Source organism: Mesorhizobium sp. M0047 (genome assembly GCF_040323315.1).
GTDB lineage: Bacteria > Pseudomonadota > Alphaproteobacteria > Rhizobiales > Rhizobiaceae > Mesorhizobium.
In genome coordinates, this window is the sequence record NZ_JAMYUW010000010.1 from 110,762 (window position 1) to 164,975 (window position 54,214).

60 protein-coding genes (2 of these 60 cut by a window edge) are annotated in these 54,214 nt (G+C 62.1%); 28 read left to right on the plus strand and 32 right to left on the minus strand.

Annotated elements, in window-relative coordinates; all coding sequences use genetic code 11:
• On the minus strand, positions 1-153 hold the beginning of the coding sequence (locus tag NKJ89_RS12170) for a DUF1993 domain-containing protein (protein ID WP_352602625.1). 354 nt of this gene lie to the left of the window's left edge; the window shows 153 of its 507 coding nt (coding positions 1-153); the start codon lies at positions 151-153; its stop codon lies beyond the left edge, outside the window.
• A gap of 134 nt (positions 154-287) precedes the next feature.
• Between NKJ89_RS12170 and NKJ89_RS12175 the strand changes: the two genes are divergently transcribed.
• Positions 288-1,340, plus strand: a complete 1,053-nt coding sequence (locus tag NKJ89_RS12175) for a DUF1176 domain-containing protein (protein ID WP_352602627.1) — start codon at positions 288-290, stop codon at positions 1,338-1,340.
• Positions 1,341-1,384: 44 nt separating this feature from the next.
• On the opposite strand, the gene NKJ89_RS12180 is transcribed toward NKJ89_RS12175, so the two are convergent.
• The 8 genes from NKJ89_RS12180 to NKJ89_RS12215 all read right to left on the minus strand — a co-directional run bounded on the left by NKJ89_RS12180 (position 1,385) and on the right by NKJ89_RS12215 (position 9,245).
• Positions 1,385-2,557, minus strand: coding sequence for an epoxide hydrolase family protein (locus NKJ89_RS12180; protein ID WP_352602629.1), 1,173 nt, complete (start codon positions 2,555-2,557; stop codon positions 1,385-1,387).
• 100 nt (positions 2,558-2,657) lie between these two features.
• On the minus strand, positions 2,658-3,509 hold the full coding sequence (locus NKJ89_RS12185) for an alpha/beta hydrolase family protein (protein ID WP_352602631.1): 852 nt from the start codon (positions 3,507-3,509) through the stop codon (positions 2,658-2,660).
• Between the two features lie 239 nt (positions 3,510-3,748).
• Positions 3,749-5,356 carry an NTP transferase domain-containing protein gene (locus NKJ89_RS12190; protein ID WP_352602633.1) on the minus strand — a complete coding sequence of 536 codons (1,608 nt, stop codon included), beginning with the start codon at positions 5,354-5,356 and terminating at the stop codon, positions 3,749-3,751.
• A gap of 66 nt (positions 5,357-5,422) precedes the next feature.
• Positions 5,423-6,160, minus strand: a complete 738-nt coding sequence (locus tag NKJ89_RS12195; protein WP_352602635.1) for an XdhC family protein — start codon at positions 6,158-6,160, stop codon at positions 5,423-5,425.
• 6 nt (positions 6,161-6,166) lie between these two features.
• Positions 6,167-6,505 (minus strand): XdhC family protein, encoded by a 339-nt coding sequence (locus NKJ89_RS12200; RefSeq protein WP_352602636.1) that lies wholly within the window; start codon positions 6,503-6,505, stop codon positions 6,167-6,169.
• A gap of 38 nt (positions 6,506-6,543) precedes the next feature.
• Positions 6,544-7,788: a vWA domain-containing protein gene (locus NKJ89_RS12205; RefSeq protein ID WP_352602638.1), complete on the minus strand. Its 1,245-nt coding sequence runs from the start codon at positions 7,786-7,788 to the stop codon at positions 6,544-6,546.
• 3 nt (positions 7,789-7,791) lie between these two features.
• Positions 7,792-8,721 (minus strand): AAA family ATPase, encoded by a 930-nt coding sequence (locus tag NKJ89_RS12210; RefSeq protein WP_352602640.1) that lies wholly within the window; start codon positions 8,719-8,721, stop codon positions 7,792-7,794.
• Positions 8,718-9,245: a flavin reductase gene (locus NKJ89_RS12215; protein ID WP_352602642.1), complete on the minus strand. Its 528-nt coding sequence runs from the start codon at positions 9,243-9,245 to the stop codon at positions 8,718-8,720. The genes NKJ89_RS12210 and NKJ89_RS12215 overlap by 4 nt, the downstream gene beginning before the upstream one ends.
• A gap of 181 nt (positions 9,246-9,426) precedes the next feature.
• On the opposite strand from NKJ89_RS12215, the gene NKJ89_RS12220 reads away from it, so the two are divergent.
• Both NKJ89_RS12220 and NKJ89_RS12225 read left to right on the plus strand, forming a co-directional pair.
• A complete protein-coding gene (locus NKJ89_RS12220) occupies positions 9,427-10,500 on the plus strand; it encodes a branched-chain amino acid ABC transporter substrate-binding protein (protein WP_352602643.1) in 1,074 nt (357 codons plus the stop codon).
• On the plus strand, positions 10,500-11,525 hold the full coding sequence (locus tag NKJ89_RS12225; RefSeq protein ID WP_352602645.1) for a P1 family peptidase: 1,026 nt from the start codon (positions 10,500-10,502) through the stop codon (positions 11,523-11,525). The genes NKJ89_RS12220 and NKJ89_RS12225 overlap by 1 nt, the downstream gene beginning before the upstream one ends.
• Positions 11,526-11,539: 14 nt before the next feature.
• Here NKJ89_RS12225 and NKJ89_RS12230 read toward each other — a convergent pair whose 3' ends face one another.
• Entirely contained in the window at positions 11,540-11,794 is a 255-nt protein-coding gene (locus NKJ89_RS12230) for a DUF2171 domain-containing protein (protein ID WP_352602647.1), read from the minus strand.
• 128 nt (positions 11,795-11,922) lie between these two features.
• On the opposite strand from NKJ89_RS12230, the gene NKJ89_RS12235 reads away from it, so the two are divergent.
• Genes NKJ89_RS12235 through purB form a run of 3 tightly spaced genes read left to right on the plus strand, consistent with a single transcriptional unit; the run spans position 11,923 to position 14,536 of the window.
• The gene (locus NKJ89_RS12235; protein ID WP_352602649.1) at positions 11,923-12,648 is read left to right on the plus strand and encodes a DUF2259 domain-containing protein; all 726 of its coding nucleotides are present in this window, start codon (positions 11,923-11,925) and stop codon (positions 12,646-12,648) included.
• A gap of 56 nt (positions 12,649-12,704) precedes the next feature.
• Complete coding sequence (locus tag NKJ89_RS12240) at positions 12,705-13,169, plus strand: hypothetical protein (protein WP_352602651.1); 465 nt, start codon at positions 12,705-12,707, stop codon at positions 13,167-13,169.
• A gap of 59 nt (positions 13,170-13,228) precedes the next feature.
• Complete coding sequence (gene purB / locus NKJ89_RS12245) at positions 13,229-14,536, plus strand: adenylosuccinate lyase (protein WP_352602653.1); 1,308 nt, start codon at positions 13,229-13,231, stop codon at positions 14,534-14,536.
• A gap of 73 nt (positions 14,537-14,609) precedes the next feature.
• Here the strand turns inward: purB and NKJ89_RS12250 are convergent, their stop codons facing one another.
• Entirely contained in the window at positions 14,610-15,422 is an 813-nt protein-coding gene (locus NKJ89_RS12250; RefSeq protein WP_352602655.1) for a VOC family protein, read from the minus strand.
• 252 nt (positions 15,423-15,674) lie between these two features.
• Here NKJ89_RS12250 and NKJ89_RS12255 point away from each other — a divergent pair, with 252 nt between their 5' ends.
• Together NKJ89_RS12255 and NKJ89_RS12260 are read left to right on the plus strand one after the other, a co-directional pair.
• Positions 15,675-16,223 (plus strand): RBBP9/YdeN family alpha/beta hydrolase, encoded by a 549-nt coding sequence (locus NKJ89_RS12255; protein ID WP_352602657.1) that lies wholly within the window; start codon positions 15,675-15,677, stop codon positions 16,221-16,223.
• A 57-nt stretch (positions 16,224-16,280) separates the two neighbouring features.
• On the plus strand, positions 16,281-17,570 hold the full coding sequence (locus tag NKJ89_RS12260; RefSeq protein ID WP_352602659.1) for an acyltransferase family protein: 1,290 nt from the start codon (positions 16,281-16,283) through the stop codon (positions 17,568-17,570).
• Positions 17,571-17,625: 55 nt separating this feature from the next.
• On the opposite strand, the gene NKJ89_RS12265 is transcribed toward NKJ89_RS12260, so the two are convergent.
• Positions 17,626-18,399, minus strand: coding sequence for an HpcH/HpaI aldolase family protein (locus NKJ89_RS12265; RefSeq protein WP_023759517.1), 774 nt, complete (start codon positions 18,397-18,399; stop codon positions 17,626-17,628).
• A 170-nt stretch (positions 18,400-18,569) separates the two neighbouring features.
• Positions 18,570-18,890, minus strand: a complete 321-nt coding sequence (locus tag NKJ89_RS12270) for a DUF1476 domain-containing protein (RefSeq protein ID WP_023759518.1) — start codon at positions 18,888-18,890, stop codon at positions 18,570-18,572.
• A gap of 276 nt (positions 18,891-19,166) precedes the next feature.
• On the opposite strand from NKJ89_RS12270, the gene purC reads away from it, so the two are divergent.
• The 7 genes from purC (at position 19,167) to NKJ89_RS12305 (ending at position 22,988) form a co-directional block, all read left to right on the plus strand.
• Entirely contained in the window at positions 19,167-19,961 is a 795-nt protein-coding gene (gene purC / locus NKJ89_RS12275; protein ID WP_023759520.1) for a phosphoribosylaminoimidazolesuccinocarboxamide synthase, read from the plus strand.
• A 44-nt stretch (positions 19,962-20,005) separates the two neighbouring features.
• Positions 20,006-20,248: a phosphoribosylformylglycinamidine synthase subunit PurS gene (purS, locus tag NKJ89_RS12280; RefSeq protein ID WP_023759521.1), complete on the plus strand. Its 243-nt coding sequence runs from the start codon at positions 20,006-20,008 to the stop codon at positions 20,246-20,248.
• Between the two features lie 18 nt (positions 20,249-20,266).
• Complete coding sequence (locus NKJ89_RS12285) at positions 20,267-20,521, plus strand: hypothetical protein (protein ID WP_352602661.1); 255 nt, start codon at positions 20,267-20,269, stop codon at positions 20,519-20,521.
• On the plus strand, positions 20,518-21,186 hold the full coding sequence (purQ, locus tag NKJ89_RS12290) for a phosphoribosylformylglycinamidine synthase subunit PurQ (RefSeq protein ID WP_023759523.1): 669 nt from the start codon (positions 20,518-20,520) through the stop codon (positions 21,184-21,186). Before NKJ89_RS12285 ends, purQ begins: the two co-directional genes overlap by 4 nt.
• An 87-nt stretch (positions 21,187-21,273) precedes the next feature.
• A complete protein-coding gene (locus NKJ89_RS12295) occupies positions 21,274-21,939 on the plus strand; it encodes a glutathione S-transferase family protein (RefSeq protein ID WP_352602663.1) in 666 nt (221 codons plus the stop codon).
• Positions 21,936-22,343, plus strand: coding sequence for a hypothetical protein (locus tag NKJ89_RS12300; RefSeq protein ID WP_352602665.1), 408 nt, complete (start codon positions 21,936-21,938; stop codon positions 22,341-22,343). The genes NKJ89_RS12295 and NKJ89_RS12300 overlap by 4 nt, the downstream gene beginning before the upstream one ends.
• 3 nt (positions 22,344-22,346) lie before the next feature.
• Entirely contained in the window at positions 22,347-22,988 is a 642-nt protein-coding gene (locus NKJ89_RS12305; protein ID WP_352602669.1) for a Pr6Pr family membrane protein, read from the plus strand.
• Positions 22,989-23,054: 66 nt separating this feature from the next.
• Here the strand turns inward: NKJ89_RS12305 and NKJ89_RS12310 are convergent, their stop codons facing one another.
• Complete coding sequence (locus tag NKJ89_RS12310) at positions 23,055-23,306, minus strand: DUF1127 domain-containing protein (RefSeq protein WP_352602671.1); 252 nt, start codon at positions 23,304-23,306, stop codon at positions 23,055-23,057.
• Between the two features lie 94 nt (positions 23,307-23,400).
• Between NKJ89_RS12310 and NKJ89_RS12315 the strand changes: the two genes are divergently transcribed.
• The 6 genes from NKJ89_RS12315 (at position 23,401) to NKJ89_RS12340 (ending at position 30,062) form a co-directional block, all read left to right on the plus strand.
• Entirely contained in the window at positions 23,401-24,819 is a 1,419-nt protein-coding gene (locus NKJ89_RS12315; RefSeq protein WP_352602673.1) for an aminotransferase-like domain-containing protein, read from the plus strand.
• A 121-nt stretch (positions 24,820-24,940) separates the two neighbouring features.
• Entirely contained in the window at positions 24,941-27,172 is a 2,232-nt protein-coding gene (gene purL / locus NKJ89_RS12320) for a phosphoribosylformylglycinamidine synthase subunit PurL (protein WP_352602675.1), read from the plus strand.
• A gap of 57 nt (positions 27,173-27,229) precedes the next feature.
• Complete coding sequence (locus tag NKJ89_RS12325; protein WP_352602677.1) at positions 27,230-27,838, plus strand: hypothetical protein; 609 nt, start codon at positions 27,230-27,232, stop codon at positions 27,836-27,838.
• A 57-nt stretch (positions 27,839-27,895) separates the two neighbouring features.
• Complete coding sequence (locus tag NKJ89_RS12330) at positions 27,896-28,129, plus strand: BolA/IbaG family iron-sulfur metabolism protein (protein ID WP_023759532.1); 234 nt, start codon at positions 27,896-27,898, stop codon at positions 28,127-28,129.
• Positions 28,130-28,304: 175 nt separating this feature from the next.
• Positions 28,305-28,640 carry a Grx4 family monothiol glutaredoxin gene (gene grxD / locus NKJ89_RS12335; protein ID WP_013532137.1) on the plus strand — a complete coding sequence of 112 codons (336 nt, stop codon included), beginning with the start codon at positions 28,305-28,307 and terminating at the stop codon, positions 28,638-28,640.
• A 153-nt stretch (positions 28,641-28,793) separates the two neighbouring features.
• Entirely contained in the window at positions 28,794-30,062 is a 1,269-nt protein-coding gene (locus NKJ89_RS12340; RefSeq protein WP_352602679.1) for a multidrug effflux MFS transporter, read from the plus strand.
• On the opposite strand, the gene NKJ89_RS12345 is transcribed toward NKJ89_RS12340, so the two are convergent.
• The 4 genes from NKJ89_RS12345 to rpsD form a co-directional block, all read right to left on the minus strand.
• Entirely contained in the window at positions 30,059-30,466 is a 408-nt protein-coding gene (locus NKJ89_RS12345; RefSeq protein WP_352602681.1) for a UCP034077 family protein, read from the minus strand. The two genes, NKJ89_RS12340 and NKJ89_RS12345, sit on opposite strands and share 4 nt — an antisense overlap.
• An 83-nt stretch (positions 30,467-30,549) precedes the next feature.
• The gene (locus NKJ89_RS12350) at positions 30,550-31,377 is read right to left on the minus strand and encodes an inositol monophosphatase family protein (RefSeq protein WP_352602683.1); all 828 of its coding nucleotides are present in this window, start codon (positions 31,375-31,377) and stop codon (positions 30,550-30,552) included.
• Positions 31,367-32,254, minus strand: a complete 888-nt coding sequence (gene ttcA / locus NKJ89_RS12355) for a tRNA 2-thiocytidine(32) synthetase TtcA (RefSeq protein ID WP_352602685.1) — start codon at positions 32,252-32,254, stop codon at positions 31,367-31,369. The genes NKJ89_RS12350 and ttcA overlap by 11 nt, the downstream gene beginning before the upstream one ends.
• A 169-nt stretch (positions 32,255-32,423) precedes the next feature.
• Positions 32,424-33,041 (minus strand): 30S ribosomal protein S4, encoded by a 618-nt coding sequence (gene rpsD, locus NKJ89_RS12360; RefSeq protein WP_023759539.1) that lies wholly within the window; start codon positions 33,039-33,041, stop codon positions 32,424-32,426.
• Positions 33,042-33,417: 376 nt separating this feature from the next.
• Here rpsD and NKJ89_RS12365 point away from each other — a divergent pair, with 376 nt between their 5' ends.
• A complete protein-coding gene (locus NKJ89_RS12365; protein ID WP_352602687.1) occupies positions 33,418-33,627 on the plus strand; it encodes a hypothetical protein in 210 nt (69 codons plus the stop codon).
• A gap of 132 nt (positions 33,628-33,759) precedes the next feature.
• On the opposite strand, the gene NKJ89_RS12370 is transcribed toward NKJ89_RS12365, so the two are convergent.
• The 3 genes from NKJ89_RS12370 to NKJ89_RS12380 are packed head-to-tail and all read right to left on the minus strand — an operon-like array spanning position 33,760 to position 35,704.
• Positions 33,760-33,948, minus strand: a complete 189-nt coding sequence (locus NKJ89_RS12370; RefSeq protein ID WP_023759541.1) for a DUF3008 family protein — start codon at positions 33,946-33,948, stop codon at positions 33,760-33,762.
• A 60-nt stretch (positions 33,949-34,008) separates the two neighbouring features.
• Positions 34,009-34,797: a glutamate racemase gene (murI, locus tag NKJ89_RS12375; RefSeq protein WP_352602689.1), complete on the minus strand. Its 789-nt coding sequence runs from the start codon at positions 34,795-34,797 to the stop codon at positions 34,009-34,011.
• Positions 34,790-35,704 (minus strand): RNA methyltransferase, encoded by a 915-nt coding sequence (locus NKJ89_RS12380; protein WP_352602691.1) that lies wholly within the window; start codon positions 35,702-35,704, stop codon positions 34,790-34,792. The genes murI and NKJ89_RS12380 overlap by 8 nt, the downstream gene beginning before the upstream one ends.
• 604 nt (positions 35,705-36,308) lie before the next feature.
• Between NKJ89_RS12380 and NKJ89_RS12385 the strand changes: the two genes are divergently transcribed.
• The 3 genes from NKJ89_RS12385 to NKJ89_RS12395 all read left to right on the plus strand — a co-directional run bounded on the left by NKJ89_RS12385 (position 36,309) and on the right by NKJ89_RS12395 (position 39,366).
• Positions 36,309-37,286, plus strand: a complete 978-nt coding sequence (locus NKJ89_RS12385; protein WP_023759545.1) for a right-handed parallel beta-helix repeat-containing protein — start codon at positions 36,309-36,311, stop codon at positions 37,284-37,286.
• 216 nt (positions 37,287-37,502) lie between these two features.
• Positions 37,503-38,714, plus strand: coding sequence for an NADP-dependent isocitrate dehydrogenase (locus NKJ89_RS12390; RefSeq protein ID WP_352602693.1), 1,212 nt, complete (start codon positions 37,503-37,505; stop codon positions 38,712-38,714).
• A 25-nt stretch (positions 38,715-38,739) separates the two neighbouring features.
• The gene (locus NKJ89_RS12395; protein ID WP_352602695.1) at positions 38,740-39,366 is read left to right on the plus strand and encodes a glutathione S-transferase family protein; all 627 of its coding nucleotides are present in this window, start codon (positions 38,740-38,742) and stop codon (positions 39,364-39,366) included.
• 52 nt (positions 39,367-39,418) lie between these two features.
• Here NKJ89_RS12395 and NKJ89_RS12400 read toward each other — a convergent pair whose 3' ends face one another.
• From NKJ89_RS12400 to recA, 4 genes are all read right to left on the minus strand, one after another.
• Positions 39,419-39,898, minus strand: coding sequence for a DUF2269 family protein (locus NKJ89_RS12400; protein ID WP_352602697.1), 480 nt, complete (start codon positions 39,896-39,898; stop codon positions 39,419-39,421).
• Entirely contained in the window at positions 39,895-41,208 is a 1,314-nt protein-coding gene (locus NKJ89_RS12405; protein ID WP_352602699.1) for an SDR family oxidoreductase, read from the minus strand. Before NKJ89_RS12405 ends, NKJ89_RS12400 begins: the two co-directional genes overlap by 4 nt.
• A gap of 9 nt (positions 41,209-41,217) precedes the next feature.
• Positions 41,218-43,884, minus strand: a complete 2,667-nt coding sequence (alaS, locus tag NKJ89_RS12410; protein ID WP_352602701.1) for an alanine--tRNA ligase — start codon at positions 43,882-43,884, stop codon at positions 41,218-41,220.
• 293 nt (positions 43,885-44,177) lie between these two features.
• On the minus strand, positions 44,178-45,275 hold the full coding sequence (recA, locus tag NKJ89_RS12415) for a recombinase RecA (RefSeq protein WP_023759787.1): 1,098 nt from the start codon (positions 45,273-45,275) through the stop codon (positions 44,178-44,180).
• A gap of 284 nt (positions 45,276-45,559) precedes the next feature.
• Between recA and NKJ89_RS12420 the strand changes: the two genes are divergently transcribed.
• On the plus strand, positions 45,560-46,504 hold the full coding sequence (locus NKJ89_RS12420; protein ID WP_352602703.1) for a carbohydrate kinase family protein: 945 nt from the start codon (positions 45,560-45,562) through the stop codon (positions 46,502-46,504).
• Positions 46,505-46,580: 76 nt separating this feature from the next.
• Positions 46,581-47,498, plus strand: coding sequence for a pseudouridine-5'-phosphate glycosidase (locus NKJ89_RS12425; protein WP_352602705.1), 918 nt, complete (start codon positions 46,581-46,583; stop codon positions 47,496-47,498).
• A 210-nt stretch (positions 47,499-47,708) separates the two neighbouring features.
• On the opposite strand, the gene NKJ89_RS12430 is transcribed toward NKJ89_RS12425, so the two are convergent.
• Complete coding sequence (locus NKJ89_RS12430; protein ID WP_352602707.1) at positions 47,709-48,032, minus strand: TfoX/Sxy family protein; 324 nt, start codon at positions 48,030-48,032, stop codon at positions 47,709-47,711.
• Between the two features lie 90 nt (positions 48,033-48,122).
• On the opposite strand from NKJ89_RS12430, the gene NKJ89_RS12435 reads away from it, so the two are divergent.
• Entirely contained in the window at positions 48,123-48,620 is a 498-nt protein-coding gene (locus NKJ89_RS12435; protein ID WP_352602709.1) for a GFA family protein, read from the plus strand.
• Positions 48,621-48,653: 33 nt separating this feature from the next.
• Here the strand turns inward: NKJ89_RS12435 and sufA are convergent, their stop codons facing one another.
• From sufA to sufB, 6 genes are all read right to left on the minus strand, one after another.
• Positions 48,654-49,034, minus strand: a complete 381-nt coding sequence (gene sufA, locus NKJ89_RS12440; protein ID WP_013532156.1) for a Fe-S cluster assembly scaffold SufA — start codon at positions 49,032-49,034, stop codon at positions 48,654-48,656.
• Between the two features lie 100 nt (positions 49,035-49,134).
• Entirely contained in the window at positions 49,135-49,527 is a 393-nt protein-coding gene (locus NKJ89_RS12445) for an SUF system Fe-S cluster assembly protein (RefSeq protein WP_352485723.1), read from the minus strand.
• A 21-nt stretch (positions 49,528-49,548) separates the two neighbouring features.
• Positions 49,549-50,793, minus strand: a complete 1,245-nt coding sequence (locus tag NKJ89_RS12450; RefSeq protein ID WP_352602711.1) for a cysteine desulfurase — start codon at positions 50,791-50,793, stop codon at positions 49,549-49,551.
• Between the two features lie 4 nt (positions 50,794-50,797).
• A complete protein-coding gene (gene sufD / locus NKJ89_RS12455) occupies positions 50,798-52,066 on the minus strand; it encodes a Fe-S cluster assembly protein SufD (RefSeq protein ID WP_352602713.1) in 1,269 nt (422 codons plus the stop codon).
• A 19-nt stretch (positions 52,067-52,085) separates the two neighbouring features.
• Positions 52,086-52,841: a Fe-S cluster assembly ATPase SufC gene (sufC, locus tag NKJ89_RS12460; protein ID WP_352602716.1), complete on the minus strand. Its 756-nt coding sequence runs from the start codon at positions 52,839-52,841 to the stop codon at positions 52,086-52,088.
• Between the two features lie 27 nt (positions 52,842-52,868).
• Positions 52,869-54,214: the 3' portion of a Fe-S cluster assembly protein SufB gene (gene sufB, locus NKJ89_RS12465; RefSeq protein ID WP_352602718.1), read on the minus strand. Its footprint extends 172 nt past the window's final position; 1,346 of the gene's 1,518 nt are visible here — the last part of the coding sequence; its start codon lies beyond the right edge, outside the window; it ends in the stop codon at positions 52,869-52,871.

A 54,214-nucleotide genomic window follows, 5' to 3' on the forward strand; every position in this document is an offset into this window, starting at 1 on the left:
ATACATGTCGGGCGCCAACCGCGACGTCAAAAACACCTGCGGGTCGATCTTGCGGTCAATCGCATTCTGTTCGGCGGCCGCAAGCACATTGGAAAGTGCTTTCAGCCTGGCCGAAAACACAGGCACGGATGCCTCATACATCGATATCGCCACGTCAAATCTCCTATCCGGCCGAACGCCGGCGGATGCGACGTAACGCCTTCGCGTACGATTCTTCAAGACCGCCGAACCAGCGTCACCACGTTGCCGCAATCGCCATGGAATCTCCCATCGAGCGGAGATACCCGATGAGACGCGCCCTTTTCGCAGCGACTGCCTTTCTCGCCCTTGCCCCGATCGGCCTGCCGGTCCTGGCCGCCGAAGATACCCCCGAAACGCCCTATGTCGATGATCGGTCGAGCGCCGATGCGGTTGTCCGCTCGCTCTACAGCGCCATCAACCGGCATGAATTCGCCCGCGCCTGGGGCTATTTCGGAGATACGAAGCCGGCTAAGGATTTCGACAGTTTCGTCAAGGGCTATGACGGCACCGACAAAGTCGAGGTCGAGACCGGGGCCGTTTCGAACGAGGGCGCCGCCGGCAGCATTTTCTACAACGTCCCCGTCGCCATCCGCGCCACCGACAAGAGCGGCGGCGAGAAGGTCTTTGCCGGCTGCTATACGCTGCGCCAGGTGAATGCCCAAATCCAGGCCGCGCCGCCCTTCGATCCGATCCACATCGAAAAAGGCGCGCTTAAGCCTTCCACCGCCGATTTCGAAGAGGCATTGCCGCCAAGTTGCGGCGACGGGCCGCCGTCGCCGAAGAAGGACACAGCACTGGAACAGGCCAAGAAGGCCTTTCTGGCGACGTATGGCGACCAATGCGACAAGCAGTTCCTGGCCGACGAGCCAGAGGTCTTTTCGATCAAGTACAAGGACAAGAATGCGCAGCCCGGCGATCCTGACAAGGAAACACGGCTGTTTCATTTTTCGTGTTCGGCCGCCGCTTACAATGAAAATTCGGTCTACTACATGACCGACGAGCTTTCGGCGGTGCAGCAATTGCAGTTCGCCGAACCGGAGACCGATATCCGCTACGAGAACAACGACAGTGAAGGCAAGCTGTTGAGCGTGACCGTGGTCGGCTTCCACACCACGGGATGGGCCACCAATTCCGACTATGACCCGGACGCCCATACGATCACCACTTTCAACAAATGGCGCGGCATCGGCGATGCCTCCGACTCCGGCACGTATTTGTTCCGCAACGGTGATTTTTCGCTGGTCCAGTACGACGTCGATGCATCCTACGACGGCGAGGAAAATCCGCAGACGGTTGTCGACTACAACACCGCGCCGTAGGGAAGACTCGATCAAGAACGCCGCGTTCGACCCGTCCTCCGCATTCACCTTCTCGTTTCGGGCCGCGAACGCATCGGCCGAAAGAAGGCGCGAATGTCCTGGACCAGAAGATTCGGTTCCTCCAGCGCAGCGAAATGGCCGCCGCGCGGCATCGGCGTCCATCGCTGCACGTCGAAAACCCTCGCCACCCAGGAGCGCGGCGGCATTGGCAACTCGCGGGGGAAAAGCGCTACCCCAAGAGGCGGCGAAACGCGTTCCTGCGCCTTGAACGCAAGAGGGGAGAGCCGATTCTCCTTGTAGAGCCGCAAGGATGAGGTGAGCGCATTGGTGAACCAGTAGAGAGAAACGTCCGTAAGGAGCGCGTCCATGCCAAAGGCGCGTTCCACGTCACCGTCGCAATCGCTCCAGGAACGGAACTTCTCGATCATCCAGGCTGCGAGGCCGATCGGCGAGTCAGTCAGCGCATAAGCGAGCGTCTGAGGCTTCGTGCCCTGCAGATAGGCATAGGCACCCTCTGTTGCCGCCCAAGCCGCAGCCTTGTCCAGAAAGGCCTGTTCCTCAACGGTGACAGGCGGCTGATCTGCACCCAAGGGTGGCCGATAGCTCCCGGGAATGTAATTAACGTGGACGCCAAGCACGTTTTCAGGAAGGAGCCGTGCCATCCAGGCGGAGACGCCCGCGCCGATGTCGCCGCCCTGGCAAGCGAAGCGCTCATAGCCGAGCCCGCACATCAACTGCACCCATAGCTCCGCGATGCGCCCGGAGTGGAAGCCGGGTGCCGTCGGCGCCTGCGAGAAGCCGTATCCGGGCAACGAGGGAACCACGACGTGGAAAGCGTCGGCCGGGTCACCACCATGGGCGGATGGATCCGTCAGCAATGGAATGATGTGTTCCATTTCGATGAAGGAACCGGGCCAGCCATGCGTGATGATCAGCGGCAGCGGCGCCGGTCCGGTGCCTAGCTGGTGGACAAAATGGACATCCAGATTGTTCACCCTAGCCAGATATTGCGGCAGCCGGTTCAGCCGCGCCTCTTGCGCTCTCCAGTCGAAGCGATCTCGCCAGTAATCCGCAAGGCGCTCCATGAACGGCAGGTCGGCCCCGTCGTTCCAGCCTGTCTCGATTAGCGGAGTTGGCCATCGCGTTGCGTGAAGACGGTCCTGGAGATCCTCAAGTTGTTCGTTCGGAATCTGGATATTGAAGGGACGAGTGTCCATCGCCGTGCTTCCGAGTTGTTGGATCATGTCAGTCTACACCGGCAAGTGGATATCGGCCGAGCCATGATCGCCAAACCCACTGCACTTTGGCCGATATGCATCAAGGCGCCTTCGACAGCATCCAGTTGAGCGTGCCGCGCCAGTCGGTCATGCGGATCGGGGTGCCATGGGTGCCGGTCTCGAAACGGACGAAGCGGGTCGGATAGGCTTTCGATCTGGCGACGATCGAGCGGAAGAACGCTTCCTGCTTTTCCACGGGGAAAACCACGTCATTGCTGCCCTGGCCGAAGAAGACCGGGACGTGACGCTTGAAGGCGGGGCTTGCCAGGAAACTCTCGTCCCATAGCGAGCCGAGCAGCAGCAGCCCGTTGATGCGCCGGCCGGTATCGTTGCGGGCGGCAAGCTTCCAGCACAGGGCGCCGCCCATCGAGCCACAGGCGACGAAGATCTTCGCGGCTGGCGATTGTTCCGCATAGTGATTGATCAGGGCCGCCACCTGCGCGGCGCCGGTGTCACCGAAATCGGAAAAATCCGGGCTGAGGTAAAGGCCGCCATTGCCGGCCATCAGGTTCTTCAGCCGGTTGAAATTGCCGCCGAAGGTGAAGTCGTCGACGCCTTGCTTGCGGCTGCCGCCCTGCCCGTGCAGATAAAGCACGATGATGCCGGCGCCCTCGGTCTTGCCGACGGCAATATGCCTGACATCGCCGGCATCGGTCTTCAAGAGCAGATCCTGCTGCACCTTGCGAACGCCGGTGTCGGTGTATTGGGCGTTCACCCGGCGCTCCGGCACCTGGTCACGCTGGTTGATGTCGCGCATCTCGCGATAGTCCAGAACCATGTAGGCCCCGTTGGTGTCGGACGACAGCGTGGCCGGATAGGCGAAGAGGTCGTCTTTGAAGGGTTTTAGAGATAATGTGTCGGCGTGCGCGGAAGCAGAAAACAAGAAAAGCATTGCTGTGAGGAACGCGCGGCACGCCCCCCTCTGGCCTGCCGGCCATCTCCCCCTCAAGGGGGGAGATTGGATGCGCTTTCGGTTTTCGCCAATTTCCAAGGCCGCAGGATGGACGCCTCCATCGAAACTGCCGATCTCCCCCCTTGAGGGGGAGATGGCCGGCAGGCCAGAGGGGGGTAAAAGCGCCAACATGGAAGATGAAGTCATCCCTCTGGCATGCGTAATTCGGCTCGGGTTTGTCAATCCTGCAGCACGCCGCCGGCGCCTTCCAGCGCCTCGCGGGTGTCGACATCGACAGACGCCGCCGCACCGATCTCGACGTCGATGACATCGAGCCCTTCGGTCTCGACCAGATGGCGTGCGCCGGTGTCGCCTTCCAGATGGGCGATCGCCGGAAACAGCGAACGCGGCAAAAGCACCGGGTTGCCGCGCTTGCCATTATGTGTAGCGCGAACCACCGAATTGCCGCCGGCCTTGCGGAAGGCGTCGATCAACCTGTCGAGATCGTCGGCCGCGACTCCCGGCATGTCGCCTAGAACGATCATCACACCGGCGGTGTCCTCGGGCAGATAGGCTATGCCGGCCTTCAGCGAGGTGGACAAGCCGTCAGTAAAATCGGGATTGTCGGCGAAGGTCACGTCGAGGCCCGCCAGCGCCGCCCGCACCCGCTCGCGTTGATGGCCGGTGACGACAATCGTGCCGGAAGCCTTCGAGCCGAGCGCCCGCTCGGCGGTGCGGCGCACCAGCGGCTTGCCGTCGAACAGTGCCAGCAGCTTGTTGGATCCGCCCATGCGGCTCGACCGACCAGCCGCCAGAAGCACGATGCCGACCTTGAGCTGGCTTTTCGGCAGCGGTTCGCGCGGCTGTGGGCGTGTCGGGATCTCCATCAGCAGCCCGCCGACCCCCATGCCGGCAATATCCTTGGCGGTCACGTCAAGGCCGGCGATCAACCGATCCAGAACCCAGTCGAAGCCGTTCTCCTTGGGACTGCGGGCGCAACCGGGCGCGCCGATGACGCGCTTGCCATCGAGTGTGCCGAGCACCAGCAGATTACCGGGATCGACCGGCATGCCTGCGCGGATGACAGTCCCACCTGCCCTCTCGATGGCCGCCGGAACCACGTCGGCGAAATCGCTCATCGCCGAGGCGCCGAAGATCACCACCATGTCATTGTCGCGCGCCAGAGAGGCCGCGGCTTCCGCCACCTGAGCGATCTCATGCGGCGTACGGCGCTCCGCCGTCAGCCTGCCGCCCGTGCGCGCCAGCCGGGCCTCGGTGACGCGCAGCGTCTTGTCGAGCACTCCAGGCTTGATGCCCGGCAGAACCGTCTGGATGACGCCGACACGCACCGCCTGGTAGCCATTGACGGCAAAGATCTCGCCACCGGCACAGATTTTTGTCGCGGCGTCGACCAGCGCCGACCTGACCGCGAACGGAATAATCTTCACCGTCGCGACCATCTGGCCTTTCTCGACCGGCGCATGCTGCGCCAGCGTGGCGATGGTGATGGCCGGATCGATGGCATTGAGTGCGTCAACCATCGCCGCGTCGACCGTGAAGATTCCCAACGCGTTGGCATGGAGATTGACCCGCCCGGTCGCGGCCGACCTGGCCTCTATGCCGCGAAAGGCCATACTCTCAGAGATCGCCTGCGCTGCGGCATCCTCGCCGAGGTCGTCGGCAGCCAGCACAGCCGCAACGACCTCAGAAATACCGGCGGCTCGCAGCAGCGCCACGTCTTCGGCGCTCAGCCTGTGCGCCTTGCGGAAGCGCCGTTCACCAGCGGTGGTGGCATGCGCCAGCACCGCGCCTTCGGCCGCGTGGATCGGAATGGGGCCTAATTTCACGCCGGGCCGCCGGTAAAGCGCCGCGCGTCCTTTTGGACGCGCAAAGGACGCTCTGCTATTTTGAATCTACGCATCGTGCTTTTCCAAAATCGATTTCGATTTTGGAGCCGATGCGGAGGCATCGAGACCGCGCGAACGGAAGGCGTGGATTGCTTGCGCCAGCACCGCAACCGCGATCTCGGCCGGACTGGCAGCACCAATATCGAGCCCGATCGGCGCGTGAATACGGGCAATCTGGTCGGCGGTTGCGCCCAGCGCCAGCAGGCGTTCGACACGCTTGGCGTGCGTCTTCCTGCTGCCGAGCGCTCCGACATAGAAGCAGTTCGCATCCAGCGCGGCCTTCAGCGCGAAATCATCGATCTTCGGGTCATGGGTGACGGCGGCAAGTGCGGTGTAGCTGTCGAGCGGCTGTCGCTTCAGAACATCCTCCGGCCATTCGGCATGGAGCGCCACGTCGGGAAAGCGGTCCGGCGTGGCGAAAGCGGTGCGGGGGTCGACGATCTCTACGGGGTAACCGGCGATTTTCGCCATCGGCGCCAGCGCCTGGCTGATGTGAACCGCGCCGATCACCACGAGACGCGGCTGTGGCAGATGTGCATTGAGAAAGAAGGTTCGTCCTTCGGCCTCGACCGAACCGGAACTGCCGGTGCGGAGCGCTTTTGCGATTGCGGCTCCAAGATCGCCGGCGACTTGATCGCCCTCGCGCACGATGCGGTCGCGGCCATCACCGAGATCGGTGACAAGAATCGCCGCGCGACGGGCGCGTCGTTCGGCGTTAAGCGTCTTCAGCGCATAGGGATCCATTCGAGATCAGCCCAGTCTTTCCACATAGACCTTGATGCGGCCGCCGCAGGACAGGCCGACCTGCCAGGCGGTTTCGTCGGCAACACCGAACTCCAGGATCCTGGCCTTGCCGCTGTCGATGACGTCGATAGCCTCGGTGACAACAGCGCCTTCGACGCATCCGCCCGAAACAGAGCCGTGGAAATTACCGTCCGCGTCGATGACCAGATGGCTGCCCACAGGTCGGGGCGCCGAACCCCAGGTCTCGACCACTGTCGCGATGGCCACGTCCTTGCCGTCGTTCATCCAGCCTTCCGCGATGATCAAGGGGTCACGGGCTTCATCCAGATAAATGCTGTTTTCCATGATCGTTTCTCTGAGAGTCTGTTTTTCCGGATATATGGCTATGCGGCACGTCTCGCGCCAACTTCCATCCATTGGCGCGGGTCGACCGACCGTGCCGACTTCTTGTCCAGCGATGCGCAGAGGTCGGCGAGCGCATCGAGATTGTGCACCGAGCGGAACTCGTCGACATGCGGCAGCATCGCCTTGACGCCGCGGGCGCGCGCCTGGAAGCCGTCGAAACGCAGCAACGGGTTCAGCCAGATCAGCCGCCGGCAGGATTTGTGCAGGCGCTCCATTTCCTCCGACAGGCCGGCGACATCGTCGCGCTCCAGCCCGTCGGTGATCAAAAGCACGACCGCACCCTGCCCCAGCACGCGGCGCGACCATATCAGGTTGAACTCGGCCAGCGTGTCGCCAATGCGGGTGCCGCCCGACCAGTCCCTGACCGCAGTCGAACAATCGGCAAGGGCGGCATCGGGGTCGCGATGGCGCATCTGACGGGTCAGGTTGGTCAGCCGGGTGCCGAAAACGAACGTGCGCACGCGCCGGCGTTTTTCCGTCAGCGCATGCAGGAAATGCAGGAAGATGCGCGTGTACTGGCTCATCGAGCCGGAAATGTCGGCCAGCACAACCAGCGGCGGATGAACTTCGCGAGCTGAGCGGAATTTCGGCAGGATCAGTTCGCCGCCGGTGCGCGCGGCTGAACGCATCATGGCGCGCGGATCGACGCGGCGACCCTGCGCGTCGGCTTTGAAGCGCCGCGTTCGCACCATGTCGAAAGGCAGCCGCAGCTGCGCGATCGCCTTCTTTGCGTCGGCCATCTCGGTCGCGTTCATCTGGGCAAAATCCTTGCCTCGCAGCACCTCGTTGCCGGAAAAAGTGAACCGGGCGTCGACCTCGATCTCAGGGATTTCCTGGGCTGGCTGGTTCTTCTGGTGGCCTTCGAACATCGCCTGGCTGACGCGGTTCTCGGCTGCGCGGGGCTTCTGCTTTTCCCTGTTGTCAGGCGCCACCGGCGAAAACATCGCCAGCATCTTTTCGATCAGTTCACGCGATTTCCAGAACAGCCGGAAGGCTTCGTCGAAAATGGCGTGATCCTCATGCCTGGACACCAGCACGGCGTGTAGCGTCCAGTAGAAATCGTCACGCGAGCCGATGCCGGCGACGAGAACCGCCTCGATGGCATCCTTGACCGAGGCGGGCCCGACCCGCATGCCGGCCTTGCGAAGAGTGCGGGCGAAATAGACGATGTTGTCGGCGATCCGCCCGTCGACCTTCGCTTGTTTCGGCTCCTGGATCGGCATCGCTTACTCCGCCGCCGAAAGCTCGGCCTTCACCTCGTTGAGGATGCGCCGGCCTTCGCCCTGTTCGATGCGGGCAATGTCGTCCTGGTATTTCAACAGCACGCCGATCGTGTCGGATACGGTTTCAGGATCGAGCGCCACCTTGTCGAGCTCGGTCAGCGCGCCGGCCCAGTCGATGGTTTCGGCGACGCCCGGCACCTTGAACAGCTCGATCTGGCGCAGCTTCTGGATGAAGGAGACCACTTCGGCCGAAAGACGTTGATTGGCCTGCGGCACCTTGCGGCGCACGATTTCCAGCTCGCGCTCGGCATTGGGATAGTCGACCCAATGATAGAGGCAGCGCCGCTTCAGCGCATCGTGGATCTCGCGGGTGCGGTTGGTCGTGATGATGACGATCGGCGGCTCGTCCGCCTTGATGGTGCCGAGTTCAGGCACCGTGACCTGGAAGTCCGACAGGATTTCGAGCAGGAAGGCTTCGAACGCCTCGTCGGTGCGATCGAGCTCGTCGATCAGGAAGACCGGAGCAGCCCCCGCCTTGCCGGTCAGCGCATCGAGCACCGGGCGGCGGATAAGATATTTTTCGGAAAAGACGTTGCGCTCCATGGCGGAGCGCTCGACCTTGCCGACCGCCTCCTCCATGCGGATCTCGATCATCTGGGCGGCGTAGTTCCACTCATAGACGGCGGACGAGACGTCGAGGCCTTCATAGCACTGCAGGCGGATCAGCCGACGGCCGAGCGCCTGCGCCAATACCTTGGCGATTTCGGTCTTGCCGACGCCGGCCTCGCCCTCGAGGAACAGCGGCCGCTTCATGCGCAAAGACAGGAACAGCACGGTCGCCAGCGACCGATCCGCCACATAATCCGCGCCGGTCAGGAGATCGAGCGTCTCGTCGATCGTCCGCGGCGCGGCGCGCGGTTTCAGCTCGGTCATTCTTTCTCCGTGAACGCCGGCCCTCCGCTTTCCAGAACGTGGTAGCCGCGGGCGTGGTAGATCAACGGCCGCAAATTATCGCCCATCCGAAGGCCTGTCACCTTGCCAAAAAGCACACGATGAGTTGCCAGGTCCTTGGTGTCGATCAATTCGCAGTCGAACACGGCGAGCGCGCCCTTCAGCGTCGGCGCGCCGGTGGAGATCACGTCCCATTCGCCAAGCGCGAAGCGCTCCTCGACCGGCAGGCCGGTGATGCCGGAAAAGCCGATCGACAGCGGCTCCTGATGCGAGGCCAGGGTGTTCAAGGCAAATTTGCCGTTTTTCACGAACGGCTCATTCTTGGGATTTTCACGATTGAGACAGACCAGAATGGTCGGCGGTGTATCCGACACGGAACAGGCCGCAATCACCGTCGCACCGCGCTTGCCGGCCGGCCCATCGGTGGTGACAACATGGACGTGGCCGGCAAAATGGCTCATGGCGTCGCGGTAGGCCTGCGGCCCAATTTCGTTCTTCTTCAGCACCGTATGTTTTCCATGGTCAGGATCCTACCGACATATATGGCCATACATAGCCTGCCACAAGCGAAGTGCTTGAGCCATATCCCGAAATTCGCGTGTTGCACCAAGGTCGGGCAGGCTTTAGGTCTTGGCGATAAATAGGTGCCAGCAGCATAAGACCGACACAGAGGACCTCATCGCTCGAATGCGACCCAGGACAAGAACGATAGCGGCGCTGTTCTGGCTGTTTCTGGCCAGTGATGCGAATGCCCAGACGCTGGTGGTCGGCGTCTCAGCGCCTCTCTCTGGACCATCGGCCATTCTCGGCAAGCAGATCGAGGCCGGCACCGGTCAGGCGGCCCTAGCAAACGGCATAGAACTCAAGATCGTGGATGACGCCTGCACTGCGGACGGAGGCGCTGCGGCGGCCAGGGAATTCGTCGCAGCCAAGGTCAATGTCGTGGTCGGATTCCTTTGCACCGAGGCGATCGAGGCGGCGATGCCGATCCTCAGGGATGCCAACATTCCAGTCATTACCGTTGGCGTGCGAACCGAAAGCCTGACCGACCGCCGCGCCAAGACCGGCTGGCCGGTCTTTCGCCTCGGGCCACGCGGCGACGATGAGCGCAACGCCGTCGCCTCCACCCTCACCCATCTGTGGCAAGGCGAGTTGTTCGCGGTCATCGACGACGGCACCATCTATGGCCGCGAAATCGCCGAGACGTTGCGGGCGGCCGCGGAGCAGGCAGCGCTGAAACCGGTATTCGTCGACACGTTCCGGCCGCAGCTCGACAATCAGATCGGCATGATCGGCCGGCTGAAGAAGGCCGGCGCCACGCATGTATTTGCCGGCGGCGACGGCGACGACATAGCCATCATGGGCCGGGATGCCGCACAGCTCCAGGCCGGCATCGTCTTTGCCGGCGGGGAGAACCTCCGCACACCGACCGGCGACGTGCCCTATGCCGTGGGAACATTGATGATCGCACCGCCGGAATGGGCCGATGTCGCCGACCCCAAACTATTGTCGGCCTTTGCCACGCAGAAGGTCGTGCCCGACGGTTATACGCTGCCCGCCTACGCGGCGATCGAGATCGCCAAAACGGCGTCAACCTTGTCCGAGGGCTCGGGCAAGCCACTGACCGAGGCCCTGACCGGACAGGATTTCACCACTGCGATCGGGCAGATCCGCTTTGACGCAAAAGGCGACCTCAGCCAGAGCCCCTACCGCGTCTTCCGATTCGACGGCACGCGCTTTGCGCCTTTGGAAAGCAACTGATGTTTCGCACCGGCCCGCGCAACCTGATCACCGACGTTGCCGGACTGCGCGTCGGCAACGCGTCCGATGCCAAGCTGAAATCCGGCGTTACGACCGTGCTCTGCGACGAACCGACGGTGGCCGGCGTTCAGATCCTGGGCGGTGCGCCGGGCACCCGTGAGACCGACCTGCTCGAACCGCACAATTCGGTCGATGTGGTGCACGCCGTAGTGCTTTCGGGCGGTTCGGCTTTCGGCCTCGACGCTGCATCCGGCGTGCAGGCGGCGCTGCGCGAACGCGGCATCGGCCTGGAGGTCGGAGGCTTTCGCGTGCCGATCGTGCCGTCGGCGATCCTGTTCGACCTGCGCAATGGCGGCGACAAGGATTGGGGCCTTTATCCACCCTACCGCGAGCTTGGCTATGAAGCAGCGCAAAACGCCGCTGCCGATTTCGAGCTCGGCACCATTGGCGCCGGCACCGGTGCGCTGACTTCGGGGCTGAAGGGCGGCCTCGGCTCGGCTTCGACGCTGCTGGACAACGGCATCACCATCGGTGCGCTGGCCGGCGTCAATCCGACCGGGTCGGTGACAACAGGCCGAACCCGCCATTTCTGGGCAGCACCGTTCGAAATCGGCGACGAATTCGGCGGACTTGGTTATCCCTCGCCGATGCCGGGCGACGCGAAGCGTATCCTGCTGAAATACCGCGACAAGCACATGGGCAGACAGATGGAGACCGGCGGCAACACCACCATCGCCGTCATCGCCACGGACGCGGTTCTCACCAAGGCTGCCGCAAAGCGCCTGGCAATCTCGGCGCATGACGGCTTCGTGCGCGCCATCTGGCCCACCCACACGCCGGCCGATGGCGACCTGGTATTCGCGCTGGCAACCGGCACGAGCGGCATCGAACTCACCGCCGACGCGGCAATCGACCTCTATGCCGCAGCCGGCGCCACGATGGCGCGCGCCATCAGCCGCGGCGTGTTTGCCGCGACGCCGGCCGAAAACGATCTGTTTCCGGTCTGGTCATCGCGTTTGGGATAAACAGAGGCCCTCGATCATACTCGATCGGACTTTTCTTCCTCGAAGGTCACCGCGACATCGGAATTCGCGGACAGCCACACCTTGTTGCCGTCGACCTCGGCAATCAGGCTCACGGGAACATAATGGTGATGGCCCTTGTGAGTGCCCTGACCGCTATCGGCCTTGGTCAGCTTGATGCGCTGGCCGTCGACCTTGTCGACGGTGCCGACATGCACGCCATCGGCGCCGACGACTTCCATATGTTCACGAATTTTGCTGGTGTCGGTCATGGTGGTTCTCCATTGGGACTGCCGACATTAACAAATGAGGGGCCGATTGGATGCATCGGCTTTCGCACCGCACGACGTTTTGATTTCGTCGTGCTAGGGGATTGAAACGATCACGGGGGTGAAGACCCATGCGAATGCTATTTCTGTTTGCAGTTGCCCTGCTTGCACAGTTTGCGACCTCGATCGCCGCACGTGCCGGCGATGTCGCTGAACTTGAAATCCTCGGCTTCGCCAAGGACGGCAGTGTCTTCGCTTTCGAGGAATACGGCGTGCAGGATGGATCGGGCTTTCCCTATGCCAACCGCTACTACATCGACACCAGCACCGACAGCTTTCTCAAGGGCACGCCGATCCGGGTGCGGCTTGAGGACGAGAATGCCAAGCTCGACGCGGCGCCCCTTCAGGCCCGGCAAAAAGGTGAAGCCATCGTCAGTCAGGCCGAGCTGAGCGCCAACCGCGGCATGACAGCGGGTTTCAACCCGGTGACCGAACTTTCAGCCGATCCGCACCGGATGGCGGTCAACCCGCGCCCGATCTTCTCCCCGGTCGATCAGCCGCTCGAGTTCCGCCTCGATGAGCTGGGCATGAACAACACCGAAGGCTGCCAGAGCCAGGGCGAGATCAACGGTTTTCGCTTGCTGCGTATCGAGGCACAGGATGGTGGCACCACCAAGCTGCTGCACGAGGACAAGGCGGCACCGAAAAGCCGGGGCTGCCCGAACGGCTATCGCATTGGCGCCGTGCAAACCTTTTCAATGGACAGTCTCAGCGCCTATGCGGTGCTGATCGCGGTGCGCCAATACGGCTTCGAGGGGCCGGACTTTCGCTGGATCGCGGTGACCGGCCGCCTGTGACATCCCCTGTTCAAACTGCCAGGCGCAATCGCGCCCTGAATCGCCTTCGCCACGCGATGCCGGAACTTCGCATCGCGTTTTTCGGCGCCTTGTTGTGGGCGGTGACGATGGGTGCCAGCGCGCTCGTCAACTTGTTCTTGGACAACTGGGAGACCCCGGCGAAAATCCGCATTGTCACCCTCCTGTTTGCTGTGGGAGCTGCGCTGGCCTTTCCGATCGGCCTGTTTGCCGCGAAGCTGGTCTCGCAGGGCAGGCGCTGGGAAGTCGCCTTCGCAGCAGCCTTCGTGTGCCTTGCCGCAGCAACGGTCGGCCTGACCTCTGGGTTGTTTGCCCTGCAGTACCGCTCCTACTATGCCGAGTGGCATGCACCTGCGTTCACCCACACCTGGGCCCTCCAGTTCGTCTTCACGACCTTGATTGCGCTCTACCAGTTCGTGGTGCTGGGCATCCGGCTTTATTTTCCGCTTGGTTTCGTGGCCGTGTTTGCCGCGAGCGTCTGGTTTGCGCGCCAGCAGCGTTGAGCATTTTGCTCGCCTCTGTTAGGACGCGGGCAAACCTCTCGATACGTCAGGACTGACCGATGATCCCTCGCTATTCCCGGCCGGAAATGGTCGCCATCTGGTCGCCCGAAACCCGGTTTCGCATCTGGTTCGAAATCGAAGCCTATGCGTGCGATGCGCTGGCCGAACTCGGCGTCATCCCCAGGGAAGCGGCCAAAACCATCTGGGAAAAGGGCAGTGCTGCAAAATTCGATGTCGAGGCGATCGACGAGATCGAGCGCGTCACCAAGCACGACGTCATCGCCTTCCTGACCCATCTTGCCGAATTCGTCGGGCCGGACGCCCGTTTCATCCACCAGGGAATGACCTCGTCGGACGTGCTCGACACCTGCTTTGCCGTGCAGCTTTCCCGCGCCAGCGACATCCTGCTCGCCGACATCGATGGCCTGCTCGCAGCGCTCAAGCGCCGTGCGTTCGAGCACAAGGACACCGTCACCATCGGCCGCAGCCACGGCATCCATGCCGAGCCGACCACCTTTGGCGTCAAGCTGGCGCAGGCCTATGCCGAATTCTCGCGCTGCCGCGAGCGCCTGGTGCATGCGCGCGAAGACATTGCCACCTGCGCGATTTCGGGCGCGGTCGGCACCTTCGCCAACATCGACCCCTATGTCGAGGAACATGTGGCGGCAAAGCTCGGCCTGAAGCCCGAGCCGGTCTCGACGCAAGTGATCCCGCGCGACCGCCACGCCATGTTCTTCGCCACGCTAGGTGTCATCGCCTCATCGATTGAGCGGCTGTCGATCGAGATACGGCATCTGCAGCGCACCGAAGTGCTGGAAGCGGAAGAGTATTTTTCGCCGGGCCAGAAAGGCTCCTCGGCAATGCCGCACAAGCGCAACCCGGTGCTGACGGAAAACCTCACCGGCCTTGCCCGCATGGTGCGCTCCATGGCGCTGCCAGCAATGGAGAATGTGGCGCTCTGGCACGAGCGCGATATTTCGCACTCGTCGGTCGAGCGCATGATCGGGCCGGACGCCACGGTGACGCTCGATTTCGCGCTGTCACGGCTGACCAGCGTCGTCGACAAGCTGCTTGTCTATCCCGACAACATGCTGAAGAATATGAACAAGTTCCGCGGTCTCGTGCATTCGCAACGCGTCATGCTGGCACTGACGCAGGCCGGCCTGTCGCGAGAAGACTCCTACCGGCTGGTGCAGCGCAACGCCATGAAAGTGTGGGAGCAAGGCGCTGATTTTCTTGAAGAACTGCTTGCCGACAAGGAAGTGACCGCAGCGCTGCCGGAAGCTGAAATCCGCGAGAAATTCGACCTAGGCTATCACACCAAGCACGTCGACACTATTTTCAAACGGGTGTTCGGCGAAGCCTGAGACGCGTCCGAAATAAAAGAGGTCCGCTGGCCAGCCGGCGGACCTCTTTTTTGTTTGATGTTTCCGAGGCCGGTCAGGCCTTGCCGGGAACAGTCCTGATCACCGTACCCCACGGATCTTCGCGGGTAATCGGGCTGGTCACATTGTCTGAACGCATTTCGACCCAAGCCAGACCGGACCTGCTTGGATCGCGGCGACCGGCGCCCGAACTCCGCCAGGCGTTGGCGCCGATGTGGTGGTGGTAGCCGCCGGACGACAGGAACACCGCCTGGCCGCCATATTTGGCCACCGTGTCGAAGCCGAACTCCTGGTTCCACCAGGCCTCGGCGTCTTCCGGTCGGCCGACCCGCAGGTGGACATGGCCGATAATGCTGTTTTCCGGCGCTCCCTGCCAGCCGGCGTCACCCGTCGGCACTTCGGCAACGACCGACGGAATGTTCAATCGCTCTGTCGCCATGGCAATCTTGTCGCCATTCCACTTCCAGTCCTGCGGACGGCGGTCGGCATAGATCTCGATGCCGTTGCCTTCGGGGTCGGTCAGATACAGCGCTTCGCTGACCAGATGGTCGGAGGCACCCTCGATAGCGATCTTGTCGGCGATGGCATGGTTGATCCAGCGGCCGAGATCGGCGCGGCTGGGCAGCAGGAAGGCCGTGTGGAACAGGCCGGCGCTGCGCGGATCATCCGGCTTGGCAGAAGCATCGGCCTCGATGACCAGCAACGGACGGTTGGCTGCGCCCAGAGTGATCGCGCCTTCAGCACGGCTCAATTCCTGCAGGCCGACGACGCTGCGATAGTAGGCCGCGAGACTTTCAGCGTCGCGCGCTTTCAAGCCAACTCGGGCAACGCTGACCGGCGTGGTGGCGGCAAAGGGCAGTTCACTCATCAAATGCTCCGATCGACCGGCCTGCGGTGAAGCTCCCAAGGCAAGAAGCCCCGCACCGCCAATCATCATACGTCGTGTCAGTTCCAAAAGTGAGGGCTTCCGCACACGGCTGTTTCTTTTCCTGGCCACCTTTCGTCCATCGGTATCGTTCACACAAGACGCGAAGAAGCGAACATCCTGTTCACTATTGTGATCAAGAGCCCTGTTCATGACCCGTTGCACGAAGCGACTTGGCTCGCTATTTCAGGCGCCATGAAGGTCAAGGAAGCAGATATTCTCATCGTGCCGGGCTACACCAATTCCGGGCCCGACCATTGGCAGAGCCGCTGGCAATCGAAGCTGTCGACGGCGCGCAGGGTCGAGCAGGCCGAGTGGTCGAAGCCGGTGCGCGACGACTGGACAGCCAGCGTAGCCAAGGCGGTCAACGAAGCCGAGAAGCCGGTCGTGCTGGTCGCGCACTCGCTCGGCGTGGCCACGGCCGTGCAAGCCATCCCGCAGTTCCGCAAGCCGGTTGCCGGGGCCTTCTTCGTGGCGCCGCCCGATGTCGCCAATCCCGAGATCAGGCCGAGGCACCTGATGACCTTCGGCCCCTACCCGCGCGAGCCGCTGCCCTTTCCGTCCATCGTGATCGCCAGCCGCAACGATCCGTTCTGCGCCTTCGATGTCGCCGAGGACATTGCCGGAGCGTGGGGTTCGCTGTTCGTCGATGCCGGCCCGACCGGTCACCTCAACGCGGATTCGGGCTTTGGTCCCTGGCCCGAAGGCTCGATGACCTTCGCCAAATTCCTGACGGACCTGTAATACGTCGCTGTCAAAGCTTCCGCACGGACTCGCCCGGATAGGCCCAGGTGTGCTTGTGTGAACAATAATTTAATGCACACGGGTAAGATCTTCGGTGACGGCACGCTCTGTTCACCTGGAAGATTATTCTCGTGCGCTAAACGGGCAATTTTCCAAGAAAAAAGGCCATACTTGCGCAAGGATGCTTCACTCGAATTGTTGAGAGGTGTCGCGGCACTCATTGTTCTGAATGGGCACTGTTTGCGTGCTTTTGCGCCGTTGGCGATAGGAGAGGGAGACAAGGCGGCGCAATCGCTCAAGACAAGTCCGGCTTTCATCGCCTTCAATGGCGGCTCCGCCGTCTACTTGTTTTTCGTGCTCTCTTCCTATGTGCTTGTGAAGCGTTATTTTCAGACCCGCGAGGCGCAAGACCTGTGGCTGGGTGCCATAAAACGTTTGCCTCGTCTGGCTGGACCCGTGCTTGTCGTGGTTCTCTTGTCCTGTGTCCTCTTCAAGCTCGACCTGTATTTCTTCGAGGATGCGGCGGCGGTCACCCAATCTGAGTGGCTCGGCAGATTCGGCAATGCTCCAAAGGTGCTGTCGCGGGAGACAGCGAGTTTCTCCGACGCGTTCCTGCAAGGGGCCTGGCGGACGTTCATTTACGGCGACAAATATTATGACAGCAGCCTGTGGACCATGACGGTCGAGTTCTGGGGCAGCATGCTGACCTTCGCACTCGCCCCGATCGTCTTTTTCTTCCATGGCCGCGGGACGCTGGTATCCTGGTTTTGCATAGCGACAGGCGCATTCCTGGCGGTACAAGTCAGCTACTTCCTTTGTGCCTTTCCGGCCAGCCTCCTGCTCTATCCGCTTCTCGCCATGGGATTTCGTCCGAATCCCTGGGTGAGAGGCGCCATGGCGATGATTTCCCTGGCGCTGCTGGGTTATGCGGGGGATGCGGTAGGCATATATCGGCCCTTTGCACTGCTTGAGGCTATGGTGTCCGATGATGTAGGCCTGCGGCAATCCTGCGTGGTCATTCCAGCCAGCATCATGTTGGTCTATGCCGTGCTGAGTACGGATGAGCCGCCGTCATGGTCTTCGGGCAAGGCGGCACGTTTCCTGGGCGATCTGTCCTTTCCACTCTATCTCGTGCATGTACCCCTCATCTGCTCGCTCGGGTCATGGGTCCTGCTGGCCAGCGGCTCCGCCGCGCTCGGCGCCGCCGCCGCTATACTGGGTTCGATCCTCGCGGCATTGCCGCTGATGGCCTTCAACAATTGGTGGGTCCGTGCACTCGGCGACCTGTTCAACAAATTCAGACGCAACACACCGGCCGCGGCGATGACCGCGGCAGCGCGGGCCTGACGACACGATGCTGCAGCGACAATTGGGCTTGTAGCGACAATTGGTCCGTTCGGGTTCAGGACCCGATCGAATCCCTGACGCTGTTGATCAGGGCTTTTGCACCGAGTCCGATCAGCGCGTGTTCCGATCCCATGGCCAGCAGCCGGTAGCCCATCGATACGACACGACCGGCAATTGTCGGGTCGACAACATAGATCGCCGCATATTTGCCGGCCTTGCGGGTGCGCTCGGCGACCGACGCCACTGTCTCCATCATGCTTTCCAGTGTGGAATCGACCGTGGCGCCATTGCTCCAGGCGATCGAGAAATCCGATGGGCCGAGGAAGATGCCGTCGATGCCAGGCGTGTCGAGAATGCCATCGAGCGCATCGAGGGCGGCGCGCGTTTCGACCATGGCGAAGGCCAGCACGCGCTGGTTGGTGTCGCGCAGCCATTCGGCCTGGTCGCCCTTGCCGTGGCGTGGAAAGGCGTAGGTCGGGCCCCAGGAACGCTCGCCGACCGGCGGGTATTTCATGGCGGCGGCGAACAGTTTGGCGTCAGCCACCGAATTCACCATCGGCGCAATGACCGCCTCGGCGCCAAAATCGAGCGCACGGCTCGCCATGTCGAAACGTCCGACCGGAATGCGCACCAGCGCCGGCTTTCCGGCAGCGAGCACCGGCACCAGCCCACGCAGCACGCTATCCTCGTGATGGCCGCCATGCTGCATGTCGAGCGTGACGGCATCAAAGCCCTGCTTGGCGACGATTTCGACGGTCAGGGCATCCGGCACGCCGGACCATGCGGTGAACAGCGTTTCATCGGCTGCAAGACGGGACTTCAGGGACATCTAATCGCTTCCTTGTTAACGACAGCAGTTTCAGCCGGAAACCGCGGCAAAGGCAAAGAAAAACCGCCCGGGTGGGCCGGGCGGTCGATTGGTCCAGTCATTCTTTGGTCTGTCGCAGGTTCTCTGTCGCAAAGCCGTTGGCCACTTTTGCGGAACCTGCTTCGGCCGGATCAGGTGTTCTTGATCTCTTCGATCGCCTGCGCCATCAACTCGTCCATGGTGCGGCGGATCTGATGGTCCGACTGGTCTACGCCGGCCGCATCGAAATCCTTGCGGATCTTGCGGAACACGTCGTGATCGCCGGCTTCCTCGATATCGGAAACAACCACTTCCCTGGCATAAGCGTCGGCGTCGGTGCCGGACTTTCCAAGCTTTTCGGCGGCCCACAGGCCGAGCGCCTTGTTGCGGCGCGCCGAGGCCTTGAACCGAAGCTCCTCGTCGAAAGCAAATTTGCGCTCGAAGCCCTCTTCGCGGTCTTTCATGCTGCTCATGGCGTCCCTCCGGGTCAAATTCGATTCGTTGGCGGTGGATATGTGTGTTGCCAAAGCACAAACCAAAAGGTCGCGGGCCGGTCAATACGCTTCGTCGCATGCTGCGCTGCGGCATTTCGGTCCCGAAAGCGGTTGATTGGAAGGATTTGCCGATTGAGCAAACGATGTGATTGGGATAGACCCGGCATTGAACCCTACCGTAAGCCGCACTATTTCAGGCAGACGGACAGGAAATGGCCAATTGCCGCCTGTCCGGAACCCCAGAGAAAAAATCAGATGAAAAATCGCCGCCGCATTTATGAAGGCAAGGCCAAGATCCTCTATGAGGGACCCGAGCCGGGTACGCTCATCCAGTTCTTCAAGGACGACGCCACCGCGTTCAACAAGAAGAAACATGAAGTCGTCGACGGCAAGGGCGTGCTCAACAACCGTATTTCGGAGCACATCTTCAACCACCTCAACCGCATGGGCATCCCGACCCACTTCATCCGCCGGCTCAACATGCGCGAGCAGCTGATCAAGGAGGTCGAGATCATCCCGCTCGAGGTGGTCGTGCGCAACGTCGCCGCCGGTTCGCTGTCCAAGCGCCTCGGTATCGATGAAGGCACCGTTCTGCCGCGCTCGATCATCGAATTCTATTACAAGGCCGACGCGCTCGACGATCCGATGGTGTCGGAAGAGCACATCACCGCGTTCGGCTGGGCGAGCCCGCAGGAGATCGACGACGTCATGGCGCTGGCCATCCGCGTCAACGACTTCCTCTCCGGCCTGTTCATGGGCGTCGGCATCCAGCTCGTCGATTTCAAGATCGAATGCGGCCGTCTGTTCGAGGGCGACATGATGCGCATTGTCGTCGCCGACGAGATTTCGCCGGATTCCTGCCGCCTGTGGGACGTGGCGACGCATGACAAGCTCGACAAGGATCGTTTCCGCCGCGACATGGGCGGCCTCGTCGAAGCCTACCAGGAAGTTGCCCGCCGCCTCGGCATCATGAACGAGAACGAGCCGCCGCGCCCCACCGGCCCGGTGCTTGTCGCCTCGACCGACGGCCTCAAAGGCAAGCCGCACTGAATAGCGGCTTGCAACCCGATAGTCAGAACAGGAGCATGTCCAGCGTGATCAAGGCCCGCATTACCGTCACACTCAAGAACGGCGTGCTTGACCCGCAAGGCAAGGCGATCGAACACGCCCTGTCGGGCCTGGGTTTTGGCGGCGTCGGCGCGGTGCGGCAGGGCAAGGTGTTCGACGTCGAGCTGGCGGAAAGCGACAAGGCCAAAGCCGAGGCGGACCTCAAGGCGATGTGCGATAAGCTGCTGGCGAACACGGTGATTGAGAATTATAGTGTAGCGATTACCTGAGGTTGCGCCGGAGGCACTATGCCGGAAGTCACGAATGAGCTGATGTACGAGCTTCTTAAGCGCGTGCATCATGAAATTGGTGAACTTCGTCAGGATGGTTCCGAGACGAAGCGGGAATTGAATGTGATGCGGGGTCACATGGTGGCGACGCAAAGCGATATCCATAACATTTATGGCATTCTCGCCCGTCAGGACGAGCGCCTCGAACGCATAGAACGACGCCTCGACTTACGCGAACTCGCCGAAAACCAAAGGCCTTTCGAACCGAAATGAAATCAGCTGTCGTCCTTCTGCCTGGCCTCAACCGCGACCGTGACATGATCGCGGCGCTGACCAAGATTTCGGGAAAGCCGCCGATCACTGTCTGGCAGACCGACACCGAAATCCCCGATGTCGACCTGATCGCCATTCCGGGCGGCTTCTCCTTCGGCGATTATCTGCGCTGCGGCGCGATCGCGGCGCGCATGCCGGTCATGCGGGCGGTGGCCGAAAAGGCAGCCGCGGGCGTGACAGTCATCGGCGTTTGCAACGGTTTCCAGATCCTGGTCGAGGCCGGCCTGCTGCCGGGCGCCTTGATGCGCAACACATCGCTGAAATTCGTCTGCCGGCAAGTGAAGCTTGAGATCACCAATGCCAACACGATGTTCACCCGCCGCTACCAGCCAGGCCAGATCATCCGCACGCCGGTTGCGCATCATGACGGCAATTATTTCGCCGACGCCGACACACTCGCCCGTCTCGAAGGCGAAGGCCAGGTGGTGTTCCGCTATGCGGACGGCACCAATCCCAACGGCTCGATCAACGACATTGCCGGCATCATCAACGACCGCGGCAATGTGCTCGGCCTGATGCCGCACCCGGAAAACCTGATCGAAGCAGCCCATGGCGGTACCGACGGCCGGGGACTGTTCGAAAGTGCGCTTGGCATCGCCGCCTGACCTCTTCGAGGCAAGCGTCTTGAAAACATCCGGACATTCCTGTCTCTTTGTCGAGGCAAGTCCAGTTCATGGGGGAGAAAAACGGTCATGAAACTCTATTCGCGGCCGTTGTCGCCCTACTCGTCGATCGTGCGGGCGCTGGCCTACATCAAGGACGTGCCGCTCAAGATCATCGCGCCACCGCCCGGCTTTCCCATCCCGGAAGGATTTCGCGCCATCTCGCCGATGAACCGGATTCCGGTGCTGATCACCGGCTCAGGCGAAACGATCGTCGAATCGGTGGTCATCGCCGAGTATCTCGAAGAGCGATTTCCGGAACCGGCACTGCTGCCGCCCGATTCCAAGGACCGCGCGCTGGTGCGCATGTTCGCCCGCATCACCGATCTCGATGTGCTGACCCCGATGATGAAGCTTTTCGAGCTTCATTCCATGCCGAAGCGAAACAGTGCCGAGATCGACGCCCAGTTCATCCGGCTGCACCACGGGCTGGCAGCGATCGAGGAGCGCATGGCGCACGGGCCCTTCGCGCTCGGTGACGATATCAGTTTCGCCGATGCCTGGCTGACGCCGACGCGGTTCATCTTCAACAATTTCCGCGCCATGACAGGCCGCCGCGACCTGCTCGACGCCTACCCGAAATTCGACGCCTATGAGCAGATCGCCTCGCAGCACCCGGCATTGTCGCGGGTGTGGGGCGAGATGACCGACGGCCAGAAGATATTTCTGTCCGAGCTTGAGATGGGTGCCGCTTGACCAGGAGCAAGGCGATCGCGCTGGTTGCCGCGGCGGCTTTCGCTCTCACATCCTGCCAATCGACCCCGAAGAGCACGCCTGTGCCCTCGGGCAAGAGTGCAGCGCTGCTGGCCATGGAACAGGTGGCGATATCGGCCCATAAATGCTGGATCGCCAGCAAGGACCCAGCCTTCAAACAATATCAGATGGCCAATGAACTGAATTCGTTCAGCGGCACGCCGCGTTTCCTGCTGGTGCCGGCCAAACACTATGGCGGCAAACCGTTGCTGGTGGTCCAGGCGCAAGGCAATTCAAGCCGCGTCGATGTGTTCGGGCCGCTGATGAACAATCCGCTCGGTGCCCGTATCGGATCGGACATCGCCCGCTGGCAAGCCGGCAATCCGGCCTGCGCCGCGACCGCCTAGCCCATGGGCCGCTTTCTGCAGATGACGGGGCTGGCCATCGGCCTGGCCGGGCTCGTCCTGCAGTTCTGCATCAGCATTCCGGCGTCGATGGAGGCAGGCCGCAGCCTGCTCGGCTCCATCGTTTTCGTTTTCAGCTTCTTCACCATCCTGACCAACATCGGCGCGGTGCTGGTGTATGCGTCGCTGCTGTCGCCCGCCGGCTATGCGTGGTTGCCGGCCTTTGCCGGAACACGCATACGGGCCGGCGTTGCCGTTTCAATCGCGTTGGTCTTCATCATCTACGCCGCGGTGCTGGCACAGCTCTGGCAGCCGCAGGGACTGTTCCTGCTCTGCGACGTCCTTCTGCACTATGTGACGCCGGTGCTGTTCGTGTTGTGGTGGCTGACATCAGGCGCCGACGGTCGGACGCGTTGGAGCGACATCTCCTGGTGGGTGCTCTATCCCGTCGCCTATCTGATCTATGCGCTGATGCGGGCGCCGTTTGCAGGCGAGGTGCCCTACCCGTTCCTGGACGTCGCCAGGAACGGCCCGGCCAGCGTTGCCATCTCGGCGGCCGCCATCACCGGACTTTTTCTCGTGCTGTGCGTGGTTGCCGTCCTTGCGGACCATAACATTGCGCGCACCCGGCTATTGAGCGTCCGCTAGAGCGGCCGTGCATGTGGGACCTTTGCGACGCAAGCGATTCCGCTTGGCTGCAAAATGCCTTGGCTTTCAGTCCCAGAAGGGCCTGATACCCTCGCGGTGGGCATCGCAGCGCGAGACCCCGATATCCTTGAGTTGGTCATCAGTCATTTCCAGAAGCGCCAGCCTGCTGCGCCGACGCTCCAGCAGATGGCCGATCCATCTCGCCAGCGACCTGGCCAAGCGCACCAGACGGGTGACAAAGCCACTTTGGCTCGATGGGCGTGCCGATTGACCTGATAGTTCGACTCTCGAAGAGCGGATTGTAGCGATTGTGCTCATTTTCTATCTACCCGAATTCCAAATTGCATCCCTTTTTTGCGCAATTCCGATATGTATTGACTCACAATTCGGCGCAATATAGAAAATTGTCACCATGACAAATTGGCTTCCAGATCTCACTGCCGGCTCCGGCCCGCTGTATCAGCGCCTGGCGGATTCAATCGAAACGGATATCGATCGGGGTGTGATCGAAGCCGGAGCAAAGCTGCCGCCGCAACGCGACCTCGCCTACGACATCGGCACCACGGTCGGCACGGTCGGCCGGGCCTATCAATTGCTGCGCGAGCGCGGGCTGGTGAGCGGCGAAGTCGGGCGTGGAACCTATGTACTCGGTCAGCGCGCCGACGGCGCAAAACCGAACCTGCCGGCGCCGGTCAGCAGTGGCGAAGGCACTCGCCATATCGATGCACCGCGCGGCAAATTGCGTTTCGACAGCACGGCAGCGCCAGACATCGGCCAGGGTGCTGATATCGCCGACATCCTGTCGCGCACGACGCAGGACCACCCGCATGAGATTTCAAGCTATACTAGGGATTTCCCCGACCGCTGGTACGAAGCCGGCGCACGCTGGCTATCGCGCAATTCGTTCAGACCTAATGCCGAGACTATCGTCCCCACGCTCGGCACCCACGCCGCGGTAATGGCGGCGATCGCGGCGCTCACCACCCCTGGCGACTATGTCGCCTTCGAGCACCTCACCTACTCGCAGATTTCCCGCAGCGCCGGCCTGATCGGCCGACGCACCGCACTGGTGGCATCGGACGACGAAGGTATCGACCCCCAGGATTTCGAGCGCGTCTGCGCGCAAAAGCATCCCAGGATGATCTTCCTGATGCCGACGGCGCAGAATCCGACGCTGGCGACCTTGTCGGCGGCGCGCCGCGAGGCAATTGCGCGTGTCGCGCGCGAATACAATGTCATCCTCGTCGAGGACGATCTCTACGGCAATTTGACCGACGACCCGACACCGTTGCTGGCCGAATATGCCCCTGAGCGCACCATCGTGGCGGGTGGCCTGTCCAAGTCGGTCGCGGCCGGCGTGCGCGGCGGCTGGCTTTCCTGCCCGCCTGCCTATCGCCATCGTATCCGCGTCGCCCACAAGATGATGACCGGCGGCATGCCTTTCCTGCTGGCCGAGGTGAATACAAGGCTCGTGCTGTCTGGCCAGGCGGATGAGATACGCAAGCGCAGCATCGGCGAAATCCGCGCCCGCATCGCGATCGTGCGAGAGACTTTGGCCGGCTTCGCGTTCAAGGCACACGACAGGGTGCCTTTTGTCTGGATGACCCTACCCGATCCCTGGCTTTCCGGCACCTTCAAGAACGCCTGCCTCGAACATGGCGTGCTGATCGACGACGAGGACGAGTTCAAGGCCGGCCGTTCCGAGCAGGTTTTCCACGGCGTCCGCTTCGGCATTTCGCAGCCACGGCAGCGCAAGGACATCGCCGAGGGAGTCGCGGTGATCCGGCGACTTCTCGATGAAGGCCGTGCCGGCTACGACAGCTTCTCCTGACACCCTGTGGTTTTGTCCGGTTTTCCGTCGTTTTTCGTCGAACCATGGGTGTATCGGCCTTAAAGCTTGCGATAAGACGGGACTCAAAATCCCAACGCGCCCCGGATAAAAATCGCTGCCCATGACCATTTCCAATTCCGTGCCGATCACCCCTGATCTTATCGCCGCGCACGGGCTGAAGCCCGACGAGTATCAGCGCATTCTCGATCTTGTCGGGCGCGAACCGAGCTTCACCGAACTCGGCATCTTCTCGGCGATGTGGAATGAGCATTGTTCGTACAAATCGTCGAAGAAGTGGCTGCGCACGCTGCCGACCACGGGCCCGCAGGTCATCCAGGGCCCAGGCGAGAATGCCGGCGTGGTCGACATCGGCGACGGCGACTGCGTCGTCTTCAAGATGGAGAGCCACAACCACCCGTCCTACATCGAGCCCTATCAGGGTGCGGCGACCGGCGTCGGCGGGATATTGCGCGACGTCTTCACCATGGGCGCGAGGCCGATCGCTGCGATGAATGCACTGCGCTTCGGCGCGCCTGACCACCCCAAGACCAGGCATCTCGTTTCGGGCGTGGTTTCCGGGGTCGGCGGCTATGGCAACGCCTTCGGCGTGCCGACGGTCGGCGGCGAGGTCAATTTCGATGCCCGCTACAACGGCAACATCCTGGTCAACGCTTTTGCGGCAGGCATTGCCAAGACGGATGCGATCTTCCTGTCGGAAGCAAAGGGCGTCGGCCTGCCTGTCGTCTATCTCGGCGCCAAGACCGGCCGCGACGGCGTCGGCGGCGCCACCATGGCTTCGGCTGAATTCGACGACAAGATCGACGAGAAGCGCCCGACCGTGCAGGTCGGCGATCCCTTCACCGAAAAGTGCCTGCTGGAGGCTTGCCTCGAACTGATGGCCTCGGGCGCCGTGATCGCCATCCAGGACATGGGTGCCGCCGGTCTGACCTGCTCGGCGGTCGAGATGGGCGCCAAAGGCGACCTCGGCATCGAGCTCGATCTCGACAAGGTGCCGGTGCGTGAAGAGCGCATGAGCGCCTATGAAATGATGCTTTCGGAAAGCCAGGAGCGCATGCTGATGGTGCTGCGCCCCGAAAAGGAACAGGAAGCCGAGGCGATCTTCCACAAATGGGGGCTCGACTTCGCCATCGTCGGCAGGACCACCGACGATCTGCGTTTTCGCGTGCTGCACCAAGGGGATCAGGTCGCCGACCTGCCGATCAAGGATCTCGGCGACAAAGCACCGGAATATGACCGGCCGTGGATCGAGCCGAAGAAGCCGGCGCCGCTGGCCGCCGATGACGTGCCGCAAGCCGATGTGGCCGATGCGCTGTTGAAGCTGCTTGGCGGACCGGATCTTTCCTCGCGCCGTTGGGTCTGGGAGCAATACGACACGCTGATCCAGGGCAATTCGCTGCAGCTTCCCGGCGGCGATGCCGGTGTGGTGCGCGTCGATGGCCATCCCACCAAGGCGCTCGCTTTTTCGTCGGACGTGACGCCGCGCTATTGCGAGGCCGACCCTTATGAGGGCGGCAAGCAGGCGGTGGCCGAATGCTGGCGCAATTTGACCGCCACCGGCGCCCTGCCGCTGGCTGCCACCGACAATCTCAATTTCGGCAACCCGGAGCGGCCCGAGATCATGGGCCAGCTGGTCGGCGCGGTGAAAGGCATCGGCGAGGCCTGCCGCGCACTCGGCTTCCCGATCGTCTCCGGCAATGTCTCGCTCTACAACGAAACCAACGGCCAGGGCATTTTGCCGACGCCGACAATCGGCGGCGTCGGTCTGATCGCCGACTGGTCGAAGATGGTGCGGACCGGCTTTGCCGCGCAAGGCCAGATGATCCTGCTGGTCGGCGCGCCGGACTCCTGGGGAACACATCTCGGCCAGTCGGTCTATTTCAGGGACATCCACGGCCGCACCGATGGCCCGCCCCCGCCGGTCGATCTAGACCATGAAAAACGCGTCGGTGACCATGTGCGCGCTCTGATCGCATCCGGCATCGTCACGGCGGCCCATGACGTGTCCGATGGCGGTATCGCGGTGGCTTTGGCCGAAATGGCGATGGCCTCCGGCATGGGCGCGACCGTTCCCGGGCTTGTCGGCACCGATCCCATTCCGGTGTGGTTCGGCGAGGATCAGGGCCGTTATCTGCTGACGCTGTCGATCGACCCGCACGGCGATGAATGGGACGCCATCCGCAAGCAGCAGGGCGAACTCGGCATCTTCGCGCCGTGGATCGGCTCTACCGGCGGCAGCGCGCTGAAGCTTGGTGAGGCGCGGGCAATCCCGGTCAGCGAACTGACCGGGGCGCACGAGGGCTGGTTCCCGCGCTTCATGGGTCAGGCCAGTTGACCGGAGCATGATCCCGAAAAGTGGAAACCGTTTTCGCGGACAAACGGAAAACCGAATTTGTCCAGAGATCATGCTCAACCACAGAAACTGGCTGCCCGGGCGCTGCTTGCAGTCGTCTTCTGGCCGTCGCTGTTCTTCTTCTGGTTCCTCGGGCCGTTCGTCTTCTTCCTGCTGTCGACGACCTCAAGCGAGGTTTGCGCCCGGCTGGAAACGCGCGCGCAGTTTCTTGCCGCGGCCAACGGCGCCATCCCGATGCTCATCGCGCAGAACCTCATCTACGCGATTCCGATCGTCTGCCTGGTGCTTTGGGGCCGCCTTTTCCCGGATCCGAAACGGGCAAGACATATCGTCACCTGCATCAAGCTTTTCGCTTGCGCCGTGGTCATAGGGGCGCTGTGGGAGTACGGCTCTTCGCTCGTCTGCGACGGTTATGGTCAACCGTTCTTCTCGCCAGCCTGGCAGATGACGAGTTATCTCCCCATAATCAGCCTGATTATCAACATTCCCCTCTATGTGCGGCTTTCAGCCTTGGCCGTGCTTTTTCGACACGTGAGGACGTCGCCGAGGATGAAGCAAGCCCACGGGCCTAACTCTTCCCTGATGTTCCCGGATCGTCTTGCCCTTGATGGGACAGAACGGCTTCAATCCGGACCGGAAAGGCTTTAGTCTCGCCCGACTCTCATCTAATGGCCGGCTACCGGCCGCTCGAAACAGGATTCTGCCATGGCAATGGATGCCCGCGACATCGAAAAACTGATCAAGGACGGCATTCCGGACGCCAAGGTGACGATTCGCGATCTCGCCGGCGACGGCGACCATTATGCGGCCGAGGTGGTGGCCGAGAGTTTTCGGGGAAAAACCCGCGTGCAGCAGCACCAGATGGTCTACGACGCGCTGAAGGGCAATATGGGCGGCGTGCTGCACGCGCTGGCGCTGCAGACCAGCGTTCCCGACTGACCGCAGACGAAAACAATCGCAACCACAGTATCGAGGAAACTGCTTGGCCCAACACAGCCCATCCTTTGCGCCATTTCAGCCACGGCACGGCTAAAGTCTTGTTTCGAGCAATCGTTGGGTTTATTTGAATGGAAATGTTTCGAGCCTGACTCCCACAGGCGGGAAAGGATATTCAATGAGCGGCATCAACGACTACATCGACAACGAAGTGAAGGGCAACGACGTCGTCCTTTTCATGAAGGGCACGCCAGGTTTCCCTCAATGCGGGTTTTCCGGCCAGGTCGTCCAGATTCTTGACTATATCGGCGCGGACTACAAAGGCGTGAATGTTCTGGACTCCGCCGAACTGCGCCAAGGCATCAAGGAATATTCCAACTGGCCGACGATCCCGCAGCTTTACGTCAAGGGCGAATTCGTGGGCGGCTGCGATATCGTGCGTGAGATGTTCCAGGCGGGCGAACTTCAGACATTCCTTGTCGAAAAGGGTGTCAGCGTCAAAGGCGCCGCCTGACTCTTGTTTTCGTGCATGTCGGCCGCCTAACCGCCGCACACATGCATGAAACGCCAGGGCACCCTCGGCAATTTTCATGTCCTGAACTCAGGACCAAGACGAGCCAATGCGCCGGCCCGCCGGCGCATTTTCGTTTGAACGATCGGACTTGCCGTGGATCAGCAAAAGTCAGCGCCGCAACCGGCAAGCAAACTGCCCATTCCTCGCTGGGAATTCATCGCGCTGTGCGCCGCGCTGATGGCGCTGAACTCGCTGGCCATCGACATCATGCTGCCCGCACTGCAGCAGATCGGCGCCTCGCTTGGCGTCGAGAACGAAAACCACCGGCAATATGTGATCACCGCCTATATTCTGGGCTTCGGTGGCGGCCAGCTGTTCTTCGGGCCGATCTCGGATCGCTTCGGCCGTCGCGCGCCGCTGGTCGCTGGGCTGGTGGTCTATGTTGCCGCGGCTGCGGCGGCCGCCGTTGCACCGAGTTTTGAAACATTGCTCTTGTGCCGGGCCGTGCAAGGCATTGGTGCTGCCGCGACGCGCGTCATCGCCGTCTCGATCGTGCGCGATACGTTCGATGGCCGACGCATGGCCGAAGTGATGTCGCTCATCTTCATGGTGTTCATGGCGATACCGGTCATTGCCCCCGGCATCGGCCAGTTCATCATGCTGTTAGCGACATGGCACTGGATCTTCGTCACCATGGCCGTCGGTGCGCTCATTGTCTCGGCCTGGTCGCTGCTGCGCCTGCCCGAAACATTGCATCCCGAACATCGCCGGCTGATGACCGTCAACTCCATTGTCGGCGGGTTTCGCATCGTGCTCACCAACCGCGTTGCAATCTGCTATGCCTTCGCCAGCACCTTCATTTTCGGCGCCATGTTCGGCTTCATCGCTTCGGCGCAGCAGATCTATGTCGACATATTCAATGTCGGCGAGATGTTCCCGGTCATCTTCGCCGGGGTTGCGGGCGTGCTTGCTTTCTCCAACTTCCTGAACTCGCGCCTTGTCGGCCGTATCGGCATGCGCCGCCTGTCGCAGAGCGCGCTGCTGTTGTTCCTGGTCATCAGCCTTGCTTGGCTGGTCATTTCGCTGGAAATGAAGATGCCGCTCTGGCTGTTCATCACCTTCTTTGCCTGCGCCATGCTACCGTTCGGCGCCCTCGGCGCGAATTTCAACGCGCTGGCCATGGAGCCGCTCGGCCAACTGGCGGGCACGGCGTCATCCATCCTGGGTTTCATGCAGACTTTTTTGGGCGGCATTCTCGGCACGCTGATCGGCCAGGCGTTCAACGGCACGGTGACCCCGCTGGCCGCCGGCTTCTGCAGCGTCTCGGTGGCAGCGCTGCTGATGATTTTCATCGCCGAGCGCGGCAAGATGTTCCAGCCGCAGAACCCGCCCGTCTCTGGGCACATCACCGACTTGCATTAGGACGCCCCCTCAAGGGCTGCCGTGAAGCGAGGGGCAAGCATACGCCCCGCGATGGCTTCGCCCATGCTGTCCGAAAAGGGCAATGGCAGGGCGTCGTCGAGTGCCCTGAGGATTGAAGCCACGAAGGCCCGGCTGAGCTGGGCATCGGTCCCCAGATCGGAATAGGTGGCGCGAGGCTTGCCAATCAGTGTGCCGTTGCGACGAAGCGAGAACCGCAGCGTCAGGGACATGCCGGCGGTTCCGGGCGGCGGCTTCCAACAGGCATAGATTGCGTCGGACATCTCTTTTATCGTGTCGACGGGATCGGGACTGCGACAGGTGCGCTCTTGCGATCTTGCTTCGTTGGAGCTGGCAAACAAGGCGGCGGCAAGTGCCGCCGCGACAATTGCGAACCGAGGTTTCATTCGAGAGCCTCCGGATTTGCGTGAGATTGCACCGCTCCTTCAGCCGGACACCGCCGGTTCGGACACTGGCCGCAGGATTGATCCTATTGCGCCCAGAGTTCGCGGCGCAATTCCTGCCAGCTTTCCAGATCGGGCGCGACAAGCAGGCCGCCGCCGAGATGCGAGGGCAGATAGGCGCTGCCGTCGAAGCGCGCGGCATGACCACCGGCTTCGGCATGGATCAGCACACCGGCCAGATGGTCCCACGGCATCAGCTTGTTATAGACGACGAAGTGGGCATGGCCGCTGGCCAGCAGGCGGTATTCGTGCGCCGCGCAGCGATAGGCGAATTGCGACAGGATCTTCGTCTGGTTGCGCGCCAGCCGCGACCGCTCGGGCTCGGACATATACTGCCAGGAGACCGAGCCTGTCATTTCCGAGATCGGCGCGGGTGCCGCGACATGGACCTTGTCGATGCTGCCATGCGCATGCCGGATATGGCTGCCGGCGCCTTTGGCACCGATCAGCCAGTCCTTGCCGACGGGATCGTGGATGATGCCGGCAACGGTCTCGCCCTTGACCACGACAGCCAGCATGACGCCGAACAAGGGCACGCCGGAGGCGAAGTTGAAAGTGCCATCCACCGGGTCGATGACGAACGCCAGATCGGCATCAACCAGGCCATCAAGCAGTGCCGGATTGTCGGAACAGGCCTCCTCGCCGACGACCATCGCCTGGGGATAACGCTCGCGCAGCCGCGCGGTGATGAGCCGCTCGGCATCGACGTCGGCTTCCGTCACCAGGTCGGCGGCAGAGGTCTTCTGGCGGATGTCGCCCTCGCCCAGCCGGCGAAAGCGAGGCATGATTTCGGCTTTCGCGGCGTCGGATAGAAGGCCAGCGAGCCAGTCGATCGCAGTATCGTCAAATGTCATCGGCTTGCCTTGTGCCGACGGTCTCATTGAGCGCCGCGAAATCGAACAGCTTTCTGTCGAGCAAATGCGATGGCCTGCTGTTCGACAGCGCGCGCAGCATCGTGTCCTTGCGGCCGGGCATGCGCTTTTCCAGGTCCTCGAGCATGGCCTTCATGGCGTTGCGCTGGAGACCTTCCTGGCTGCCGCAGAGATCGCAGGGAATGATCGGGAATCGCATCGCGGCAGCGAATTTTTCGAGGTCGCCCTCGGCGCAATAGCTCAGCGGCCGCAGCACCATGACGTCGCCGTCGTCGTTGAGCAGCTTTGGCGGCATGGCGGCGAGACGGCCGCCATGGAACAGGTTCATGAAGAATGTCTCGAGAATGTCCTCGCGATGGTGGCCGAGCACCAGCGCCGAGCACTCCTCTTCGCGCGCAATGCGGTAGAGATGGCCGCGCCTGAGACGCGAACACAGCGAGCAATAGGTGCTGCCCTGAGGCAGCTTGTCGGTGACGACGGAATAGGTGTCCTGATATTCGATCCGGTGCGCAATGCCGTATCTGTCGAGATAATCCGGCAGGATGTGTTTGGGGAAATTCGGCTGGCCCTGATCGAGATTGCAGGCCAGCAATTCGACCGGCAGCAGTCCACGCCATTTGAGGTCGAGCAGCACGGCGAGCAGACCGTAGGAATCCTTGCCGCCCGACAGCGCGACCAGCCAGCGCTGGCCGGGCTTCACCATCGAGAAATCCTCGATCGCCTGTCGGGTCAGCCGCAGCAGCCGTTTGCGCAATTTGTTGAACTCGACCGACGACGGCACATCGGCAAACAGCGGATGAAAGCCGCCTTCGATTTCGCTGGCTGGTTCGAGCGATTCGGCGTCCGGCAGCATGTTCATGGCGTCAGTTCCAAAATCCGGGAGCAACGACGGTTCGGCACTTCGTTGCGCCCGGGATTAGCGGAGATGGCCGACAAAGAAAAGGCAGACAAAGAAAAGGCCGCCTCGACGGGCGGCCTTTGCTTGGTATCGCAAAACGCGTTCGCTCAGCGCGAATGGAATTCGTCGCTTAGCGCGAATAGAATTCGACGACCAGGTTCGGTTCCATCTGCACGGCGAATGGAACGTCCGCCAGGCCGGGGATGCGCGAGAAGGTCGCGACCATCTTGTTGTGATCGGCTTCGATGTAGTCCGGCACGTCGCGCTCGGCGAGACCGACCGCTTCCAAAACGATAACCAACTGCTTCGACTTTTCGCGGACTTCGACGACGTCGCCCGGCTTGCAGCGGTACGAGCCGATGTTGACGCGCTTGCCGTTGACGTTGACGTGGCCATGGTTGACGAACTGACGGGCGGCGAAAATGGTCGGCACGAACTTGGCGCGGTAGACGACCGCGTCGAGACGCGACTCGAGCAGGCCGATCAGGTTCTCCGAGGTGTCGCCCTTGCGGCGGTCCGCCTCTTCATAGACCTTGCGGAACTGCTTTTCCGAAACGTCGCCATAGTGACCCTTCAGCTTCTGCTTGGCGCGCAGTTGCAGGCCGAAATCGGAAAGCTTGCCCTTGCGGCGCTGGCCATGCTGGCCGGGGCCGTATTCACGCTTGTTGACCGGGGACTTCGGGCGGCCCCAGATGTTTTCGCCAAGACGGCGGTCGATCTTGTACTTCGCGGATTCGCGCTTGCTCATCGCATTCCCTTTTCAAAACAACACACCCGGAACCTCATGGTCCGGGTGAAGGAAACGCGCCCTCCTCTGGCCTCCGTTTTCGAGACCTGACAGGGTTTTCCCACGCAACGCGGCGGAAAACCCACGGGACACGTCAGTTCAAACAAGATAGCAGAATTGAGTTTCCACGCATCTTGCGCACATAAAGAAAACCACCGGGCGTTGCGGCCCGGTGTTGGCGCGCTGATTAAACGGAGATTTAACCGGTGTCAAGCTTGCTGCTGGCCTTGGGTTTGGCGGCGATATAGCGTCTCTGGGTTGAGTGCGGTGCCGGACGTGGCGGGAGGTTGCGCCAACGGCATTAGGAAGGGACTTGAGCAAAGGAGCCACAATTCGCATGAAGAAGTTCTTCCTTACCCTGACGGGAGCCGCGGTGTTGGCGGGATCCATGGCGGTCATGACGCCGGAGCCGGCAATGGCGCGGCACTGGAGTGGCCACCGGCAGCACGAGGTCTGCCGCATCGTGGTCAAGAAGAAGATTGTCTGGCGGCACGGCCACAAGAGGGTCATCCGTTACAAAGTCAAGCGCTGCTGGGCGCGCTGGTAGGCTCCCGGTTCGGTCTCAGGCGGCCGACATATCGTTTCAAAGCCCGCGGTCTTGGCCGCGGGCTTTTTCATTCCAGCTCATGTTCTTATGGACGAGCTTGTTATCGATGGCGAAACGCGGATGCCCTGATCCCTAATGTTTCGATTTCTTCTCCGGCAGGCTTTTGCGCTTCGTCTCGGCGAATTCCTCAAGTTGCTTCTCGCTCATCGATTCGTACATTCCCTTGGAAGCGCCCTTGAGTTCGCCCTTCTTCATCTCGCCGCGCTTGGCCGACAAGGCGGCGCCAGCGGCTTTCTGCTGGGCTTTCGAGGTGGCTGGCATGGCTGATTCTCCCTTCATTGCCTGAGAGAAAACGCGACAAGCCAGCCAATGTTCCGGATATCAGGCGACCGTCAGGCCAAAGCCCTGCATGAGCCGGCTGGTAGCGAAGTCCACCTTGCCGGAGGTGAAGACTGCAATGTCGGGCTCACCCACCGGCAGCGGTCCGTCGACCGGTGCAAGCAGCGACATGGCGCGGCGGGCGATCGCTTCGGCCGGGTCGATCCAGTCGACCGGCCAGGGTGCGGTCTTGCGCATGCGGTTGGCCAGGAACGGATAGTGCGTGCAGCCGAGCACGACGATGTCGGTGCGGGCGCCGTCCTTCTCGACAAAGCATGGTGCGATCTCCTGACGCACGATCTCCTCGTCGACGAACCCCTCGCGCATGTAAATCTCGGCCAGCGGGGCGAGCCGGTCCGAGCCGACGAGCCGCACATGGCATTTCTGCGCCCATTTGCCGATCAGGTCGCGCGTGTATTGACGCTTGACCGTGCCGGGCGTCGCCAGCACCGAGACCAGCCCGGAGCGCGTGCGCTCCGCCGCCGGCTTGATCGCCGGCACCGTGCCGACAAAGGGATGGCCCGGGAATTTCGCGCGCAGCGCATCGATCACCAGCGTCGACGCGGTGTTGCAGGGGATGACCGAAATCTCGGGCCGAAATTTTTCCAGCAGCGCGCCGAACAGGCCAAGGATATGGGCGTTGAGGGCCGGTTCCTCCCAGGCGCCATAGGGGAACGCGGCGTCATCGGCGATATACACAAAGCGGCGATCGGGCATCAGCACGCGCGCCTCGCGCAGCACGGTGAGCCCGCCGATGCCCGAATCGAACATCAGGATCGGCCGTTCAGTCATTGTCGGTGCCCTTTCCGCCGAATGGCGGTACGTCGTCGTCCTTGCCGGTGTCGGCAAGGCGATTGCCTTCCGCTTTGCGGGCGCGCGCGGCGGCCGCGGGCAACCGCCTTGGATCGTCGCCCGGGGAACCATCGCCGCGCGGCATCGCCGGCGAAAATCGGTCGAGCGACGAGATGATGCCGCGCAGCACCTTGAGCTCCGGTTCGGCAAATCCGGGGCGTGTCAGTACGGCGCGCAGATTGTCGACCATCTTCGGCTTCTTCGGGGCCGGCCGGAAATAGCCGCGCGCTTCCAAGGCACCTTCGAGATAGGCGAACAGGCCGTGCAGTTCTTCCTTGCTTGCCGGCTTCATATCCGGGCCGGAAAAATTGGTCTTGGTCTCGTCCTCAAGGCCGGACTTCATCCATTCGTAGGACATCAGCAGCGCCGCCTGGGCGATGTTGAGCGAGGAGAAATCGGGATCGACCGGAAAAGTGACGATCTCGTCGGCTAGGCCAACCTCGTCATTGTAGAGGCCGAAGCGCTCGCGTCCGAACAGGATGCCGGTTCGCTGCCCCATTGCGTGACGGGCCCGAAGCATCCTGCCCGCTTCCACTGGACCCCGCACGGCTTTGAAGCCGTCGCGCTGCCTGGCCGTGGTGGCAAAAACGAAGTTCAAATCGGCGAGCGCCGAGGTCAGATCGCCGAAGACGGTGACTGCGTCTATGACATGATCGGCGCGGCTGGCCGCCGCGCGTGCCTTCTCGCTCGGCCAGCCGTCACGCGGGTTGACCAGGCGCAGCTCGACCAAGCCGAAATTGGCCATGGCGCGCGCGACCATGCCGATGTTCTCGCCAAGCTGCGGTTCGACGAGGATGATCGCCGGGCCGGTGGTCACGAGGCCGCGCTGAAAGTCCGTTCCTGCCATGTGTTCCAGATGATTGCGCTACGAAGTCTCCGCGTCCTGCCATATCGATACGGCTTTTTGAAGAGCGGTCGGTCGCCCGACTGAGAAATTGCTGTAGCGCGTACCTGCCGCTTCCCTTGGTTGCGTTAAGAAATCCGATGGTCGCACTCTTGATGCACGCGACCGTCGGGCTCGCGAAAGTCGCCACACGTGTCTGGGCAAGCCAGTCGTCGCACGGCGTATGAAAAAATGACGAGACTAGCTCCTCGGTGTTTATAACGGAATAAATCCGATCTCATTTACTGCCTTGTCCCACCAACCCGCATCCCAAATCGCCGACAGATGTACCGTCTCATGCTCGCTGCCGGCATCGACGATGTTTTGCATTCTTAGAAATCATCTACGATCAGGGTGCATATTTGTTTACGATGACGCAGCGCGTCACTGGAAAATTAGATTAGAACACTATAATATCCGACCCGCTTGGGGTTCAATGTGTATCGACGAATGGTATTTGGAAGGCGGAGTGCGCCTTGCATACTCCCGTCATTTTATCTGCGCCCCAGCATTTCGACACGGGTTTCAGCGGCCGACGAGGGCGTTGGCCATAATCTAGGAGGGGCAAATGAAATTGGTACGGTTTTTCCTTTCACTCGCTGTGTTGTTTGTGGCGTCAGTTTTCCTGATCGCGCCAGCTTCCGCGCAGGCGACACGGACGTGGGTTTCCGGTGTTGGTGACGACGCCAATCCTTGCAGCAGAACGGCGCCTTGCAAGACCTTTGCCGGCGCTATCTCGAAGACGGCGACGAGCGGCGAGATCAATTGTCTCGACCCGGGCGGCTTCGGCACGGTCACCATCACCAAATCCATCACCATCGACTGCAAGACGACTGAAGGTGGTGTGCTCTCCTCCCTTGTAAACGGCGTCGTCGTCAACACGCCTGCCGGCTCCGTGGTGCATCTTCGCGGCCTTGATATAGACGGCGCAGGCAACGGCTTGGACGGAGTGCGTATGATTGGCCAAGGCCAACTGCATATTGAGGATTCCAACATAGAGAGGGTAACCAGCAACGGCGTCGAATTTCTCGCCAACGGGAACAGCGAACTCTACATAAGCAACACTCGGATAGCCGAGGCAGGCGCTGAAGGTGTTCTCATCAAAACGTCTGGGGCCATTGGAATTAATGCCATCCTTTCGAAGGTGGAAATTACCAACAGCGGCAGCGGCATTCTTGTCGACGGCACCGGCAACACCCTTGCCATGAACATGACGCTGACCAACAGCCTGGTCAGCGGCAACACCGGCAACGGGGTGACGGTCAAATCCGTCGCCGCGGCATCGTCGGTGCGTGCGACGATTGTCGGCACCACAATCAGCGCCAATGCCGGCGTCGGCGTCAACGCGAACGGTGCCGCGGCCAGCGGCAGCGGAAGCGCCATCGCCTTTCTCGGCGGATCGGCGGTGTTCGGCAATGTCACCGGGGTCAGCAACACCGGTAGCGGCGCTGTCCAGTCGTTCAAGAACAACATGATCTCCGGCAACATAACCGACGGCACGCCGATCACGGCATTCCCGGGCCCGGGCGGGACACCGTTGCAATAAGCCCTGTCGTCTCCGCAGCAGCACGAAACAAAGGCGATGCCGGCTGCCTCTCAAGAGGTGGTGCCGGCATCGCTTTTTTGTTCCCGCTTGCTACAGCAGCAGCCTGTGTCTTCGGCTGCCCCGTTTGCACCGCTCGGATCGCTTTGCTATAGGCGAGGTCCCTGTCCCTGCGGGGCCGACCGCAATCAATCAACATTCGAACGAGGCATTTTTTCCATGGCGAAGATCAAGGTGGCGAACCCGGTCGTCGAGCTCGACGGCGACGAGATGACCCGCATCATCTGGCAGTTCATCAAGGACAAGCTGATCCACCCATATCTCGACCTGAAGCTCGAATATTACGACCTCGGCATCGAGCATCGCGACGCGACCAACGACCAGGTGACTATCGATTCGGCCAACGCCATCAAGAAATACGGCGTCGGCGTGAAATGCGCGACCATCACCCCCGACGAGCAGCGCGTCGAGGAATTCAAGCTAAAGAAGATGTGGAAGTCGCCGAACGGCACCATCCGCAACATCCTCGGCGGCACGATCTTCCGCGAGCCGATCATCATGAAGAACGTGCCGCGGCTGGTGCCCGGCTGGACCAAGCCGATCATCGTCGGCCGTCATGCCTTCGGCGACCAGTACCGCGCCACCGATTTCCGCTTTCCCGGCAAGGGCAAGCTGACGATCAAGTTCGTCGGCGAGGATGGCAAGGTGATCGAGCACGATGTCTACGACGCGCCCGGCGCCGGCGTCGCCATGGCCATGTACAATCTCGACGAGTCGATCCGCGAATTCGCCCGCGCCTCGCTCAACTACGGCCTGCTGCGCAACTATCCGGTCTATCTGTCGACCAAGAACACCATCCTCAAGGCCTATGATGGCCGCTTCAAGGACATTTTTCAGGAAGTCTACGAGGCTGAATTCGAGGCCGAGTTCAAGTCGAAGAAGCTATGGTACGAGCACCGGCTGATCGACGACATGGTGGCTTCCAGCCTGAAATGGTCGGGCGGCTATGTCTGGGCCTGCAAGAACTATGACGGCGACGTCCAGTCCGACACGGTGGCGCAGGGTTTCGGCTCGCTCGGCCTGATGACCTCGGTGCTGATGACGCCGGACGGCAACACGGTGGAAGCCGAAGCCGCGCACGGCACCGTCACACGCCATTATCGCCAGTACCAGAAGGGCGAAGAAACCTCGACCAATTCGATCGCCTCGATCTTCGCCTGGACGCGCGGCCTCGCCCATCGCGCCAAGCTCGACGACAATGCAGAGCTGAAACGCTTTGCCGAGACGCTGGAACGGGTCTGCATCCAGACCGTCGAATCCGGCTTCATGACCAAGGACCTGTCGCTGCTGATCGGCCCCGACCAGCCCTGGCTTTCGACCACCGGCTTCCTCGACAAGATCGACGAGAACCTGCAGAAGGCGATGGCCTGACCTCTCGAGGTTCGGGAGGGCCAGCATGGGCAAGCCCATCGTCTACGGGGCGAATTACAGCGTCTATGTGCGCATTGTCCGCCTCGTGCTTACGGAAAAAGGCATCGACTACGAGCTTGTGCCGGTCGATGTCTTTGCCGTCGAGGGTATTCCCGCCTGGTATTTCGAGCACCACCCGTTCGCCCGCATCCCGGCTTTCGAGCATGATGGATTTCGGCTGTTCGAGACGAGCGCGATTGCCAGATATATCGACGAGGCGTTTGACGGGCCGAGCCTTCAGCCCGCGAGACTCCGCGTCCGCGCAACGATGAACCAAATCCTCGGCATGCTCGACGCTTATGCATACAGATCCATGGTCTGGGATGTCGCCGTCGAGCGGCTGGAGAAGGAAGCCCCTGACGAAGCACTGATCGCCAACGGGCTTTCGCAGGCAAGCAAGGCGCTTCAGACGCTTTCCTCGCTGATATTGCCAGGGCCGTGGCTGCTGGGCGACCAGCTGACCCTGGCCGATCTCCACGCGGCGCCGATCGTGGGTTATTTCGTCAAGGTCGCCGAAGGACAAAGCCTGCTAGCTGAATTTCCGACGATCCAGGCTTGGTGGGAGCGGATTTCAGCTCGTCCAAGCTTTGTCGCGAGTGCCCCGACGAGCTGATCGGCCTGAGCACGCCGGCGAACTCGCATCGCGGCAATCGCACCGGAGATGGCTAAAGACTGATTGCCGGCCGTGTGACCATCAGCCATAGAATGGCAAGCACGGCAGCGAAAGCAGGAAAGCCGCAGGCAAACCAGATCCGAAAAAGGCGCTTTTCTTCGGCGGGCAGCGGTCCATTCTCGATGGCCGCCTGTCGCGCCAGATTCCGGATCCGGATTTGTATCCAGACCACCGGCAGCCAGAACAGGCCTGTCACGACATAGAGCAGCAAGGACAGCACAATCCAGCCTTCGGACAGTGGCCAGCCCATGGTCCGCGCCAGCAGCGCACCCGTGATCGGCTGCGCGACAACGGCGGTCGCCGTGAAGATGGTGTCGGCGATGACCACCGTTCCGGCGACATGGGCGACGATATCGGCGCGGCCGGTGCGCTGCGCCATCAGCATGAAGAAGGCGATGCCGGCGCCGGTGCCGAACAGAACCGTGGCGCCGATGATATGCGCCCAGCGCAGTATGTCGGCCCAGAGGCTCATCGCTCGTCCAAAATCGCCAGCGCCACCAGGGCAAGGCAAAGTGCAGGTACAGACTTGACCATTGCTCCCAGAGGATCGAGCCACAGGTCGGGCGCAAGTGCGGCTGCCACGCTGAGGTAAGCCAAGGTGATGGCAATCATCCCCATCAGCGCGAGGCGCGCAAAGGACCGAACGATAACAGCGGCGCCGACAACGAGGTCGGCGGCACTTCCGGCAAGAACCATCCCGAACGCCAGCGCGGGCGACAGGCCATGCGAAACCAGAATGTCGGCAGCCGCGTCGTACCGGGCGAAGCCGACAATGCCGGAGACCAGCCAGAATAGAGAGAGGACGCCCAATACGAGCGGTTTCAGAAGCCAAAGACGCGCGAACCAGCGCTCCTGAACATGCGCCGGAATGGTAGCCAGCGTTCCCTCCAGCGGCATTAGCGGGTGGCCGGAAACCTCGCTCCAAGGCACCGGGTTTCCGGTGACGCCGCGCCCAAGCGCGGCAAGGGCTGCGCTGCGCAATGGCGATCGCCAGCCAAGCAGCCCAAGGCCATCAGCAACAACAGCCGCGATACGGCCGAAAAAGGCCGGCATCGGCACAACTCGGGCGGGTGGCAACCCAAGCCATGCTCGAAAGGCGGCCAGCACTTCGGCGAGCGAGCGCGCCTCGGCTTCGACGAGATCGACGGAGAGGCGCGGCGGCAAGGATCCGGCGACCGCGCGCGACACCGCCTCGGCAACGTCGGAGACGGCCACTGTCTGGATCGGCTGGCGCGCCATGACGACAGGAACAAAACCGGGAAAGGCCGCAAGCGCGCGTAACAGTGCCGTCCCGCCATAGGCGGCGGGCGCGATCACCAGTCCTGGGCGCAGGATCGTCCATGCCAACGAGGAGGCCGCGACTGCCTCGTCGCCCCGTGCCTTGGTGCGGAAGAAAGCATCTGCCGAGGCCGGATCGGCACCGATGGCGGAGATCTGGACGAAGCGGCTGATACCGGCCTGTTCGCAGGCAGCGACCACCGCCGTCACCGCGGCACGATGGATGGCGTCGAGGCGATCGCGCGGGCCGTCCTGCAGCGCGCCCGCCGCATTGACCACTGCATCCATGCCGCCGACAACCGGCAGCCAGTCTTCAGCGGAAAGCAGTTGCGCAATGTCGGCCGCAATCCAGCGCACCGCTGGCCAGCGCCGCTCGGCATCGCTGACATCGCGGCCGAGGCCGGTTACCTGATGCCCGTCGCGCTGCAAGCGGCTGACGATGGCTTCGCCGACCAAACCGTATCCGCCAAGGACGAGCACTTTCTTGCCGGCGCTTTCGGGCATGGGCGGCTTTCAGGCGGCTTCGAGTGCAGCCTTTACCGCGGCGATCGCATCATTGGCCCTGGACGCATCTGGACCACCGGCCTGGGCCATGTCTGGCCGCCCGCCGCCGCCCTGCCCGCCCAATGCGGCGGAGGCCACGCGCACCAGATCGACGGCGCTGAAACGGCCGACGAGATCGTCGGTGACAGCGACCACAACGCTCGCCTTGTTGTCCTCACCGGCGCCGACGAAGACGACGACGCCCGAACCCAGCGAGGTCTTGCCGGCGTCAGCCAGCGGCTTCAAATCCTTTGGCGAGACGCCGGAGACCGCCTTGCCGAGGAAGCCGACACCCGCCACCGTCTCGTTCTCGGCCGGCGCACCAGCCGCCGCGCCGCCGCCCAGCGCCAGCTTCTTGCGCGCTTCGGTCAGCTCCTTTTCGAGCTTCTTGCGCTCGTCGAGCAGCGCCTCGACACGCGCCGGCACGTCGGCCGGCGAGATCTTCAGCGTCGCGGCGACCGATTTCAGGCGCCGGTCCTGCTCATCGAGATGTTTTCGCGCCGCCTCGCCGGTCAACGCCTCGATGCGGCGCACGCCGGCGGCGACCGCGCTGTCCGACACGACACGCACCAGGCCGATGTCGCCGGTCGCCCTGACATGCGTGCCGCCGCAGAGCTCGACCGAATAGGGCCGGTTGGCCTTGGCGCCATGCACGCCGGTGCCCATCGAAACAACGCGCACTTCGTCACCATACTTCTCGCCAAACAGCGCCATGGCGCCTTCGGCGATGGCATCGTCGACCGACATCAGGCGCGTGTTCACTGGGCCGTTCTGCACGACGATCTCGTTGGCCATGCGCTCGACCTCTTCGAGATCCTCCGGTGAAATCGGCTTGTTGTGCGAGATGTCGAAGCGCAGACGCTCCGGCGCCACCAGCGAGCCCTTCTGCGCGACATGGCTGCCCAGCACCTCACGCAGCGCCTCATGGATCAGATGCGTCGCGGAGTGGTTGGCGCGCAGCCGGGAGCGCCTGCTATGGTCGACCTTCAACTCGACTGCGGCGCCCGTCTTGACCGTGCCGCTGGCCACCTTGCCGATGTGCACGAACAAGCCATCAGCCTTTTTCTGCGTGTCGGAGACCTCGATCGAGAACCCCTCGCCTGAAATGATACCGGTGTCGCCCATCTGGCCGCCGGACTCTGCATAGAACGGCGTCTGGTTGACGACGATCGCCACCGCATCGCCCTTGCCGGCGCTGTCGATGGTCTTGCCGTCCCGGACAAGCGCCTGGATGATGCCTTCGGCCTGTTCGGTCTCGTACCCCAGGAACTCGGTGGCGCCCGCCTTCTCGCGCACCGAAAACCAGACGGTTTCGGTGGCCGCATCGCCGGAGCCAGCCCAATGCTTGCGCGCCTCGGCCTTCTGCTGCTCCATGGCATTGGTGAAGCCGGCAAGATCGACCGAGATGCTGCGCTGGCGCAGCGCGTCCTGCGTCAGATCGAGCGGGAAGCCGTAGGTGTCGTAGAGCTTGAAGGCCGTCTCGCCGTCCAGCATGTCGCCGGCATGCAGTGTTTCCGTCGCTTCCGAGAGCAGGCCGAGGCCACGCACCAGCGTCTTGCGAAACCTGGTCTCCTCGAGCTTCAGGGTCTCGGTGATCAACTGCTCGCCGCGCACCAGTTCCGGATAGGCCTGGCCCATCTCGCGCACCAGCGCCGGCACCAGGCGCCACATCAGGGGATCGCGGGCACCGAGCAGCTGCGCATGACGCATGGCGCGGCGCATGATGCGGCGCAGGACATAGCCGCGGCCTTCGTTCGACGGCAGCACGCCGTCTGCCACCAGGAAGGATGACGAGCGCAGGTGATCGGCAATGACGCGAAAGGACGCGACCGTCTCCTTGTCGGGACCCTGTCCAAGCGCTGACGACGCCGCCTCGATCAGATGACGGAAGAGGTCGGTCTCGAAGACGCTTTCCACCCCTTGCAGGACGGAGGCCATGCGCTCCAGGCCCATGCCGGTGTCGATCGACGGGCGCGGCAGATCGATGCGCTCCTCCTTCGTCACCTGTTCATACTGCATGAACACCAGGTTCCAGAATTCGAGGAAACGGTCGCCGTCCTCTTCCGGGCTGCCGGGAGGTCCGCCCCAGATGTGTTCACCGCGGTCGATGAATATCTCCGAGCACGGCCCGCAAGGTCCGGTGTCGCCCATCGCCCAGAAATTGTCCGAGGTCGCGATGCGGATGATGCGGTCATCGGAAAACCCGGCGATCTTCTTCCAGAAGCCGGCCGCCTCGTCATCCGTGTGATAGACGGTGACCAGCAGCTTGTCCTTGTCCAGGCCGAATTCCTTGGTGATCAGGTTCCAGGCTAGTTCGATGGCGCGCTCCTTGAAGTAGTCGCCAAAGGAGAAATTGCCGAGCATCTCGAAGAAGGTCAGATGGCGCGCGGTATAGCCGACATTGTCGAGGTCGTTGTGCTTGCCGCCGGCGCGAACGCTCTTCTGGGCGGTCGAGGCGCGCGAATAGGGCCGCTTCTCCAACCCGGTGAAGACGTTCTTGAACTGCACCATGCCGGCGTTGGTGAACATCAGCGTCGGATCGTTGCGCGGCACCAGTGGGCTCGACGCGACGATCTCGTGACCTTCCTTGCGAAAGTAGTCGAGAAATGTCGACCGGATTTCGTTCACGCCACTCATGAATGCTGCCTTTTCGAGAGAGCCGCCGGCAAACCGGCGGAAATGGGCTCTGCGTTTCCAGAGATAGAGTTGGCCTTTTAGCCGCCGCGCTTCACCCTGTCCAGAAACACGGAATTGGTCCATTCCACGACCTTTGCCGGCTGTCCGAGCCAGGCCCCGTTTCCCTGCCAAGACGCAAAAAACCGCCGGCGCTAGGCCGGCGGTTCGAAACGCAATTAACACGGAACTCGATTACATAAGCCTGAGATAATAGAGCGAGATTATGGCCGAACTCCGGCCATCGCGCGAGGCTCTCACATCGCGCCGGATTCCTCCTCGAAACCGTCGTCGCTACCTTCGGAGCCGCCATTCTCAAGGAATTTCTCGGCGATCAGCCCGGCATTTTGCCTGAGCGCGAGTTCGATCTCGCGCGCGGTGTCGGGGTTGTCGCGCAGGAACAGCTTGGCGTTTTCGCGGCCCTGGCCGAGACGCTGCGAATTGTAGGAGAACCAGGCGCCCGACTTCTCGACCACGCCGGCTTTGACGCCGAGATCGACCAGTTCGCCGGTCTTGGACACGCCTTCACCATACATGATGTCGAACTCGACCACCTTGAAGGGCGGCGCCAGCTTGTTCTTGACCACCTTGACGCGGGTCTGGTTGCCGACGACCTCGTCGCGGTCCTTGACCGAGCCGATGCGGCGGATGTCGAGGCGCACCGAGGCGTAGAATTTCAGCGCGTTGCCGCCTGTGGTGGTTTCGGGCGAACCGAACATGACGCCAATCTTCATGCGGATCTGGTTGATGAAGATGACCATGGTGTTGGAACGCGAGATCGAGGCGGTCAGCTTGCGCAGCGCCTGGCTCATCAGGCGAGCTTGCAGGCCGGGCAGCGAATCGCCCATCTCGCCTTCGATTTCGGCGCGTGGCGTCAGCGCAGCGACCGAATCGACCACCAGCACGTCGATGGCGCCGGAGCGCACCAGCGTGTCGCAGATTTCCAGCGCCTGCTCACCGGTATCGGGCTGCGAGATCAGGAGGTTTTCCAGATCGACGCCAAGCTTGCGGGCATAGACCGGATCAAGCGCGTGTTCGGCATCGACGAAGGCGCAGATGCCGCCCTTCTTCTGGGCTTCGGCCACCGTGTGCAGGGCCAGCGTCGTCTTGCCCGAGCTTTCCGGCCCGTAGATCTCGACGATGCGGCCGCGCGGCAGGCCACCGACGCCAAGCGCGATGTCGAGGCCAAGCGAGCCGGTCGGCACCGTTTCGATCTCGACGACCTGCTCGTTCGCGCCGAGCCGCATGATCGAGCCCTTGCCGAAAGCCCGCTCGATTTGCGACAGCGCCGCATCCAGAGCCTTTGATTTGTCCACCGCTTTGTCCTCTACCAGCCGCAAAGAATTCTGAGCCATGATACATCACCCCTTGGTCGTCAATGAAGGCCGGACAATCCGTAATCCCTGCCCCAATTTGTACCTTTTTTGTTCTCGTTTGGCAAGAGGGGTCAAATATCTGAAAAACAATAAATATCCAGATCTGTTCTTTTTTTGTCTCACGATTTGGCTTCACGATGTCTAACGCATTGGGCCAGGCGGCTCGATTGTTTCGATCCGCCGAATCGCTACCTTCGCGCGCGAAGCTCCGTCACGCAGCCTAGCGCTTGTGCGACTGGAATAACAAAGGTCATATCGCCTGCATGCTGAAATCCGCGAGAATACTGGCCGTAGGTGGCGCCCATATCGACCGGCGCGGCCAAGTGTCGGGCCCGTATGTGCCCGCCGCCTCCAACCCGGGCACTATGCACGAGGATGTCGGCGGCGGCGTTTTCAACGCGCTGCGCAGCGCGGTTCGCCGTGGCGTCTCCGCGTCGTTGCTGTCCGTGCGCGGCGGCGATGCCGCTGCCGATACCGTTTCACGGGCCATCGCCGCGGCAGGCATTGCCGACCTGTCCGCGGTGTTCCTCGACCGCACCACGCCGAGCTATACGGCGCTGATCGACAGCGAGGGCGAATTGATCGTCGGCTTTGCCGACATGGCGCTCTATGACCTGGCCTTTCCCAAGCAGATCAGGCGCTCCAGGGTCCGCGAGGTGGTCGCGGCGGCCGATGCCATCTTCTGCGATGCCAACCTGCCGACGGCGGCACTGGAGCGGCTGGTTTCGCTTGCCGCCGGCAAACCCGTCTTCGCCATTGCCATTTCGCCGGCCAAGATCGTGCGTTTGAAGCCGGTGCTTGGCAATCTGACCGTCGTCTTCATGAACCGGCGCGAAGCGATCGCACTGGCGGACCTGGACGCGGCGGCTTCCCCGCAAGACATCGTCGCCGGGCTGAGACGCGCAGGGCTCAAGAGCGGCGTGGTGACGGCGGGCGGCAGTGCCATGCTGGGCTTCGATGAAGCCGGCGTCTTCTCGATCCTGCCGCCGCCGCCAAGAAGGGTGGCCGACGTCACCGGCGCCGGCGATGCGCTGGCCGGCGCAACGGTCGCTGCCTTGCTGCACGGCCTGCCGCTGCGGGTGGCCCTGCGCGAGGGCATTGCCGCGGCAACGCTGGCCATCGAAAGCGCCGACGCTGTTCCCAATTTCACCGTGGCGACCTTCGCGGAGGCCCTGGCTCTTGTGCCGGACGCGCAGGAAGTGGCATGAGACCGGCAAATTCACAGTGCCGGAATCTTTTCGCACGCCCCATGTGGATGCGCTTCATTCCGGGTTGGAGATCCAGATGACCCCAGAGACCGCCCGCCCCTTCATCGATATCCACGCGCCGGTGGCGCAAGCCCTGGCCGCCGGCCGGCCGGTGGTGGCGCTGGAAAGCACCATCATCACCCATGGCATGCCCTACCCCGACAATGGCGCCATGGCGGCGGATGTCGAAAAGATCATCATCGATGGCGGCGCGGTGCCGGCGACGATCGCCGTGGTCGGCGGCCGCATCAAGATCGGGCTGTCGGACGGCGAGCGTGAGTCCCTTGCCATGACAGGCGACGCCATGAAGCTGTCGCGCGCCGACCTCGGTTTTGCCGTGGCGCAAGGGCGCACAGGCGGCACCACGGTCGCCGCCACTATGATCGCGGCACATATGGTCGGCATAAAGGTGTTCGCCACCGGCGGCATCGGCGGCGTGCACAAGGGTGCCGAAAAGAGCTTTGATATTTCCGCCGATCTCGACGAGCTGGCGCGCACGCCGGTCATCGTCGTGTCGGCCGGCGCCAAGGCCATCCTCGACATCGAAAAGACGCTGGAAGTGCTGGAGACACGTGGCGTGCCGGTGATCGGCCATGGCTGCGAGACAATGCCGGCCTTCTGGTCGCGGCATTCGCCGTTCCGCGCGCCGCTGACATTGCAAAAACCGGAAGAGATCGCGCATTTCTACCAGACTCGGGCTTCGCTGGGGCTCGCCGGCGGCATGCTGATCGCCAATCCGGTGCCTGAAAACCATGAAATCCCGGCTGAAGAGATGGCAGGCTACATCGAAGCCGCGCAGAAGGCGGCGGAAGCGCTCAACGTCACCGGCAAGGCGGTGACGCCGTTCCTGCTGTCGAAAATCCTCGAACTGACGGGCGGCAGGAGCCTCAAGACCAACATCGCGCTGGTGGAGAACAATGCGCGGCTTGCGGCAAGGATTGCGAAGGCGCTGTAGCCGCCAATGTCGGCGGGACAGCACCCCCCTCTGGCCTGCCGGCCATCTCCCCCGCAAGGGGGGAGATCGGATGTCATCAAACCCTCCGCCAATCTTCAACGTTGAAAAAAGCAGGCAGACGCTGAAACTGCCAATCTCCCTCCTTGCGGGGGAGATGTCCGGCAGGACAGAGGGGGGTGCTGGCCCGCCGACGTTCCCAAATATTGCGCGTCACTTCCCCGCCCGCCGTCCCGCCTCATACGCCCGCCTTGCCCAGACCGTCATCTCGTCGGGATCATCGAAAGCGCTGTCGGGAACGCTCCAGTAGGGCATGGAGACCTGCTTGCCATGGCGGGAGCCCGTATAGGTCCATTGCGTGCAACCGGCGGCTTGGAAGTCGGGCGCGCTCTGGTCGTCTGCCTTCAGCTTCAATTCGCCGCGCAGGACGATGGCGACGATGACGCCGTCGAAATAGATGCCCTTGCCGCCGGACAGTTTTCGGATGCTGACCGGGCCTAGGCCCTCGAACAGTTCGGCGATGCGTTCATTGTCCATGCCGCGATCATGTCACCGGCATTTGACCTTGTCATCGCCGCAACCAAAATCATGCTGACAGGTTGAGAGCCATCCGTTGGAGTTTTTGCCATGCCGCTTTTGCTCAAAGGATCCTGCCGCTGCAATGCCGTGCGTTTCGAGGTGGAGAGCCACACGCCGGCGCCATTCATGCTGTGCTACTGTTCGATCTGCCGCAAGCAGCAGGGCGGCGGCGGTTTTGCCATCAATCTCGGCGCCGACTACGAAACGTTGAATGTCAGGGGCAAAAGAAGCCTCGGCGTCTACCAGGCCGAGATCGAAGACGACGAGCACCCGCGGTGCGAGATATCGACCGGCGAACGCAATTTCTGCAAGAAGTGCGGATCGGCGCTGTGGCTCTACGATCCGACATGGCCGGAACTGGTGCATCCCTTTGCGTCAGCTATCGACAGCGACCTGCCCATTCCACCGAGCCGGGTGCATTTGATGCTGAAATACAAGGCGAACTGGGTCGAGCCCGATATCGGCAAGGGCGACAAGGCGTTCGACGTCTATCCCGAGGAATCGATCGCCGACTGGCACAAACGGACGGGAATGTGGGTGGAGTAGTCTTCTTCGCCCCGTCTACGGGGCGAAGAAAGATCAGGCCGAGGCGCGTGCTTCCGCCAGCGCCTTGAGGTCCGCCGGCTTCAACTCGACGGATTCGCCGCAGCCGCAGGCCGAGCTCTGGTTCGGGTTGTGGAAGGTGAAGCCGGTGCGCAGCGTCGTCTGCTCGAAATCCATCTCGGTGCCGAACAGGAATAGCGCTGCCTCAGGCGCCACATAGACATGGGCGCCGTCGCGCTCGATATGGTCGTCCTTGGTGTTGGGCTCGGTCACCAGATCGACCGTGTATTCCATGCCGGCGCAGCCGCCCTTCTTGATGCCGAGGCGAATGCCATGCGCATTGTCGCGGGTGGCAACGATCTCGCGCACCCGGTCGGCGGCCTTTTCGGTCATCGTGATGACGGCGAAGCGTCCCATTCTTTTTCCTTCCATTCCATGCAGGTTCAAGGCCTGCCGAATGATTCTTCACCTAAAATGGTGAAGTTTTATGACTGGCGCAAGTGTGCCAGCCTCGACGCTAATACCAACCCACCGCGACCTGCGCCTCTTCCGACATGCGATCGGGCGACCAAGGCGGATCGAAGGTCATGTTGACTTCGACGCCGGACACGCCTTCGACGGCGCCGACGGCGTTTTCCACCCAGCCGGGCATTTCGCCGGCGACCGGGCAGCCCGGTGCGGTCAGCGTCATGTCGATCTTGACCGCGCGATTGTCCTCGATGTCGATCTTGTAGACGAGGCCGAGTTCGTAGATATCGGCAGGGATTTCCGGGTCGTAGACGGTCTTCAGCGCCGAGACGATGTCGTCGGTCAGCCGCGCCAATTCGTCGGCGGGAATCGCCGAGGCGGAAACCAGCGGGTTGATGGCCGCTTCCGGTGCGGTCTCGGTGGTGTGGCTCACATCATCCATGGTCGTCACCCAAAAAAATTCTCACCCGAAGAATTTGCGCGCTTTCTCAAGCGCCTCGGCCAAAGCGTCGACTTCGGCCCTGGTATTATACATGCCGAATGACGCCCTGCATGTGGAGGTTACGCCGAAGCGTTTCAACAGCGGCTGGGCGCAATGGGTGCCCGCGCGGACGGCAATGCCTTGCCGATCAATCACCATCGACACGTCATGCGCGTGAATACCTTGCAATTCGAACGAGATGATGGCGCCCTTATCCGGCGCGTCGCCGAAGATGCGCAGCGAGTTGATGGCGCGCAGCCGCTCATGCGCATAATTCTTGAGGTCGGCCTCATGGGCCGCGATGCGCTCGCGGCCGATCTTTTCCATATAGTCGAGCGCGGCGCCCAGCCCGATCGCCTGGACGATCGGCGGCGTGCCGGCCTCGAAGCGGTGCGGCGGCTCGTTGTAGGTGACTATGTCTTCCGTCACCTCCTCGATCATCTCGCCACCGCCCATGAAGGGGCGCATGCCCTCAAGAATGTCCTTCTTGCCGTAGAGCACACCGATGCCCGAGGGGCCGTAGACCTTGTGGCCGGTGAAGACGAAGAAATCGCAGTCGAGATCCTGCACGTCGATCGGCATATGCACCGCGCTCTGGCTGCCGTCGACGAGTACCGGAATGCCGCGCGAATGGGCGATGCGCACGATCTCCTTGATCGGCGTCACCGTGCCCAACGCATTCGACATATGCGTGATGGCAACAAGCTTTGTCTTGCTGGTCAGCCGCTTCTCGAATTCCTCGATGTGGAAAACGCCGAGATCGTCGACCGGTGCCCATACCAGCCTGGCGCCCTGCCGTTCGCGGATGAAGTGCCACGGTACGATGTTGGAGTGGTGTTCCATGATCGACAGCACGATCTCGTCGCCCTCGCCGATGTTGGGCATGCCATAGCCATAGGCGACCGTGTTGATGGCCGAGGTCGTGTTCGACGTGAAGACGATGTTGTCGGTGCTCGGCGCGTTCAAGAACCGGCGCACCGTTTCCCGCGCCTTTTCGTAGGCGTCGGTCGCGGCGTTGGAGAGGAAATGCAGGCCGCGATGGACGTTGGCGTATTCCTGGGAATAGGCGTGCTGTATCGTGTCCAGCACCACCTGCGGCTTCTGTGCCGAGGCGCCGTTGTCGAGATAGACCAGAGGCTTGCCATAGACTTCCCGCGACAGGATCGGGAAATCGCGGCGGATCGCTTCGACGTCGTAGAAATCTCCGATCTTGCCCGGCGCGTTCATCACTTCACCCGTGTGCCACAAACCAGCCGTCGAGCCGCGCTTCGAGCGCCTCGACAATCGCCTCGTCGTCCAGTTCCTCGATCACCTCTGCGACGAAGGCTTTCACGAGCAACCCCCGCGCGGTCTTCTCGTCGACGCCACGTGCCATCAGGTAGAACAAATGGTCGTGGTCGATCTCGGTGACGGTCGCGCCATGGCCGCAGATGACGTCGTCGGCGAAAATTTCAAGCTCGGGTTTGGTCGAGAACTCGCCGTCGTCCGACAACAGCAGCGTGTTGCAAGCCATCTTGGCATTGGTCTTCTGCGCGTATTGATGGACGTTGATGCGGCCCTGGAAGGCGCCCCGCGCCTTGCCCGTCACCACATTGCGGATCACTTCCGTGGAGGTCGTGTGCGGCACGGCATGGTCGAGAACCATGGTCACGTCGGTGTGGGTGTCGCCGGCCAGAAGATTGATGCCGCGCAGTTTGAAATCGGCGCCTTCGCCAGTTGTCCTGACCATGACCTCCTGGCGCACAAGCTTGCCGCCGGCGTTCATGACGAACAGCGTCAGCTTCGCATTCTTGCCGATATGGGCCTTGAACTGCGCCAGATGCGTCGCGGTTTCCGGCTGTTCCTGCACGATCAGCCACGTCACCTCGGCGCCCTCGCCCAGCACGAGCTGGCTGACCGAGCTGACCAGCGCAGCGCCGTCACCCGCCTGACGCTCGACGATGACCGCCTTGGCGCCAGCGCCGACACGCACCGGCAAACGCACATGGGTCTGGCCGCCGGCCTGCAAATTCTGCAGTTCGATCGGCTTTTCAAGCTCCGTGCCTTCGGCGATATCGACGAAATAACCGTCGGCGACAAAGGCCGTGTTCAGCGCGCCGATGGCATCGTCGCTGCCATAGGGATCGAGCCCCGGCGCGATGCTGCCATCGATCAGCTTTTCCGACAGAGGCTGGAAGGCGACGCCTTCAAGGGCCGGCATTTCGGCGTCGGACTTGCCATTCAGGATCGACACCACAGCAGAACCATCGACGATCGGTGCAACGGCCTTGGCCAAGGCGGCCGGATCGAAGTCCGGCACCGCACTCAACAGCCGGCGCAGGTCGGTGTAATGCCAGGATTCGACACGCCGCGTCGGCAGGCCGTGCTTGATCGCCTCGATGGCGTCGTCGCGCTTCAGCATCACCGCGCCATCGCCCGGCAGCAGCGACAGCCGGTCGCCGAACGCGTCGATCAACGCTGTTTCGGCCTGCGTCCGCTGCGGTTGTGTGTGCATATTCATCAATCTGCCCTCTGGCATCTCACGCGGCTTCGCCGATCACGCCGGCATAGCCGTTGGCCTCAAGATCAAGCGCCAGCGACTTGTCGCCCGACTTGATGACCTGGCCCCTATAGAGCACGTGCACGCTGTCCGGCACGATGTGTTCGAGCAGGCGCTGGTAATGGGTGATGACCAGAAACGCGCGGTCCGGTGCGCGCAAAGCATTAACGCCGTCGGACACGATCTTCAGCGCGTCGATGTCGAGGCCGGAATCGGTCTCGTCTAGCACGCACAGCTTCGGCTCAAGCAGTTTCATCTGCAGGATCTCGGCGCGCTTCTTCTCGCCGCCGGAGAAGCCGACATTGAGCGGCCGCTTCAGCATCGCCATGTCCATGCTGAGCGAGGCAGCTGCCTCCTTCACCCGCTTCAGGAATTCCGGAATCTTCAACGGCTCCTCGCCACGCGCCTTGCGCTGCTCGTTCATCGCCACCTTCAGGAATTCCATCGTCGCCACGCCCGGTATTTCCATCGGGTACTGAAAGGCGAGGAAAATGCCTGACGTGGCACGCTCGGCCGGATCCATTTCGAGGATCGACTGGCCGTTGTAGAGGATGTCGCCTTCGGTGACCTCATAGTCCTCGCGGCCGGCGAGGATGTAGGACAGCGTCGACTTGCCCGAGCCGTTCGGCCCCATGATCGCAGCGACCTCGCCAGCTTTCACCGTCAGGCTCAGGCCGCGGATGATCTCGGTGCCGTCATCGACGATGCGGGCATGCAGGTTTCTGATTTCAAGCATTCTTTTGTTTCCTGAATATCTGTCCGGTCAACCGACCGAGCCCTCGAGCGAGATTCCGATCAGCTTTTGCGCTTCGACCGCGAACTCCATCGGAAGTTGCTGGATCACATCCTTGACGAAGCCGTTGACGATCAGGGCGATCGCCTCTTCCTCGGGGATACCGCGCTGCATGACGTAGAATTTCTGGTCCTCGGAAATCTTCGAGGTCGTGGCTTCATGCTCGAACTGCGCCGTCGAGTTCTTGGCTTCCATGTAGGGCACGGTGTGCGCGCCGCACTGGTCGCCGATCAGCAGCGAGTCGCAGTTGGTGAAGTTGCGGGCGTTGGTCGCCTTGCGGTGCGCCGAGACCTGGCCGCGATAGGTGTTCTGCGAGAAGCCGGCGGCGATGCCCTTGGAGATGATGCGGCTCGACGTGTTCTTGCCGAGATGGATCATCTTGGTGCCGCTATCGACCTGCTGATAGCCGTTCGACACGGCGATCGAATAGAATTCGCCGCTGGAATCGTCGCCGCGCAGGATGCAACTCGGGTATTTCCAGGTGATCGCCGAACCGGTCTCGACCTGCGTCCACGAGATCTTCGAGCGATGGCCACGGCAGTCGCCGCGCTTGGTGACGAAATTGTAGATGCCGCCCTTGCCCTCGGCGTCGCCGGGATACCAGTTCTGCACCGTCGAATATTTGATCTCGGCATCGTCGAGCGCCACCAGTTCGACGACGGCAGCGTGAAGCTGGTTCTCGTCGCGCTGCGGCGCCGTGCAACCTTCGAGATAGGAGACGTAAGCCCCCTCCTCGGCGATGATCAGCGTGCGCTCGAACTGTCCGGTGTTCTTCTCGTTCATACGAAAATAGGTCGACAGTTCCATCGGGCAGCGTACGCCCTTGGGCACGAAGACGAACGAGCCGTCGGTGAACACGGCGGAATTCAGCGTGGCGTAGAAGTTGTCGGAGGTCGGCACGACCGAGCCGAGATATTTCTTCACCAGCTCCGGATGCTCGCGGATCGCTTCCGAGATCGAACAGAAGATGACGCCGGCCTGCGCCAGCTCTTTCTTGAAGGTGGTGACGACGGAAACGGAATCGAACACGGCGTCGACGGCGACACGGCCCGATTTATAGACATTGTCGCTGGCTTCCTCGAGCTCTGAGGCGTCAGCCTTTTGCACGCCGGCGAGGATCTCCTGTTCCCGCAGCGGAATGCCGAGCTTCTCGTAGACCTTCAGCAGTTCGGGATCGACATCGCTGAGCGACGTCGGGCCGGGCGTGCTCTTCGGCGCAGCGTAGTAGTAGATGTCCTGGAAATCGATCTTCGGATAATGGACGCGCGCCCAGGTCGGCTCGTCCAGCGTCAGCCAGCGGCGATAGGCCTCCAGGC

Excerpts from the sequence above, each read along its gene's own strand:
- NKJ89_RS12175 (WP_352602627.1), top strand. The coding sequence starts at position 288 with ATGAGACGCGCCCTTTTCGCAGCGACTGCCTTTCTCGCCCTTGCCCCG.
- NKJ89_RS12180 (WP_352602629.1), bottom strand. The coding sequence starts at position 2,557 with ATGGACACTCGTCCCTTCAATATCCAGATTCCGAACGAACAACTTGAG.
- NKJ89_RS12185 (WP_352602631.1), bottom strand. The coding sequence starts at position 3,509 with ATGCTTTTCTTGTTTTCTGCTTCCGCGCACGCCGACACATTATCTCTA.
- NKJ89_RS12195 (WP_352602635.1), bottom strand. The coding sequence starts at position 6,160 with ATGGATCCCTATGCGCTGAAGACGCTTAACGCCGAACGACGCGCCCGT.
- NKJ89_RS12200 (WP_352602636.1), bottom strand. The coding sequence starts at position 6,505 with ATGGAAAACAGCATTTATCTGGATGAAGCCCGTGACCCCTTGATCATC.
- NKJ89_RS12205 (WP_352602638.1), bottom strand. The coding sequence starts at position 7,788 with ATGCCGATCCAGGAGCCGAAACAAGCGAAGGTCGACGGGCGGATCGCC.
- NKJ89_RS12210 (WP_352602640.1), bottom strand. The coding sequence starts at position 8,721 with ATGACCGAGCTGAAACCGCGCGCCGCGCCGCGGACGATCGACGAGACG.
- NKJ89_RS12220 (WP_352602643.1), top strand. The coding sequence starts at position 9,427 with ATGCGACCCAGGACAAGAACGATAGCGGCGCTGTTCTGGCTGTTTCTG.
- NKJ89_RS12225 (WP_352602645.1), top strand. The coding sequence starts at position 10,500 with ATGTTTCGCACCGGCCCGCGCAACCTGATCACCGACGTTGCCGGACTG.
- NKJ89_RS12230 (WP_352602647.1), bottom strand. The coding sequence starts at position 11,794 with ATGACCGACACCAGCAAAATTCGTGAACATATGGAAGTCGTCGGCGCC.
- NKJ89_RS12235 (WP_352602649.1), top strand. The coding sequence starts at position 11,923 with ATGCGAATGCTATTTCTGTTTGCAGTTGCCCTGCTTGCACAGTTTGCG.
- NKJ89_RS12240 (WP_352602651.1), top strand. The coding sequence starts at position 12,705 with ATGCCGGAACTTCGCATCGCGTTTTTCGGCGCCTTGTTGTGGGCGGTG.
- purB (WP_352602653.1), top strand. The coding sequence starts at position 13,229 with ATGATCCCTCGCTATTCCCGGCCGGAAATGGTCGCCATCTGGTCGCCC.
- NKJ89_RS12250 (WP_352602655.1), bottom strand. The coding sequence starts at position 15,422 with ATGAGTGAACTGCCCTTTGCCGCCACCACGCCGGTCAGCGTTGCCCGA.
- NKJ89_RS12255 (WP_352602657.1), top strand. The coding sequence starts at position 15,675 with ATGAAGGTCAAGGAAGCAGATATTCTCATCGTGCCGGGCTACACCAAT.
- NKJ89_RS12265 (WP_023759517.1), bottom strand. The coding sequence starts at position 18,399 with ATGTCCCTGAAGTCCCGTCTTGCAGCCGATGAAACGCTGTTCACCGCA.
- NKJ89_RS12270 (WP_023759518.1), bottom strand. The coding sequence starts at position 18,890 with ATGAGCAGCATGAAAGACCGCGAAGAGGGCTTCGAGCGCAAATTTGCT.
- purC (WP_023759520.1), top strand. The coding sequence starts at position 19,167 with ATGAAAAATCGCCGCCGCATTTATGAAGGCAAGGCCAAGATCCTCTAT.
- NKJ89_RS12285 (WP_352602661.1), top strand. The coding sequence starts at position 20,267 with ATGCCGGAAGTCACGAATGAGCTGATGTACGAGCTTCTTAAGCGCGTG.
- purQ (WP_023759523.1), top strand. The coding sequence starts at position 20,518 with ATGAAATCAGCTGTCGTCCTTCTGCCTGGCCTCAACCGCGACCGTGAC.
- NKJ89_RS12295 (WP_352602663.1), top strand. The coding sequence starts at position 21,274 with ATGAAACTCTATTCGCGGCCGTTGTCGCCCTACTCGTCGATCGTGCGG.
- NKJ89_RS12305 (WP_352602669.1), top strand. The coding sequence starts at position 22,347 with ATGGGCCGCTTTCTGCAGATGACGGGGCTGGCCATCGGCCTGGCCGGG.
- NKJ89_RS12310 (WP_352602671.1), bottom strand. The coding sequence starts at position 23,306 with ATGAGCACAATCGCTACAATCCGCTCTTCGAGAGTCGAACTATCAGGT.
- NKJ89_RS12315 (WP_352602673.1), top strand. The coding sequence starts at position 23,401 with ATGACAAATTGGCTTCCAGATCTCACTGCCGGCTCCGGCCCGCTGTAT.
- purL (WP_352602675.1), top strand. The coding sequence starts at position 24,941 with ATGACCATTTCCAATTCCGTGCCGATCACCCCTGATCTTATCGCCGCG.
- NKJ89_RS12330 (WP_023759532.1), top strand. The coding sequence starts at position 27,896 with ATGGCAATGGATGCCCGCGACATCGAAAAACTGATCAAGGACGGCATT.
- grxD (WP_013532137.1), top strand. The coding sequence starts at position 28,305 with ATGAGCGGCATCAACGACTACATCGACAACGAAGTGAAGGGCAACGAC.
- NKJ89_RS12345 (WP_352602681.1), bottom strand. The coding sequence starts at position 30,466 with ATGAAACCTCGGTTCGCAATTGTCGCGGCGGCACTTGCCGCCGCCTTG.
- NKJ89_RS12350 (WP_352602683.1), bottom strand. The coding sequence starts at position 31,377 with ATGACATTTGACGATACTGCGATCGACTGGCTCGCTGGCCTTCTATCC.
- ttcA (WP_352602685.1), bottom strand. The coding sequence starts at position 32,254 with ATGAACATGCTGCCGGACGCCGAATCGCTCGAACCAGCCAGCGAAATC.
- rpsD (WP_023759539.1), bottom strand. The coding sequence starts at position 33,041 with ATGAGCAAGCGCGAATCCGCGAAGTACAAGATCGACCGCCGTCTTGGC.
- NKJ89_RS12365 (WP_352602687.1), top strand. The coding sequence starts at position 33,418 with ATGAAGAAGTTCTTCCTTACCCTGACGGGAGCCGCGGTGTTGGCGGGA.
- NKJ89_RS12370 (WP_023759541.1), bottom strand. The coding sequence starts at position 33,948 with ATGCCAGCCACCTCGAAAGCCCAGCAGAAAGCCGCTGGCGCCGCCTTG.
- murI (WP_352602689.1), bottom strand. The coding sequence starts at position 34,797 with ATGACTGAACGGCCGATCCTGATGTTCGATTCGGGCATCGGCGGGCTC.
- NKJ89_RS12380 (WP_352602691.1), bottom strand. The coding sequence starts at position 35,704 with ATGGCAGGAACGGACTTTCAGCGCGGCCTCGTGACCACCGGCCCGGCG.
- NKJ89_RS12385 (WP_023759545.1), top strand. The coding sequence starts at position 36,309 with ATGAAATTGGTACGGTTTTTCCTTTCACTCGCTGTGTTGTTTGTGGCG.
- NKJ89_RS12390 (WP_352602693.1), top strand. The coding sequence starts at position 37,503 with ATGGCGAAGATCAAGGTGGCGAACCCGGTCGTCGAGCTCGACGGCGAC.
- NKJ89_RS12395 (WP_352602695.1), top strand. The coding sequence starts at position 38,740 with ATGGGCAAGCCCATCGTCTACGGGGCGAATTACAGCGTCTATGTGCGC.
- NKJ89_RS12400 (WP_352602697.1), bottom strand. The coding sequence starts at position 39,898 with ATGAGCCTCTGGGCCGACATACTGCGCTGGGCGCATATCATCGGCGCC.
- NKJ89_RS12405 (WP_352602699.1), bottom strand. The coding sequence starts at position 41,208 with ATGCCCGAAAGCGCCGGCAAGAAAGTGCTCGTCCTTGGCGGATACGGT.
- alaS (WP_352602701.1), bottom strand. The coding sequence starts at position 43,884 with ATGAGTGGCGTGAACGAAATCCGGTCGACATTTCTCGACTACTTTCGC.
- recA (WP_023759787.1), bottom strand. The coding sequence starts at position 45,275 with ATGGCTCAGAATTCTTTGCGGCTGGTAGAGGACAAAGCGGTGGACAAA.
- NKJ89_RS12420 (WP_352602703.1), top strand. The coding sequence starts at position 45,560 with ATGCTGAAATCCGCGAGAATACTGGCCGTAGGTGGCGCCCATATCGAC.
- NKJ89_RS12425 (WP_352602705.1), top strand. The coding sequence starts at position 46,581 with ATGACCCCAGAGACCGCCCGCCCCTTCATCGATATCCACGCGCCGGTG.
- NKJ89_RS12430 (WP_352602707.1), bottom strand. The coding sequence starts at position 48,032 with ATGGACAATGAACGCATCGCCGAACTGTTCGAGGGCCTAGGCCCGGTC.
- NKJ89_RS12435 (WP_352602709.1), top strand. The coding sequence starts at position 48,123 with ATGCCGCTTTTGCTCAAAGGATCCTGCCGCTGCAATGCCGTGCGTTTC.
- sufA (WP_013532156.1), bottom strand. The coding sequence starts at position 49,034 with ATGGGACGCTTCGCCGTCATCACGATGACCGAAAAGGCCGCCGACCGG.
- NKJ89_RS12445 (WP_352485723.1), bottom strand. The coding sequence starts at position 49,527 with ATGGATGATGTGAGCCACACCACCGAGACCGCACCGGAAGCGGCCATC.
- NKJ89_RS12450 (WP_352602711.1), bottom strand. The coding sequence starts at position 50,793 with ATGAACGCGCCGGGCAAGATCGGAGATTTCTACGACGTCGAAGCGATC.
- sufD (WP_352602713.1), bottom strand. The coding sequence starts at position 52,066 with ATGAATATGCACACACAACCGCAGCGGACGCAGGCCGAAACAGCGTTG.
- sufC (WP_352602716.1), bottom strand. The coding sequence starts at position 52,841 with ATGCTTGAAATCAGAAACCTGCATGCCCGCATCGTCGATGACGGCACC.